Annotated in this window: 41 protein-coding genes and 1 tRNA gene (1 of these 42 running past the window's edge); 16 read left to right on the top strand and 26 right to left on the bottom strand. The window is 39.4% G+C overall.

Annotated elements, in window-relative coordinates; translation table 11 throughout:
• Positions 1–163: the final stretch of a DUF5000 domain-containing lipoprotein gene (locus DRW42_RS25550; RefSeq protein WP_113951712.1), read on the top strand. 1,052 nt of this gene lie to the left of the window's left edge; 163 of the gene's 1,215 nt are visible here — the last part of the coding sequence; its start codon lies off the left edge, out of view; it ends in the stop codon at positions 161–163.
• Between the two features lie 155 nt (positions 164–318).
• Positions 319–1,428, top strand: coding sequence for a signal peptidase I (gene lepB, locus DRW42_RS25545; protein WP_113951711.1), 1,110 nt, complete (start codon positions 319–321; stop codon positions 1,426–1,428).
• Positions 1,429–1,544: 116 nt separating this feature from the next.
• On the opposite strand, the gene DRW42_RS25540 is transcribed toward lepB, so the two are convergent.
• The 7 genes from DRW42_RS25540 to DRW42_RS25510 all read right to left on the bottom strand — a co-directional run bounded on the left by DRW42_RS25540 (position 1,545) and on the right by DRW42_RS25510 (position 10,309).
• Positions 1,545–3,437, bottom strand: a complete 1,893-nt coding sequence (locus DRW42_RS25540; protein WP_113951710.1) for an O-antigen ligase family protein — start codon at positions 3,435–3,437, stop codon at positions 1,545–1,547.
• A complete protein-coding gene (locus DRW42_RS25535; RefSeq protein ID WP_113951709.1) occupies positions 3,427–3,999 on the bottom strand; it encodes a hypothetical protein in 573 nt (190 codons plus the stop codon). The genes DRW42_RS25540 and DRW42_RS25535 overlap by 11 nt, the downstream gene beginning before the upstream one ends.
• A gap of 25 nt (positions 4,000–4,024) precedes the next feature.
• On the bottom strand, positions 4,025–6,871 hold the full coding sequence (locus tag DRW42_RS25530; protein ID WP_113951708.1) for an outer membrane beta-barrel protein: 2,847 nt from the start codon (positions 6,869–6,871) through the stop codon (positions 4,025–4,027).
• Positions 6,864–8,093, bottom strand: coding sequence for a 6-bladed beta-propeller (locus DRW42_RS25525; RefSeq protein ID WP_113951707.1), 1,230 nt, complete (start codon positions 8,091–8,093; stop codon positions 6,864–6,866). Before DRW42_RS25525 ends, DRW42_RS25530 begins: the two co-directional genes overlap by 8 nt.
• Before the next feature lie 50 nt (positions 8,094–8,143).
• Positions 8,144–9,307 carry a 6-bladed beta-propeller gene (locus tag DRW42_RS25520; RefSeq protein WP_158544404.1) on the bottom strand — a complete coding sequence of 388 codons (1,164 nt, stop codon included), beginning with the start codon at positions 9,305–9,307 and terminating at the stop codon, positions 8,144–8,146.
• A gap of 312 nt (positions 9,308–9,619) precedes the next feature.
• Positions 9,620–9,940: a hypothetical protein gene (locus tag DRW42_RS25515; protein WP_113951705.1), complete on the bottom strand. Its 321-nt coding sequence runs from the start codon at positions 9,938–9,940 to the stop codon at positions 9,620–9,622.
• A 42-nt stretch (positions 9,941–9,982) separates the two neighbouring features.
• Positions 9,983–10,309, bottom strand: a complete 327-nt coding sequence (locus tag DRW42_RS25510; RefSeq protein ID WP_113951704.1) for a hypothetical protein — start codon at positions 10,307–10,309, stop codon at positions 9,983–9,985.
• A gap of 473 nt (positions 10,310–10,782) precedes the next feature.
• On the opposite strand from DRW42_RS25510, the gene DRW42_RS25505 reads away from it, so the two are divergent.
• The 4 genes from DRW42_RS25505 to DRW42_RS25485 all read left to right on the top strand — a co-directional run bounded on the left by DRW42_RS25505 (position 10,783) and on the right by DRW42_RS25485 (position 14,128).
• Complete coding sequence (locus tag DRW42_RS25505; protein ID WP_113951703.1) at positions 10,783–11,544, top strand: hypothetical protein; 762 nt, start codon at positions 10,783–10,785, stop codon at positions 11,542–11,544.
• A 210-nt stretch (positions 11,545–11,754) separates the two neighbouring features.
• Positions 11,755–12,015 (top strand): helix-turn-helix domain-containing protein, encoded by a 261-nt coding sequence (locus tag DRW42_RS25500; RefSeq protein WP_113951702.1) that lies wholly within the window; start codon positions 11,755–11,757, stop codon positions 12,013–12,015.
• Positions 12,016–12,627: 612 nt separating this feature from the next.
• A complete protein-coding gene (locus DRW42_RS25490; RefSeq protein WP_113951700.1) occupies positions 12,628–13,182 on the top strand; it encodes a BfmA/BtgA family mobilization protein in 555 nt (184 codons plus the stop codon).
• A 1-nt stretch (position 13,183) separates the two neighbouring features.
• Positions 13,184–14,128: a DUF5712 family protein gene (locus tag DRW42_RS25485; RefSeq protein ID WP_113951699.1), complete on the top strand. Its 945-nt coding sequence runs from the start codon at positions 13,184–13,186 to the stop codon at positions 14,126–14,128.
• 460 nt (positions 14,129–14,588) lie between these two features.
• Here DRW42_RS25485 and DRW42_RS25480 read toward each other — a convergent pair whose 3' ends face one another.
• The 3 genes from DRW42_RS25480 to DRW42_RS28900 all read right to left on the bottom strand — a co-directional run bounded on the left by DRW42_RS25480 (position 14,589) and on the right by DRW42_RS28900 (position 17,036).
• Positions 14,589–15,686, bottom strand: coding sequence for a hypothetical protein (locus DRW42_RS25480; protein WP_113951698.1), 1,098 nt, complete (start codon positions 15,684–15,686; stop codon positions 14,589–14,591).
• 1 nt (position 15,687) lies between these two features.
• Positions 15,688–16,497 (bottom strand): RNA polymerase sigma factor, encoded by an 810-nt coding sequence (locus DRW42_RS25475; RefSeq protein WP_113951697.1) that lies wholly within the window; start codon positions 16,495–16,497, stop codon positions 15,688–15,690.
• Between the two features lie 395 nt (positions 16,498–16,892).
• Entirely contained in the window at positions 16,893–17,036 is a 144-nt protein-coding gene (locus tag DRW42_RS28900; protein WP_158544403.1) for a hypothetical protein, read from the bottom strand.
• Between the two features lie 377 nt (positions 17,037–17,413).
• On the opposite strand from DRW42_RS28900, the gene DRW42_RS25460 reads away from it, so the two are divergent.
• From DRW42_RS25460 to DRW42_RS25445, 4 genes are all read left to right on the top strand, one after another.
• Complete coding sequence (locus tag DRW42_RS25460) at positions 17,414–17,659, top strand: helix-turn-helix domain-containing protein (protein WP_158544402.1); 246 nt, start codon at positions 17,414–17,416, stop codon at positions 17,657–17,659.
• 433 nt (positions 17,660–18,092) lie between these two features.
• Positions 18,093–21,641 carry a histidine kinase gene (locus DRW42_RS25455; protein WP_113951693.1) on the top strand — a complete coding sequence of 1,183 codons (3,549 nt, stop codon included), beginning with the start codon at positions 18,093–18,095 and terminating at the stop codon, positions 21,639–21,641.
• A 1-nt stretch (position 21,642) separates the two neighbouring features.
• The gene (locus DRW42_RS25450) at positions 21,643–22,092 is read left to right on the top strand and encodes a response regulator (protein ID WP_113951692.1); all 450 of its coding nucleotides are present in this window, start codon (positions 21,643–21,645) and stop codon (positions 22,090–22,092) included.
• Positions 22,089–23,309 (top strand): phosphorylase family protein, encoded by a 1,221-nt coding sequence (locus DRW42_RS25445; protein ID WP_113951691.1) that lies wholly within the window; start codon positions 22,089–22,091, stop codon positions 23,307–23,309. The genes DRW42_RS25450 and DRW42_RS25445 overlap by 4 nt, the downstream gene beginning before the upstream one ends.
• A 389-nt stretch (positions 23,310–23,698) precedes the next feature.
• Here DRW42_RS25445 and DRW42_RS25440 read toward each other — a convergent pair whose 3' ends face one another.
• The 5 genes from DRW42_RS25440 to DRW42_RS25420 all read right to left on the bottom strand — a co-directional run bounded on the left by DRW42_RS25440 (position 23,699) and on the right by DRW42_RS25420 (position 28,600).
• Positions 23,699–24,910, bottom strand: coding sequence for a site-specific integrase (locus DRW42_RS25440; RefSeq protein WP_167437828.1), 1,212 nt, complete (start codon positions 24,908–24,910; stop codon positions 23,699–23,701).
• Positions 24,911–25,155: 245 nt separating this feature from the next.
• Positions 25,156–25,229 (bottom strand) — tRNA-Asp (locus DRW42_RS25435).
• Between the two features lie 103 nt (positions 25,230–25,332).
• Complete coding sequence (gene prfA / locus DRW42_RS25430; RefSeq protein WP_113951689.1) at positions 25,333–26,406, bottom strand: peptide chain release factor 1; 1,074 nt, start codon at positions 26,404–26,406, stop codon at positions 25,333–25,335.
• Between the two features lie 674 nt (positions 26,407–27,080).
• Positions 27,081–27,830, bottom strand: coding sequence for a UDP-2,3-diacylglucosamine diphosphatase (locus tag DRW42_RS25425; protein WP_113951688.1), 750 nt, complete (start codon positions 27,828–27,830; stop codon positions 27,081–27,083).
• 65 nt (positions 27,831–27,895) lie between these two features.
• A complete protein-coding gene (locus DRW42_RS25420) occupies positions 27,896–28,600 on the bottom strand; it encodes a hypothetical protein (RefSeq protein WP_147243809.1) in 705 nt (234 codons plus the stop codon).
• 117 nt (positions 28,601–28,717) lie between these two features.
• Here DRW42_RS25420 and DRW42_RS25415 point away from each other — a divergent pair, with 117 nt between their 5' ends.
• Positions 28,718–30,757: a prolyl oligopeptidase family serine peptidase gene (locus tag DRW42_RS25415; RefSeq protein ID WP_113951686.1), complete on the top strand. Its 2,040-nt coding sequence runs from the start codon at positions 28,718–28,720 to the stop codon at positions 30,755–30,757.
• A gap of 70 nt (positions 30,758–30,827) precedes the next feature.
• On the opposite strand, the gene DRW42_RS25410 is transcribed toward DRW42_RS25415, so the two are convergent.
• On the bottom strand, positions 30,828–31,481 hold the full coding sequence (locus tag DRW42_RS25410; protein WP_113951685.1) for a hypothetical protein: 654 nt from the start codon (positions 31,479–31,481) through the stop codon (positions 30,828–30,830).
• Positions 31,482–31,772: 291 nt separating this feature from the next.
• Between DRW42_RS25410 and DRW42_RS25405 the strand changes: the two genes are divergently transcribed.
• Complete coding sequence (locus tag DRW42_RS25405) at positions 31,773–32,783, top strand: NAD(P)/FAD-dependent oxidoreductase (RefSeq protein ID WP_113951684.1); 1,011 nt, start codon at positions 31,773–31,775, stop codon at positions 32,781–32,783.
• A 43-nt stretch (positions 32,784–32,826) separates the two neighbouring features.
• Positions 32,827–33,153 carry a 2Fe-2S iron-sulfur cluster-binding protein gene (locus DRW42_RS25400; protein WP_025141835.1) on the top strand — a complete coding sequence of 109 codons (327 nt, stop codon included), beginning with the start codon at positions 32,827–32,829 and terminating at the stop codon, positions 33,151–33,153.
• 501 nt (positions 33,154–33,654) lie between these two features.
• On the opposite strand, the gene DRW42_RS25395 is transcribed toward DRW42_RS25400, so the two are convergent.
• From DRW42_RS25395 to DRW42_RS25375, 5 genes are all read right to left on the bottom strand, one after another.
• Complete coding sequence (locus DRW42_RS25395; protein WP_113951683.1) at positions 33,655–36,261, bottom strand: glycoside hydrolase family 2 protein; 2,607 nt, start codon at positions 36,259–36,261, stop codon at positions 33,655–33,657.
• A gap of 113 nt (positions 36,262–36,374) precedes the next feature.
• Positions 36,375–38,633, bottom strand: coding sequence for a GH92 family glycosyl hydrolase (locus DRW42_RS25390; protein ID WP_113951682.1), 2,259 nt, complete (start codon positions 38,631–38,633; stop codon positions 36,375–36,377).
• Between the two features lie 303 nt (positions 38,634–38,936).
• Positions 38,937–40,262, bottom strand: a complete 1,326-nt coding sequence (locus DRW42_RS25385; protein ID WP_113951681.1) for an alpha-L-fucosidase — start codon at positions 40,260–40,262, stop codon at positions 38,937–38,939.
• Between the two features lie 30 nt (positions 40,263–40,292).
• Entirely contained in the window at positions 40,293–41,984 is a 1,692-nt protein-coding gene (locus DRW42_RS25380; protein WP_113951680.1) for a S41 family peptidase, read from the bottom strand.
• A 178-nt stretch (positions 41,985–42,162) separates the two neighbouring features.
• Entirely contained in the window at positions 42,163–42,378 is a 216-nt protein-coding gene (locus DRW42_RS25375; protein ID WP_025141830.1) for a hypothetical protein, read from the bottom strand.
• 238 nt (positions 42,379–42,616) lie between these two features.
• Between DRW42_RS25375 and DRW42_RS25370 the strand changes: the two genes are divergently transcribed.
• Positions 42,617–43,219 (top strand): porin family protein, encoded by a 603-nt coding sequence (locus DRW42_RS25370; protein WP_113951679.1) that lies wholly within the window; start codon positions 42,617–42,619, stop codon positions 43,217–43,219.
• A gap of 644 nt (positions 43,220–43,863) precedes the next feature.
• Positions 43,864–45,696: an outer membrane protein assembly factor BamB family protein gene (locus tag DRW42_RS25365; protein WP_113951717.1), complete on the top strand. Its 1,833-nt coding sequence runs from the start codon at positions 43,864–43,866 to the stop codon at positions 45,694–45,696.
• A 63-nt stretch (positions 45,697–45,759) separates the two neighbouring features.
• Here DRW42_RS25365 and DRW42_RS25360 read toward each other — a convergent pair whose 3' ends face one another.
• From DRW42_RS25360 to DRW42_RS25340, 5 genes are all read right to left on the bottom strand, one after another.
• Positions 45,760–47,412: a RagB/SusD family nutrient uptake outer membrane protein gene (locus tag DRW42_RS25360; protein ID WP_113951678.1), complete on the bottom strand. Its 1,653-nt coding sequence runs from the start codon at positions 47,410–47,412 to the stop codon at positions 45,760–45,762.
• An 8-nt stretch (positions 47,413–47,420) separates the two neighbouring features.
• Entirely contained in the window at positions 47,421–50,651 is a 3,231-nt protein-coding gene (locus DRW42_RS25355; protein ID WP_113951677.1) for a SusC/RagA family TonB-linked outer membrane protein, read from the bottom strand.
• A 272-nt stretch (positions 50,652–50,923) separates the two neighbouring features.
• Positions 50,924–51,721 carry a DUF4397 domain-containing protein gene (locus DRW42_RS25350; RefSeq protein WP_113951676.1) on the bottom strand — a complete coding sequence of 266 codons (798 nt, stop codon included), beginning with the start codon at positions 51,719–51,721 and terminating at the stop codon, positions 50,924–50,926.
• Between the two features lie 23 nt (positions 51,722–51,744).
• Positions 51,745–53,355, bottom strand: a complete 1,611-nt coding sequence (locus DRW42_RS25345) for a SusD/RagB family nutrient-binding outer membrane lipoprotein (RefSeq protein WP_113951675.1) — start codon at positions 53,353–53,355, stop codon at positions 51,745–51,747.
• Between the two features lie 8 nt (positions 53,356–53,363).
• The gene (locus DRW42_RS25340; protein ID WP_113951674.1) at positions 53,364–56,447 is read right to left on the bottom strand and encodes a SusC/RagA family TonB-linked outer membrane protein; all 3,084 of its coding nucleotides are present in this window, start codon (positions 56,445–56,447) and stop codon (positions 53,364–53,366) included.
• 242 nt (positions 56,448–56,689) lie between these two features.
• Between DRW42_RS25340 and DRW42_RS25335 the strand changes: the two genes are divergently transcribed.
• Positions 56,690–57,436: a DeoR/GlpR family DNA-binding transcription regulator gene (locus tag DRW42_RS25335; protein WP_113951673.1), complete on the top strand. Its 747-nt coding sequence runs from the start codon at positions 56,690–56,692 to the stop codon at positions 57,434–57,436.
• The last annotated feature ends 235 nt before the right edge of the window (positions 57,437–57,671 follow it).

Genomic DNA, 57,671 nt, shown 5'->3' with positions numbered 1-57,671 from the left:
AAACAACGATGACCGTGAATATGGAATTAATGGGGTCAGCTTCAAAATCAACACAAAACTATCGGGCACTAGGTTTATACGTCTGCAGTGTACACAAACCTGGGGAAAGCTCAATTATGTCAATGCAAACGAGATTACACTATATGGCAGTATTGGTCGCTAACTGTCAACATAAACTGCAACTATTGTTTCTTTCTTTGCTCATCAATGAATATGACTTGGTTTGTCCGCTAATCGGCTCGCATGCCTGAATATAAAAATATCTGTTTTACCTCAGGGAACTTAGTAAAGAGAATCCTGTTATTTTAAATAAATAATATGTTTGGAAACCAGAAAAAAAGACCTTTATTTAATAAAAGGATTATTTTACCTGCGATTTTACTGTTTCTATTTCTGTTAATTTTAAATATACCATGGTTATTCTTACTGGTAATAATCTTCACACTCACCATTTACGCTAGCCGGCAATTAAAAAGAAACTACGTAATAGATATCATATTCACAGCTTTTTCTGTACTGTTATGCGTGGTACTGATCAGGATGTTTGCCTTTGACCTCTATAAGGTTCCAAGCGACTCAATGGAAAATTCATTTTTCATCAATGATAGGCTTATTATAAATAAACTTTCTTATGGCCCTAAACTTCCTGGAGACGCCCAAGATATACCTTGGTTGGGAATGTTGTTCAAAGATAAAGGAAAGTGGCCCCAAGTAAGGCTATCTGGAATATCAAAGGTTAAAACAAATGACATTATTGTATTTAGGAACAGTGCTGATCCAAGGAAATTTATGGTGAAAAGATGCATAGGACTCCCCGGCGAAAAACTGGTAATGAGCAACGATACCCTATTCATCGATGGACGTTTCATAAAATCACCAGAATCAGTAAAAAACATGTATAATATTATAGTTAAGCAAACGCAGGCTTTCATTGCTTATGCTAAACAGCACAGGATCGCTTTCAGTCTTAATGAAAACAGGAGTATCGATGCTTTTCTTACAGCAGACCAGAAAGGAGGGATACAATGCCTAAACGGGTTCGAACAAATTCGATACATTCGAATAGGATGGGGATTCTTTTCTGAGAAAGGAAAAACATCGAAATGGGATAATCCTTTGAAACATTGGACGGTCGACCGTTTTGGACCTCTTTTGATCCCGAAAAAAGGAACAACTATACACTTGGATGCCCAAAATTTGTTCTTATATAGCGGGATCATTTTCTCTGAAGATAAAACGGTTATGCTAAGTGGCAGCCGTCTTTACAGGTACGGTATGTTAATTGATAATTATACATTCGAAAACAATTATTTCTTTTTTCTTGGTGACAACAGGCATCAATCTTATGATTCGAGGTATTGGGGATTTGTTTCTGAAAAACAGATTGAAGGAAAAGTACTCTTATCATTGTCTGTAGGAAAAAGTTAAATCTAACTGCTTCCTGTCAGCTCCTTGTGAATGTAGATGCCAGTCGTTGCAAAAACGTACAGTTTTCTTTATAGAGCTAAACTGATAATATCCTCAAAATAGCGCGGATTATTGTTTTAACGACCATTAATCTTCAGATGGTTAAGAATTTCCTTCGGCGAGAGATCCCGGTTTTCAATGACGATACGCATTGAATTTTTCATTTCCTCCGTCGCAGGAGAAATTATTTTGACTTTGATCTTTAGAATATCTTCTGCAATTGAAATTGCTTGTTTCTTTTGATCGAGTTCCAGGCAATAGATTGCCAAAAGATATCTGGGATACAATCTGCTTGGTACCATGTAAGATGCCTCTAGGTATACCTTTTTTGCTAGTAATGATTGATTTAGCTTCCTATAGCACTCGCCTTTAGCTAACTGAACAGAATAACTGTTAAGCTTGGATTCGCTTTTACCCAAAATCTTGAGCGCGTCCCCATAAGCACCTGTCTTTAATGCAGCGTTCCCAAACTGGAAGAGAAAATCACCTTCGCCAGCCAAAACAGGGTGGGCTGAAGCGTAAAACGAGGCCGCGTCCATGTACTGTTTCCCCGAATAAAGTTGGAATGCGGTATCCCAATCAGTAAAAGCTGAGTGAAGCTTTTTAAGATAACGAAGTGAAAAAAATGAAATAACTATACATGCGGATATAAAAATATACTTCATTGCCTGCCAGGTATGTTTCCCTAAACGCGCCTCACTTATTCGATTGTCTTGCGCGGCCAAAAAAGCTACTATACACACAATATTGATTTTAATAGCAAGAACCTGTTCGCTATAGGAGAAAAAAGCAAACACGATCTGAGCCAGCAGCGTAAATTTTGCTATTATCGCCAAGGTCCCGCTACCTGAAGAAAAAATACGATAGCAAAAAAAAAGAACTAAAATGGTAAAGAAAATGCCCATCTCAGAAAGATAAAGTAGAAGCAGGTTAAAGGGATACCTTATCTCACCCGCCACATTCGAGTAAGCACTTAGTGCATGGTTTTCAAAATATCTGGCCTGGCGCCCCATGAGATCAACACTGAACCTGTCAAATCCGATTCCAGTATATAGGTGCTTAGAAAGCAACTCCCTGCTGGTACCCCAAACTAAAACCCTGCCATTGGCGGAATCTTTATTGATATCATATAGCAAAAATAGTATGGCCAGCGTCATAGTCACGGCGAGCGAAACTATTAGCCATTTGAACTTAGCCACTCTTTTAAAAAAAATCGGTTTTAACTTGTGGTAGACTAAAAACAGTCCACCTACAAAAATTGCAAACCAAGATGCTCTCGATTTACATGCAGTTATGGAAATGGCCATCAGTGAGAGGCTGATAACCAAAAAAAACATCTTTATTTGCATACCTGTTTTCTCTGGAACTTTCCCTCTGAAAATCTTTAGTATCCTCAGATCGTCTTTATAGATATAAAGCGCAATAGAAATAGATAAACCGCTCAAAATATAACCTGCATACGGTCCAGGATTGGAGAAATTACCAGTGAGCGGGAAATAACTGTTATTGCTCGGATAGATGCCGTAAAGTTGAAGCAACCCATAGATAGCCTGAACCGCTCCACCAAGAACACATGCATAGAAAAAAATAATGTAATTTACCCGATATTGTCTTAGTATAATGTAAAATGCTGATAAACCAATCAGTTCAATAAACCTCAATGAAAAGGCGGATGGCAAGGGGGAAAGGAATCTATCTAAGGCGATGTACAACACTGCTATACAAAGCAATATATCTATTCTGGTGATTTCCAATGCTATCTTCTTCTGACTGCATATCATTAATATGCAAAAAAAGAAAATGATGGTGATAAAGGAAGAGAAAAATATGACTTGGCCGTTGCGGATATTATACAAGCCTGGTAGAGAAAGTGATGGGACAAGGACAAGAATTGCTATGATACAAATCCAAATGATGTTCTTTAACAAGCTTTGGACAGCTACTCCCTGAAAACGTCGATTAAAAGACATGTATCACTTCTTTTAAGTACCTGTTTGTTGCTACGGGAAAATCCAGGGGACTTGTTTGAAAAATAAATGATGCAGATTTCTTATCCTTGGCAAGGATACAATAATAAGAAGTTCCTTGTTTATCAAAAGATGATATTTCAAATGGAAAATAATAAAAGTTTACTATTTTATCCTGATATATTCTTTTGTACTTGTAAAATTCCCCAATATCTGGACTATCAACCAGCACGGCAATATTCTCCTTTCCAATTTTCGCTCCAATTTTTTCAACATTGCTGAAAATGGAATCTATACATTGGTGGCAATTGTTCCTAATAAACCTAAGTACAAGAAACTTTCCATTTTTCAATTTACTAAGGCTATCGGTTACTACAGGATGGAATTTCAGATCTGAAAGTAGGTATTTATTTGACCTCCCATCATTTAGCGATTTTTCAAGTTCATTAAAAACCTTAGCCTCATTATGTCTTAGCCATGTCTGATAGAGGCAAAGTGAAAACAATCCAATGAAGCATAGTGACATCAATAGGTTTGTCTTAATATAAGATATTATCTGTTGCATTTTCTAAAGTGTTTGTTAAGTGTGTTTATTTCTTTCTCTTTTTTCCAAACTGTCTGGGATAATAGGATATTGTGGTCATAAAATACTGCTGCAGGGTCTGCTGGGTTCCGATAGTAAAACTATTCAGGCTACCAAAATTAATTACGCTGCTGTTCTGGTGGAGCAAATCGAGAGCGGAAAACTTGAACTCTAAGTTATTTCCCTTCATAAAACGGCAAGCCAGACTTACGTTCCAGATGGCGAAACTGATTGTATTGCTGTTGGATGAACTGAAGCTATTGAAAGTCAGGTCGCTGCTTAGAGCAATTCTTTTTGCAGGTGCAACGCTCGAACTAAAAGTAGTTGCTAAATTAAGACCGTCGTAAACATTATTGAGCGCAGTCTGACGTGAGCGATATGTTGAAAGTGCATAACGCAGCTCAAAAGAGAGGTATTCTCTTCTTGTATAATACAGGGAAAGGTTAGTACTTGTATTTAGGTTATCGGAAAAAGTAAATGTACCGTTGATATAATTTGGGGTTCTGGAAAAACCCGCATCACTGGCGAGTTTGACTTGCAACTCGGACACACTCATTTTGAATGCCTTACGGATATTCCCTCCAAGAGCCACATTTCTACTTCCATTAAGATTAATGGGATAAATCGTTTGGATATTGGAATTATTAATATAAATACTGTCTACGATATTGCTTTCAATCTGTGCTGCGGCAATAGTGAATCCATAGTTCAAAGTACTTTCCGTTGTTTCATCTTCATGGCTGAAACTAAAGGAAAGCATTCTTTTCAATGACTCTTTAAGCCTGAAATTTCCTTTACGAATATAATAGCTGTTTGTACTGTCGATCAAAGGAGCCAACTGTTCAAGGCTTGGTATGCCGATACTGGTGGTATAGCTCAGGGAATACCTTTTATTAAATTCAGTAAATTGATTGTTTGAATAAGTGATATTTACCTCCGGTACAAACCGGCTGTAGGATCTATTTGTATTCTGAAAGGATTTATCGGAAACGATAATCTGTCGTATCAGCTTTTGGCTAGCGGATGCGCTGAAATCCAGTCTCTTGGAATATCGATTGGATATATCCCTTGACAGAGATTTTCTTAGTATAAAACTAGGGCTTTCCTCTATCATATTGGTTTTTGTTCTATTGCTGAGGTATGCATTATCTCGGTAAGTAAACGATGGGTTATCAAAATCCTCGACGAAATTGGTGCTTTTCCGGTCTCCAAAACTCAGTGAGTTATGTACAGAGAAGTTAAATCCCCAGAGGGCTGTCTTACTAAAAAACATTTCTTTTAGATTCAGTAACTGCATGTCTAGCTTGTGTTTGATATACCTGGAGTCTGTCTGATATTTTCGATCGAACTTTATATCGGCAGAAGGATCTATAAAAGATTTAAAGTTCGTCAAGGTCAGACGCGTGTTGGCTGCATTATCCACAGCTATGGAGTAGGCTACTGCAAGGCCCTTGAATTTTTTCGGAAACTTATTGAAGTCTTCCCCCAAACTATAGTTGACACTGAAGTTAAAGCTTGTGTTTTTTCCATCAGATCGATCATTGCTCTGATTTGCACTAACAGGTCCATCTTTATTCAGGGAATTGATCTCGTTTTTATCTTCGTTATGACCAACCCCTTTTACGAAAAACTGGCTTATTTCAAGCACATGATTTCTTTTCCTGAGTTCATACCTGGAATCGAAATTAGTTGAATTATAAATCGAGCTGCCGATGTATTTCTTTTGGTCAAAAATCTTTTCGTCAAGGTTCAATGTTGTTGTTGTTTCGGAGGATGAGGATTTATCGTTTTTGCTATTCTGGTTAAAAAAATTGATGCTCAACGTGCTTTTATTAAAACTGTCGGGCTTTTCAATAAAATTGTAACTCATTGTAGATCCTATGGATACTGGTTTTGTTATTCCGCTGATGCTGAAGTCCGGTCTGTAGTCGATCCTGTTGCCAACGCCCTTGAAAGTGCTATTTCTTGACAGGGTAGCAACATCGCCTACGAGCTTATTTATATTATTTGAAGCTGCCGCTACTGTAATTTGAAGTTTGGGGCTGAACGCGTTTAACACCGCATCTGCTTCGTATCTCCCGGAACTTCCGTAACCTGCACTAAGCTTTCCAAAATATCCGATTTCCATCCCTTTTTTTAATTTCACGTTCATTTCCACGGTTGAATCAAGAGGATTGCTTTTATTGCCCAAGGTTTTATATACCTGTATTTTTTCAACAGCATTTTTTGCAATATTTTCAGTTGCAATTTTGGTGTCCCCACCAAAAAACTCTTTTCCGTTCACGAGGAGCCGCTTGACCTCCCGGCCGTTTACAGTAATGGTACCATCTCCCCAAACCGTGATATTGGGGATTTTTCTAAGCAGGTCTTCCACCACCGCGTTACTATCGAGTTTGAATGCAGAGGCATTAAATTCCAAAGTATCACCGTTCATAACAATAGGTGGTGCAGTAACCACGACCTCAGATAAGGATATGCTCTTTTCAACAAGATCGATTTCTTTGAACTGGTAAAGTTTTGTTTCCGGGGATATCGTGAATTTCATTATGAAGGGCTGATATCCCAGATTGTTTATTTGCAGCTTGAGGGATTGACCCAAAGGCAGCTTTGAAAAACTGAATTCACCATAATTATTTGTGATCTGGTAACTGATCAGCGTGCTATCGCCTTTGGATGCGCGGGAAACTGAAACTGTTGCTGACTTGAGTACAAAATTTCTCACAGGATCCCTGACAAGCCCGTTTACTGCACCTGTTGCGATAGTTCCCTTATCTTGCGCATTTGCAAAATCTACACACAGGAGTGATACAGCCAATAAAATTACAGGCAAAATGTGATATGACCAGTTAGCCATTTTTGGGTTTTAGTACGACAATGATTGGGTTGCTTTTCTTGCTCTGTGTTTTAAAATAGCGCGTCAATATCTCATTATACTGTGGCTTTTTATTTGCACTTTGCTGTTTGAACATAAAGGCGGCTAGAGATGAATAACTGGTATAAAGGTATCCTTCCACATACTGGCTAAAGCCTACGTTATTGTATTCATCAAAAGCACCGGCATCGGTTACCGGCAAAAAATACGAAGTATGATCTGGTGCGAGATCCGAAACAGCAACAAGCGCATTGTTCTTTAAGTTATAAATGAATGATCTTTTACCCTGGCCAAAAGTACTCAGGTTAAAGAACAGGTTATTCCCCGATTGGAACACATTATATATTCCAAAATATAAGTCGGTGTTTTTTAAAAGAAACTCCATTTTCTTTCCTTTGTAGGATGGATTTGACATAAAATCCCTTGGCAATGAGTTCACAGCAGGTAGAGTTATCTGAAAAGAAAGTTCTGCTTTATCAGGTCCAATTTCATAAATATTATAATCGTAATACCTGGTGTAAAATGCCCTACCGGGTCTCCCGGAATAAAACAGGCTTTTTCCGCTATTGATCATATTATCATTCAGTATCTGTTCAATCGCAAATGGAAAAAACTTATTGAGTATTTTTCCTCCTCCATCATACAGGGACAGTTCAAAATATGTACTATCTATCTTTTTGTTGAATTTTATCCCCGTACTGCTGTCCGGAATGAGGTAATCGTATTTTGGTGTGTTGTCCTTCGTATGTCCTTTATTTACGAGTTTTCCGTTTAAATCAAAGGTGAAGAGATTTTTTCCACTCTGTAGACTGATTAAAGTACGCATATCCTCCATGACCAACCTGAATTCGTCTATAGCATTGTCTTTGTCATCAGAAATTTTTGCCCCGTTGATTTTTGAAATAAATTTCCCCATTTTATCAAAAATCAGTATGGCCCTGGTATCCTGGTCATAAATAATAAACCGATCTTTGGTTACTTCCAGCCGTTTTATTTTACCAAAAAAGCTTTCTTTTGTAGTTTCAAGGGGAATAAATGTAATTTCGTCAAATACATCCGACACATTTAATCCTATAGTGTTTTTGGGGTCTATACGAACCGACTGTTTTTTTGAAATGTCAATGCCTTTTTGTTGCGCATTTACCATATTTAAGCCCAAATGGACCATACAAAAAACGTAGATGTATTTATTTAATAATTTCATACGCTCATCCTTTAAAATTATCTATTTGTTTCAATAAGATCCACGGATGGTTATTTCGACTTCAACTTGTATAGAATAAGTACTGGGTTACTTTTGTCATTGAGCACGGAATCTATATGTTTTGCATGGGCGGGAACCTTAGCCCATGATTTGGCATCCGATCTATATACCAACATCTGGTCTTTGAAATTGATCGCTTCTTTTACTGAAAGTATATAGTCATCATCACCATCGTGTCCAAAAAGATTTTCGAAATTGATCAGTTCCTGATCGTTTTTAACGAAGTTAAAACATTCTGTTGTCCTGTCTTTTTTGGAATAAATGACAATGCTTCCTTTTCCATAACTAAAAATCAAGAAGTCATTTGTTTCTCTAAAATTGGTGATGAAAAAACCATAATCATTTTTCATTGCAACATTGTAAATCTCGGATGCAGTGAGGTTTTTATTGAGGATTGAATCCGGCATGTTTCGTTGACCAAAATCGAAATCATATGCTGGTATTATTCTGTTCTTTTCATATTTATAAACTGTTGAGCTGTAAGGAAAAGTGATGTATTTTTTTTTACTGCTGAGTATATTGGGGAAAATTGTTGAAAAAGATTTGAACATTTCGGACACTGTCGTTCTTTTAATAAATGGTTCAATTCCACTATTATCAAAATTGCTTAATGCAGCAAGAAATTCTTCATCTTCAGAAGAGTTGACTGTTATTAATTTATTGTCTGCAACACCGATATTATGAAAATAATTTTTGAGCAAAACCTCGGATACAAACGTGCCATCAAGGTCATAGTATATGATTTTATATGGCCTATGGGAATGAATAATTATTTTTTTTCCGGCCTCGTCAATTGTAAAATCCATTATTCCGATATATTTACCCTTACCGCTTCCCACAGCATGTAGTTTTGTGATGTAAGTTCCGTTTCGGTTAAATATGAGTACGCTATTTGTAGAGCGGTCTAATAAATAAATCCGACCGTTATATAAATAAATCCGGTTAATCTCTCCGATTAGTGAATTCTTGGTTGTTTCCAATGCGATAACTTCTGAGGAAGCAAAACGTTTGCTAAAGTCCATAACCGAATTGGGGTCAACCAAGTTGAGTTTGATCTTTTCAGCGGTTGCAATTGGATCTTTACTTTGGCATGCAAGAAAAAAAAGACAGACGATAAGGATATAATATTTTCTTAAGGAAGAAAAGATAGGCATGTTCAGATTGGTTAGACAGTAAAAGAAAATCACAACAGCTTTAAACAAAATTTTAAAATGTTTAAGGGCCATTGGGATATTAATTGTAAGTTAAAATTGGAACCTAAAAGTATTGTATCACCTGTGCTAATAACATAGGGATGTTGCATGAACTTCTCAGGCTCAAATAACAATACTTGGTATAGCAGCAAATGCCACTATACCAAATATTTAAATTCACTTTGGATGGGGGATACCTGATCACCTCATTATGTAGAGATATTTTTAATGGTGGGCCATTGGCTGTCGATTAAAAAATGTCCTGGAAATGAACTAACAGGTTGTTTTCTCATTAGAGATGGTATTTTTAGGAGTACAGGTTATATTTCCCGTTCCCGTACAGAGTACTCTTACGAAGTCATAAGTTTTTTTACAAATAGTACCATCGGGTTTTACGGTAGTAGTCACTTCGCTTCCGCTCTCTTCCTGCTTTGCCAAATATTTTCGCGCTTCTTCAACTTCAGGATCCGCAGAAGCTGAGCTTTCTACCAGCGTTAGGTCCACCTTAGCGCCAGTTGTTTTAGAAATTTTCAGATTGTAAAAACCTAAGGCTGCAATCATTAAAATTAAAAGAGTTTTAATTGAGGTATTCATGGTTAATTCAAATTTAAATGTTGGAAATCTTAATTTACTGGTTTAGCAAGTTGTTTTTTCATTCGATGTCGTACCTGGTACATCTTCTTTACAGGATATTGGTCCCGTTCCGATACATATTGTCCTGACTAAATCATAGGATCTTGTACAGATATCGCCATTAGGTTTGGTTATAGTCTGGGTAACGTGAGTTGTTGTCACTGATTTGTCATGAACTTTTGCGCCTGCATCGATTTCAGGATCTGCTGCAGCCGAATTCTCAGTCAGCGCAAGGGTCATCTTCGAATCAGTTGCCTTTGTAATTGTTAGGTTATAGAAACCCACTGAGGCGACCATTAGGGTTGCCAAAATCTTTAGAGGTGTTTTCATACTTGATTGGTTTACGTTATTATTTAAATATAAATTGAGTTATAAGCATTTCTTACTGCCAAATTCCTGTAGATCTTTTTCATTTATTACACGGATATATCCATTAAATGGTATAATGCCGGAAAATCAAAACAGGAATACATCAACAATCTTCTCTTAGCGAAATTTCCTATCACGCCAATGACTTGATTTAAAAACTAATTATTTGGTTAATGCAAGTTATGAATATGCTATTTTTTTAAAAATGGATTATACGGCCTATTTGATGGATAATTCAATCATTATTCGAAGTTGTTAAGCATTATCTATAAACGCAAACTTACAGTTCATGAAGCCTTATTTATTACACTATCAGTATTAAATATCAGATAAGCTTGTGATAGCTATAACTTATAGATCAATCGCAGTTATCACCGCATAACTATTAAAGAATTAATCTATGAGAACATTATATTTGATTAAACCAAAAGAATATGATGATCAATTATTTTAAGCTTCGAGATCGTTTCAATTTTGCACAAGACACTTTCGATATTGGAAATCCGATATCTTGGAATCGATCGCATTTCTTAAAGCATTTGTTTAAAAGGATTTTCACCGTCCATGAAGACCACCTAAATGAATTTTATCATCACCATCTGGATTTTTATTTAGTTAACAACGCTATTGGGAGCGAGGAACACTTCTTTAGAAATCTTTGGGAGCTAATCGAAAGACAGTTGAAAGTGTTAATAGGCAGGGATATATATGCGGAAAACCATGTCAGGACACAGAAAGAAATTGAACATCTTAAGAAGTTCACTATGATCCTGATCTCATTGGATCAATGGAATATACACAAGTTTAATGATTCTGTGATTGCTCGACAGGAATCTGAGATCTTTGCTCTCAGCAGGCAGATATCGACCTTACGGTCGGATTTGCGAAAAGCGACTAGCTTAGAAACAGTACAATACATAAATATCCCAAAGGGTGGATTACTGAGTTTTCTCGATCTATGTATCCAGATGCAGGACATCAAACTCCCCTCCGGCAGAGAAATAGTCTTTGCTGAATTTCCCATCGTCTGGGTCAAACTCATATGCAAGTATTTTCGTGAAAACCATGAGGAGATTGATTTTAACCGTGTACGCCGATATTTCCCAAAAGACAGACGAAATCCTGGTAGCCGTTCATCTGCTATACCATCAGATCAACATCTTTTTGAGATCAAAGGGATAAAAAAAAGAAATTAAAATTCCTGGATCTATCCGTCATATCAAAGTGCGTCGATTGCTATCAATTGGTATGGAGTAATAATGCCCTGGTATAATTTAGGCTCAGACCTCACCAAATTACCACGCGGCTCTGCATGGTAACGAAAAAACATTTCAGCTTAATTTCTTTGTTCAAAAAAAGCCTGCAAAGGACCATGCGGCTTTTAAAATTAATTAAGGAGAATAGAAATGAATGTAGAACTAATCACAAAAGAAGACCTAAGGAACCTTAAGACCGAAATGCTAAATGAGATCAGGCAGCTCATTAGACCAGGGCAACCTGAAAACAGGCAGTGGCTAAAGAGCGCTGATGTACGAAAACTGCTGAACATTTCACCGGGTACATTGCAGAACCTCCGGATCAATGGAATACTGCGATACACCAAGATCGGGGGAATGATATATTACAAATTAGAGGATATAACAAAACTTTTGGAGGGCAGGGAATGATCGGTAGCGAAAGGAAAACAATGAAAGATTTCTGCATTTTGAGAATTTCCCGATTAGGATCGGACAGCAGATTGCTGTCCACCCATATCAGTATCCTTACTGCTATATTTATATGTTGGCAGCATAACGATTTTCGGGAGCCATTTTCAGTTACAAGGAGAAAACTGATGGCCTACTCAAAGATTGCATCGATTGCGACCTATCATAAACGGATGAGTGAACTGATCGCCTTTATGTATATCAGATACCAGCCCTCATACCACCCACAAAAAGGAAGCTTGGTCTGGTGGGCGGAACTCGAATAAAAGAGATTAAACAATTTACAGATATATGTAGATAGCAGTATAGGTTGATATCTAAATATATAGCCCTATAACTATGGGGCTGATACTTTGAGGGGTTCGGGATGTAGCAGAATAGTCCTTTCCCCTCCTTCAGGGCTTCAGGAGCAAGCGGAAGTTGGGCAGAGCCCTACTTTGCTTGCCGTCTGCTGCGCAAACGGGGTTAAAAGAACCCTCCAGGGGTTCTTTGCTTTTATTAAATGATCATCAGGCCTGAAAAAGGAATTCCATAAGGGGTGCGAAATAACATTATATAAAGCTAAACAGATACATGGATATGCAGGAAAGTTTGAGGACGGTAAAATACTCGGTGCAGGATGATGCCAAATTTGAAAAGATAGCACTGAAACTCGGGAGGTCGAAACGGCAGGTATTCTCACAGATGATAGATTACTTCTACCGCAGCAAAAAAGACCCTGTTGATTTTAATGATGAGCTCTTAAAAACCACAATGCTCAAAGGTCAGAAAGAACATATCGGCTTTATTAAAACGCAGGAAAAAGAACTGCTCATTCCGATAAAAAGGGATGCGGTAAGAATGATTGAAGGCCTCAAAAAGATTATAGACTGCTTCAATACCCAGGTGCTGAAATACAATGATGAGGTTATCGGGAACCAGTTGGCGCAGACGAAAAAACTGTCTACCCTGAATGTGGCGGTTGAAAGAATGGAGATTAAAATGGAAACAAAGCAGAAACTGAAGGAAAGGTTTCTTTATCTGCTGAACAGTTATATCAAAGAAAGGGATTCCTTTAATATGATGACCTCTTCGAAAGAAAAAGAGGAACTTGCAAAATTGACACGTAAACAGATAGAACTTCTTTAAAATGTTTATCAATATCACAGATAGCGCGGCGGCAAACAACAAGGGCAGCAGTGGGAAGCTTGTTAATTATCTTGAAAAGGAAAATAGGCTCTTTAACAAGGACGAACCTGAAAACTGGTTCAACCATATGGCAGTCAATATAGAGCCCTATGAGGTGAGGCAAGCCATCGACAACAATATTGCCAAACTCTGCAAGACCGATGCGAAGTTTTTTTTGGTCAACATCAGCCCCAGCCAAAAGGAGCTGAAATATCTTAATAATGAGTTTGGGGAAGATGGTCTAAAAGATCAGATTAAGATCTTTGCCGAAAAGGTAATGGACGCTTATGCCAAAAACTTCAGGCGGGACGGGATCAGTTCCGCGAAAGACCTTTTGTGGTTTGCAAAAGTAGAAAACAACCGTTATTATACCTATAAAGATAAAGAAGTGATAAGGGGGGAGAAAAAGCGTGGAGAGGTCAAAAGCGGAGATCAGATGCATATCCAGATTATTGTCAGCCGTAAGGATGCCACAAATAGGATCAAGCTGAGCCCACAAAATACATCGCGCGGAAAAAATACCGAGCATTCAAAAAAAATGGGGCAGTTTGACCGAGTGGCTTTTAAGCAGTCTGGAGAAAGCCTGTTTGATGAACTGTTTGGCTTTGACCGAAGTCTAAAAGAAACTATGATTTACGCAAACACACAAAAGAACGGCACCTTGTCCGAACGCATCCAGATGCAGGAACTGGAAGAAAAAACGGACTGCAACGATATCGGGCAAACCAAAGGTCATCACAATAATGAAATTTTACCGGAATTGTGGCTGCCCGCTGTTGAAACATATAGCCGTGAGGGTAGCCCGGCGGGATCTGTTAACATCGGTATCCAGGACGATATCGATGATGAGGCCATCAATGGCCGTAACCGTCAACGAAAGAGGCAGGCACGGACCAATACACGGTAAAAATAATCTGAGGCGGCTGTTATGCCAATCCCCACCGCGCATTTGCGGCCTGCAAAAACCCCTCCCCACATACCCTCCTCTGTTTTAGCTTTCGCATTTACGGAAGAAATTCCCGGGGCGCAGCAGTTACCGCATATTGCATGATCAGTTAACTTCTTAGCGGGTACGACCTGCCCTCCCTATGTACAGGCAGCCGTAATAATTAATTTGCCACCAATAATAGTGGGCCGGCATTTGGCCTGTCAAAGGGTTTCGCTCCAGTTCCAACCTGGAAAATGCACTTGCGAAAAACCATAGTAGTTGTATCCTAATTTTAAAATGGGTAAAATCTGACGCAATCCTGTCAGTTTTATGGCCAAATAAAACAGTCAGTGAGACACAGAAATATGCTCACCCTACGGCTGTACAAGCAGCCTCTTATATTTTTAAAACAGTGTTTCCAAGGAAACCCGTTTCAATTTTATTCAACGATAACCTGAATACCCGCTTTCGCAGCCTTAAAGCTGATCTTATCCTTTAAACTGTAATAGCTCCAGTTCTGTAACAGGTAGTGGTCCTCCTTTGCAATTTCTTCTTTTTCCTGCTGGTTGATCAAAAGTAGCGTTGCTGCCCGGTGTTTCACGCAGAAATCGATCAGCATCCTGCTGTAAACGTGCAATTTTTGCTCAACATACCGCTTTTCCATGTGCCGATAATCCTCTATACTTTTCGCCTTCCGTTTTTTACCGTGGCCTCCGCGGTTAAAAGCCACCGCTTTTTTCACCCTGTCAACAGCCGACCGTATCGCCAGCCTGCGGTGGAGTAATTCTTCCCTGTTGCCGATGGCATGCTCATAGTTACCGATCTTTACGGTTACCGGGTGCTCGATCGACAGTGAGGCCTCGGCGATAATGGCAGGATCCAGAGTGTGCTGTTCCTTTTCCTCTTCTATGGCTGCCAGCAGAAATATCTTTCCTTTGTCCAGCTGTATATGGCTGGCAAGCAGCTTTAATGTTCCCTCCATAATCCTTTCAAGAACCATTTTCTTATCTGACCTGTCTTTTCCCAGATAGGTTTTAAAGGGGATCCGGAAAAGCCTGAAAGTGAAATTCCTCCTGTCGGCTGTTTTGGCCATTTTGAAAATTACCCTGGCACCGAACGGCATTGCTATATTCCGCTTGTAGTTCCTAAGGGATCTTTCCCCTTTCCAATACGCATCCTTTTCTTTACTGAAGTAAGACAGCAGGGTATGGTTAAGGTGGCTCAAAATGTTTGTAGGGATCTGTCCTTTGAAATGCTTTGACAGCAGTGTGTATGTTGTGCTCTCCCGTGAGCATTTAAGGATTCCGTTCTCCTGCTTCTTCTCATCAGCTATCTTTAGCCTGATCTCCTCGGTCAGGTAAAAGAAATCCCTCACCTTTTCCTGGATGAAAAGGTGGCTCATGATCATATTAGCTGCACGGAAACAGATCCACTGCCAGTTATACAATTGACCGATTGCATTTTTGATCACCTCCTGATCTTCGGAATCGATCAGCAACTGTATCTTACGGATAACAACCATTCTTGTCTTTTCCATATCATGTGATTTTTGTTTTGCGGATTTTAAGTGAAGCGGCAGCGAAAGCCTGCTGGATATATCCCTGATCAAGGTTTAGGGCCATAGCTATCTCATTGAAGCTGTACTGGAGTTCATAGCGCATCTGGAGGATAGCGGACTGCTCTTCACTGACATCACCCTCGAACCTGAACTTACTGGTCTTTTCAATTTTATTGAGTTTTTCCGTATCGTTGATAACCGCCTTTAAGCATTCGAGCGTTTTCTCCACCTTTCTCGCTACTTGATAATCAGAGATACCACCAATATGCCAGGCCATCTGGCTATAATCAAAGGAATATTTTATGCAGAGCCTGATAAAAAGTTGTTGGTCTTGGCTGAGATTCGGTAGAACTGCTTCAACCCGATCCCATTGTTTTTTTTCTTCTTCCCCTCGTTCATGATGATAAAGGATATCCGTTTCATCATCATGAGTAGGATCATATCCGCCCAAAAAGTCCTGATAGTTTTCAATTTCATCCAGCCGCAGCATATTCCGCTGGAACCTGCTTGATGAAGTTTTAAAGTATGCCCTGCAGCCATCTGAAGTCAGTTTTCTTACAAAAGTCTCGATATGCTCTGGGCAGATAATAACTTTTCTGGATAACCAAAGCCTCAAGAATGCTTCATTTACGATACATCCCGCATTTACGTCATCTTTTATGTACCTGAAGCCATAATAATATGTCCGTGGATATAATAGTTTATAGAAAAACTCAAGCCCCTTCTCATTGCCTTCCTTGAATTTGGTGAAATTTATAGCCCGGCTTGGGTTTAGTTTTATTTGTTCCATAATGATCTTATCTAAAATATTTGTAAATGACCGATGGAATCGGACCTCACAACTATGATATTAAACCTACTTTTAATTATAGAAGGGCTGGTGTTAAGACTAAATACCGCCATGAACTTAAGCCCCTCAAGCGTGGGGATTGCCAATAATCTATTTAATTTTTTTGCTAAAACTTGAGCCTTTAATCTTGCTTGTACATTCTTGCCAAAAAGACATAGCATAGCCATCACGATTATTTTTATCGTTTGTTTCATGAAGTTTGTAGTCGATGTGAAAATGTTGGCTGAATGGTTTCGGTTACAAAACAAGGCTAAAAGAAACCCTACTTTTTTAAATTGCTTATTCTTATTACCAACTTAAAATTATACTGGTCATAAGAAGCATGTCCCAGTACCTCAAACAGGGCTTTTTATGATTAATTGAAAAAGCTGTTTTGCAGACTGAGCTGGATTTGGCAAGCCTAAAACAACACAACCCTCTCCTAACTTTTTTACAAAAGTAAGGATGATTGGGGTTAATATTCTATGTTGTTTTTCCATTCCTCGTAGTGTATACGAGTCTTTCGAAAATACCACAGGTTGGGCCATATTTTCTGCTGACAACGAGGTACTAGCACTAGAACCAAGACGCAGCATCAATAGGAACCCATCCCTGCAGATTGTGCAAATATACACAATAACAGTTATGGGTTTACTCCTATCATCTTGCGTCGTTTAAAAGTGCTAGTTTTCGTTGACAAGACTCGTGAATAAATCCATATACGTTCCTAACAGAACGTATTAATTAATTTTAAATGTTTAAAATATAAATTTGTAGAGTAATTACATACAAATATAGAGTAATTACATTCATATACAAATAAATTCCCAACTAAATTTTTCATGGCTTAAATTTATTCTGATCAATCAAAAGATGTGTGGGAAAAGAAACATTAACAAAGCTCGGGCTTTATTTATCTAAAAAGCCCTTAAGTCAGGCTAAACTTTCACGTAGAACAGGGATTTCTAAGGATAGGATTAGCAAATTGCACATTGATATTAAATCTAAACCTTCTATCGAAGAAATATACCTGATTGCTTTAGCACTAGAAGTTAAATATAATGAAATTGTTGAATTTCTATGTGAAGGACTTAAATTGCGCCCAGAAGAAGAATGGGATTGAAATGTTCATTTACATGATATTACCATTAGTCTGAAAAACAGGGGGAGCTTACCAAACACTTATAAAGTAACTGTTAATGTTTTTCCAATTACTCATTCCTTTCTTTATTTTCCTGAACCATAGTCATAATTAGTGATATTAACGAGGGTACCAAGGCGCTGATAGTTACAGATATTAATTTTACTGCTCTATAAATGTCAAATCTGCCAATCCAAATAAGCAAAATTTGTTAATGCCTTTTATTATAAAATAGAGCTTTGGAATTTGACTTAAGAAAATCAATTAAAATCTGATAATGAAATATGCGTAAAGTCTTTTTTAATTGGTTAATGAGCAACTAGTTTTTCCCTAAGAACAAATTTCATTTAAAAACCTTTATTTTAGCGATAATTTCATCACTTTAGTCATATTAACTATCAAAATTACGCCTCGAATGCATGTTAAAAAATCATCCAAGACTAGAACTTTATCTAGGGATTACATTAAGCTACTTAAAACAGGTTCAGTACCAGGAGATATTCATAAGGATTTTCTATTAAGGCATTTAAAGTACTCCCTGTCCGCATCTGAGGCAGTTAAGGTAATTGAAGCACTTGATGATGATGTATTCAATTTTGTAACAGCGTATCCAATAGCATTGGAACTTAGCGAGCTATTCAAGGAGCCAGGTATATTTATGAATATCCCAGGTAAGGAAATTAGTTGGATTACTCGATTTTTGGTAGATTACAATTCCGATTTGACATTTTTTGTCGAACGTGAGCGAGAATATAATCAGCACTTCTTATTAGGTAACTATACTCGAGCAAGAGAAATCGTTGATGAAATAGATGTCAAAATATCCTACTCCGTATGGTCAATGCAACAAAAGCTATTTCTTGCCGAGGCGGAAAGGGGCTTTGTTGGAAATAAAGATTTATTGAGCCAGTTTTTATCTAGTAATTTATCTACCATTACCAATTTTAATGTTCATTACACGAGTATCAGGGCTGAAAGAAACATCTCAGCCTCACAATATGAGGTTTTTATAGACAATTACATAAAAATGGTTGGCAATAGTCTCCAAGACTATGTCTATTTCAAAGTTGATTTCTTTCGAAAATTCGATTATGAGAATCCTGAATTTATACTTTATATAGATGGAAGGCTTTCGATCATTGACAGATTTATCACTTTTAAGCAACTAGCAAAAATTAAGTTTAGTGAAAAAAAACCTGATTTCACAAGTCCAATCTGGAAATCAAGTATTCTAAAAGTAGCAAATGCGATAAATGACCCAGAGCTTAATATCCTTTGTAACCTCTTGGGACAATTTCAGGAGGTTTCTTCACTTGATGAGCAGTTTTTGGCACTCACTGATGCATATACCCTGAGTCAGTATTCGTTAGTTATTGAAATCGCTCAGCGATTGATACCACAGGATCCCAATTCATTTCATGCCATTCTTTTATACGTGAAATCCAATATCAATCTCTCCCTGATTCCAAGCAAATTTGGGGCTGAAGATTGTGTTCTTGATCAAGTTGTCTTCCTACTTTACCACCTGCTAAGTAAAGACAATACTTTCGATCAGGAATCTTACTTTGATATATTCAAACTCATCCATCAACTGGGGAACCAACCTTTGGCGGTGGGGCTTTTTCAAGTTCTCAATGAGGAATTGCCTTACAGATTTCCCTCTTATGGAGAAATTGATTTTTTTAGATTCTATGTTGCCAATTCCCGTCAATCCAATCCTGCTTTATACCAATACCTAGATAAACGTTCGCAGGCGGCATATCTTGACCGCTTCAGAAAATCTGGTGAAAATCACGCCACCATCAGCCTGATCAATGGTCTTGATGATCCCATAGATATGGAACGACTCTCCGAATTTACTATTCGTGAACTGAAATACCATGCTATCGTCCTCAAAAACAAGCTAATGCTTAAGGAAGCGCTACGTGTTTACGAGCATATTTTCTCCTGTAAAGAATTTATCTCTACACATGGCTCACTGCATATGGTTCTTGATATTCTCATTGGCAAATTTAATTGCTTGATTCAAATGGATTCCATCGGATCAGCATTAGAATTAGCTGTTGACTCTGTAACAAAGCATCCACACTTCAAAATGCGCTTTTTCAATCCTGCGTTGCTGAAGATTGTTATCGATACTGAAGATGAACGTCTTCAAGGAAATGTTTGTCTACCTATCTACCTAGCCTACTATAAGGAAAGTATTGAGTCTTATGATCTTTACGTTAGCTATGATAACTATATCTCTATTTTAGGCTATGAAAAGCCCAGAGATTTGATTCAGTCTTATGAGGACTACGATAAGCGTGATCTCGGGTTCCTTATGAACGTCTGCACACATGATGTTCTACACTCAAGTCCTGAATTTGAGAACCAGGAGGAATTGGATCTGGAAAGACTGGAAATCTGTAATTTTTTACTCGACAAGGTAGACGATCATCTGGATATAGAATCAGAAATATCGGATTTACTTAGAAAAATATTGGTTAGAAAGGGAATTAAGCAAATCAACTATAGCAAGATTTATGTTGATGTGCCAAGTCTAAAGGAGGGCCTTCAAAAAGAACTTAGGGAAAATTTTAATCGTAATATTGAGATTGCAGCTCTACCCATAGACCAACTTAATAAGATTGTTGATTCTGTAGGAAAGATGCTCGTTTACTATGTTGATAATCCAGAGGATCCAAATGACTTTACCCAAGAGGATCTTGAAAATGTAAAACTGACAAGCTATAGTCGCTTTCTCCATTTTCAAGAAGCTTTTTTAAAGGTCCGTGATCGTTTTATCTTTGACAAGGATCACGGGCTTGACACCTATTTAAGCATGCGCATCAGACATGGCACTCTATTGGGCCAAATCAGAAGCGTATTTGAAACAAATCACCTTATAACCGTTAGAGATGAAATAGAAAACGCTTACATCCCCAATGATTTCTGGCTATCTCGTATGTATGACATAGATAATGAGGACTATGAAATATTGAATGAGGCGTTCAATACTTTTTCTAAGGCAATAGATAAGATTGCTGAAACATTAAAACTTCAGACTATCCAGATCATTACCGAAATGAGCAACGGAACAAATGGGCTCTTCGATTTTTCATACGACCGAAATCAGCTCTTGGAACTCTTTAGCGTAAGATTTGGTTCTATCAAGGAGTATGATCTTTTTATTGAGCAGGTTATACAGGAGCTATGGCGAAGAACCGAGACCAGTCTCAACTCTATTAAGCTATATCTTAACAATCAACTTATATCTAAGATTGAAACTGTTTTTGATGAATTGGAAACAAGGGTTAATTCTATAAATATCAAGGGCAGTACTGCTCTATCCATTATTCTACAAGAGCTTATATCGACCATCACTAATTGCAGGACGGCGATCGTAGTTGAAATAGGTAACATCTCAGAATGGTTTAACAGAAGCAATAAGAAGATTATCGAGGAATTTGATTTTTCTGTACTAGCAGAATCAAGTGTTAATACTCTGCAGACTATCAACCCCTTATTTAAGGATGCTAATATTAGATACGATATCGATTGTTATTTAAGGTTTGATGGTGACCTCTTTCCTTATTTCACAGATATCCTTTATTATCTGCTCGATAATGCCATCAAGCATTCTAAGCTTGCTTCTGAAGAACTTTGGATATCTATTGATGTCAAACAAGAGGGAGATCAGATCACAATTATAGTAAAGAACAACATAATGAGTGATTTAACTTATTTAGGACAAGTGCAGGAAAGAATATTGGCAACAAGGGAGAAAATAAAAGCTGATGTTACCTATGAACGCATTAATAAGGAAGGAGGAACGGGTGTTCCGAAGATAAAAAAGACCCTCAAGCATGATCTTAAACGCAAGGCCAATAACATAGACCTTCAGCTCTCAGAAGTCGAGGGGGCACACATTTTCACTACCAAAATTGAGTTTGATATTAAGGGACTACAGATACTTGAATAATATGAAAATTCTAATCATAGAAGATGATCCTATTAAATTAAAGGTTATCGCCGATTTCCTCAAGCTTGAGTATGCTCAGACCGTAGTAGACAACAGGATGTCCTACCAATCTGGCCTAAAACTGATCTTAAAAGATGATTTTGACGTCATCCTACTCGACATGCAACTTCCCAACTATGATATTCGTCCGGGAGAAGATGGCTATAAACACAGGCCAATGGCAGGCCGCGATATTTTACGGGAGATTAAGCGCAAGAAAAGAAAGGCAAAGGTCATTATCATTACCCAATATGATTCTTTTGGTGAAAATGGAAAGACCTCGTCGCTTGAGGAATGGCATAAATCTTTTTCAGAGGATTTTAGCAACATTTACCTAAAAACTATATTTTACAAGCCGGGCTCTACTTCTTGGAAAGTTTCACTCACGGAAAACCTCAATACATTTTTATGATCAAGATATTAGTGGTAGAAGATACCGCTTCCAAAGCTGGCAAGGTAGCCAAACTTTTGGATTCAATTACAGGCTGTAGCTATGAGATCGCATCAGACCTTGTCACCGCTCGTAAATTTTTGCAGGATCATTTTAATATTATGATTCTTGACTTACATCTTCCTGAGCGTTTTTCAGAGGTAGCTATAGAAAGCAAAGGCTTTGACTTTGTTTTGGAAATTAGAAAAACTAGACGGCTTAAAATGCCTGATCATATATTGGGGCTTACAGAACATACGGAAGTACATTTAAAGTACAAGTCCATATTCGATGAGAACCTTATCAATCTAGTGCAGTATGACCCAGGATCAATAAGCTGGGAAAGTAAAATCCGGACTAAGATTGAGGAACTTCAACAGTCCAGCATTGGATTACCTTCAGTTAATACACAGAGATATGATATTGCTTTTGTAAATGCCTTGCGCTCCCCCGAACTTGATGCGGTATTAGAACTAGATTATCAATGGCAAAAGAAGAAAATACCAAATGACTCCGCCAATTATTTCGAAGGAAAGATTGAGCTTCCTAGTTACGGCACACTAAATGTTGTCGCGACACACCTTCCGCAAATGGGTATGGTCGCCACTGCGACTTCTACCATGAAGATAATAGAACATTTTAGACCTAAGTTTGTGATCATGACTGGAATCTGCGGTGGCGTCGAAGGTAAAGTCAACTTAGGAGATGTTGTTATATCTGATATGTCCTTTGATCTTGAAAGTGGAAAGATTGTTGTTGATCCCGAAGGGAAACAGGGCTTTGAGCCTGATTACCGAGTTATACCAATTAATAGCTCCTTAAAGGAAGCATTTATAGACTTAGCGACAGACGATAAAATCCTTGCTAGAATTAAATCCAATTGGAAAGGGAACAAGATTAGTGGAGAACTAAATCTCCACGTAGGTCCTGTTGGTTCTGGAGCAGCAGTTATATCCAATAAGGATTATATTGAGAACAAGATTAAGCATCAAAGAAAACTCATTGCAATTGATATGGAATCATATGCTATCTCCTATTGCTGTGAATATTGCACTAAACCGCAACCTATTCCGATCCTAATCAAAAGTGTGTCGGATTATGCTAATCCAGATAAGGGAGATAATATGCAGAAATACTGCGCAACTATGTCGGCTTGGACAGCGGATTATATCATCCGCAATATTTTAACCTTTGATTAATTTACTTGTTGCAATGAAACAGTATTAAAGTAGACATTGACAGATTCAATTTTACGCTATTTAAAAAAAAATAAATTTAACATTTTCACTGCATAAAATCTTAGACAAATGGCGACTCGCATTCTTGTTTTACTGATAATTATAAACTGAAATAAGAGATTAGAATAAATACATCTGGACAAAAGCTAATGAAATATATTGTATCAATAATTTATATTTATATATTGCATAAGCAAGAGGTGAGAGCCTTGCATCAATCATAGATTGAGAGCGTTAATTTAGATAAAGGATGCACCAGCTAGTGCTGCATCCTTTTTTTGCTTTACGATCCCAAAAGCAGATTGAAGAAACCATAGGAGATTACAGCCTTATTAGTCAAAAGCTCTAGATTACTCTACTTTACCAATGATTTTCTGCATATCAGAACCAATCTTATGGTCCAATACCTTTGCATAAATCTGTGTTGTTTTAATACTGGTATGCCCCATCATCTTAGATACACTTTCTATAGGCACACCATTGTTGAGTGTTATAGTTGTCGCAAAGGTATGCCTGGCAATATGAAAAGTCAATAACTTATTAATATTACATAGGTCTGCTATCTCTTTTAAATACGCATTCATTTTCTGATTACTCATCATTGGAAGCAAGGTATCTTTGACAATACATTGGGGATGGTCCTCATAAGCTTTAATTATTGACAGAGCTGCTGGCAAAACGGGGATCCGTGAAAGTGTATCGGTTTTCTTTCTGTTTGTATATATCCATAAATTGCCATCCGTTCCATTAACCAATTCAGAACGTCTTAGTTTACACACATCAACATAAGCAAGTCCTGTATAACAACTGAAGACAAACATATCCCGGACTGTAGCAATCCTCTCGACACTGAACTTCTTTTCCTTTATACGACTTAGCTCTTCTTTGGTTAGCACCTCACGATGCACGGCATTCTGTTTTGGCTTGTAATTAAGATATGGATCAACAGCCAACCACCCGTTACCTAAACATATGCGAATAATTTTGCCGAGATTTTTGATGTATTTTATCGCTGAGTTATTTCCACAGTTGCGGACACTTCTAAGGTAATATTCAAAATCAACTAGGAAAGCAAAGTTGATCTTTGCAACCGGGATATCTGAAACACTATAACTTAACTGCATAAAGTCTTTAACGTGCATTAAACAGGTTTCATAGCGCTGAAGGGTACTTCTTTCAAATTCTTTATCGATGAGGCTTTTCATCTTTGAATTATGATCTTCAAATATGGCAACAAGAGTTCTTGATTGAAGAGTCTTGCCAATAAAGTGGTTTTTAACCGTTTCTGCCGTAACGGTTTCGTTCCCTACCGTCATTAATTGGTGAAGCTCCTGAGCTTTCGACTGAAGTTTATCCAGATAAGCATTTAATAACCGTGCATCTTCTTTTGTACCAACAGTACGCCCGGCCTGAGCGTTCCAGCGATTTGGATCGCACGACTTTCCAGTTGAGGTTTCCGCCCGCCTACCATCAACCGTAAATCTTAAATAGATGGTAACCGGACCAGTTTTGTAAGTAGAGCGCTTTTTTAAATAAAAAAGCAGATTCATGTTTGTTCTCATGACAAATGATTAAAATGAAACAAAATTGTTAATTCTGTCACTTACAGTCAAGATGTTTAATGATTGAACTAGCTCGTAAACAAATACTTAAGCTATAATTGGTGAGCATTCATACCGTTTAATGTGCTCACCGAATTGCTCACCTTTTTCTTGCGAAAAATTGAATAATTTGGTGTTTCCAAAAAACGAAAAAGCCTGTAAACATTTAATTTACAGGCTTTTAGTTAAATTTAAAACTATTTTCGCGGAATGGACGGGACTCGAACCCGCGACCTCCTGCGTGACAGGCAGGCATTCTAACCAGCTGAACTACCACTCCTTTTGTCCTTCTTTAAAGTTCGAACCTCTTGTCTCTTTCGAGGTTGCAAATATAGAGACTATATATTAATTCGCAAAATTTTTTTCTAAATATATTTAACTCCTTAACCTACAGCCCCTTCCTGCATTTTCTCCGCATTTTCAGCAAACTGAAGCGCATCAATAATCTCCTGGATATCGCCATCCATGATGCTTGGCAGGTTGTACATGGTTAATCCGATACGGTGTTCGGTAACACGGCCCTGAGGGTAATTATAGGTTCTGATTTTTGCCGAACGATCGCCGGTTGACACCATTGTTTTACGTTTAGCAGCAATATCGCCATTCTTTTTCTGCAATTCGATGTCGTAAAGTTTACTGCGCAACATCTCCATTGCAATTACACGGTTACCCAATTGCGAACGTTCCTGCTGGCAAACCACCACAATACCCGACGGTTTGTGCGTTAACTGCACCTTGGTTTCTACCTTATTTACATTCTGGCCACCTGCACCGCCCGAACGTGAAGTCTGCAGCTCGATATCAGCAGGGTTAATATACAGGTCGATTTCTTCTGCTTCAGGCAAAACTGCTACGGATGCAGCCGAAGTATGTACACGGCCCTGGGTTTCGGTATCGGGTACACGTTGCACGCGGTGTACACCACTTTCGTACTTTAACTGACCGTAAACATCATCACCATTTACTTTTAAAATCACCTCTTTATAACCACCTGCAGTACCTTCGGTAACATCAACCGTTTCAACTTTCCAGCCTTTGGTTTCGAAATAACGGGTGTACATACGGTATAAATCGCCTGCAAATAAAGCCGCTTCATCCCCACCGGTACCACCACGGATCTCAAATAAGGCATTTTTGGCATCTTCAGGATCTTTAGGAATCAGCATCAAACGAATGTTACTTTCCATTTCTTCCTGCTGTTTTAACAACAAGTCTAGCTCTTCTTTTGCCATCTCGCGCATTTCAGCATCCTTCTCAGTTGCTAAAATCTCCTTGTTCGCGTCGATATTGCTCATCACATTTTTGTAGATTTTATACTCATCTACAATTTTGCCTAAATCTTTATATTCTTTATTTAAAGCCGCAAAACGTTTCATATCCTGGATCACATCCGGATTGCTCAACGATTCTTCTACATCTTCCCAACGCAGCTTTATAGCTTCTAATTTATCTAACATATTTATTCTTGTTGAAATCTCCCCTAAAGCCTGGCACAGGTCCAAAAATTCGGGAAAATGCAAAAATAAGGAAAAAAGCTGAATTTGTTGGTTGGGTTAAGGGCTTAATTGGTTAAGCAGTTGGCATAATTAAAATTACAAGGGTTTTTATTAGGAAATGAAAGGTTCTATACAAGTGGCGGCCGATAGTCCCGCTAACGTTCCAAGTCCTGGCTCATTGCTTCGCTCCGGGCTTTACACTAATATCGGGTTTAGGAACAAATGCCAGTGCATCTGAGCATAGTGCACCCAAACAGTAGTATGAGACTGCGTAACTAAACGGGATTGAAATGACAACTCCCGGTTTTCCTTCAAGATCGGGATATAATGATTAAAACTGCAGCGGTTTTTATTAGAAAATGAAAGGTTCTATACCAGTGGCGGCCGGATAGTCCCGCTAACGTTCCAAGTCCTCGCTCATTGCTTCGCTCCGGGCTTTACACTAATATCGGGTTTAGAAACAAAGGCCAGTGCATCTGAGCATAATGTACCCAAATAGTAGTATGAGACTGCGTAACTAAACGGGATTGAAATGGTAGCTCTCGGTTTTCCTTCAAAACCGGGACTATAATGGAAAGCCCGGCTAACATTAAACTAGGCTACAGGCTTTGCTTTCGAAAAAAATAAACTTAAAATCAAACCTCTGGCTTATAATATTCCAGTTTTAAATCCTCTCCATCAAAAACTGCGTAAGTGCTGTAATTGAGCCATTCGCCTATGTTTACATACCTGCTACCACCGCCCAAATCAATATCAAGCGGGAGGTGCCTGTGGCCGAAAATAAAATAATCGAAATGCGTTTTCTGTAACTGCTCCTTTGCATAAATGGCCAACCATTCTTTATCCTCGCCTAAAAAAACTTCTTTTTCAGTTTGTGCTGCCCTGCTTCCCCTGCTCCAGCCATTGGCAATACCGATGCCCAAATTTGGATGCAGACGTGCAAACAACCATTGGCATAATTTACTTCTGAAAATCTTTCTTAAAAACTTGTATTTGTTATCTCCAGGCCCCAAACCATCACCATGGTGAAGGTAAAATTTCTTTTTACCACGTTCAATAATCAGTTCATCACTGATAATTTCCATGCCTATTTCCCGGGTAAAATAATCGCGCACCCACATATCGTGGTTACCTTTAAAAAAATAGATTTTTATTCCCGCATCGGCCATGGCAGCCAATTTTCCCTGCAAGCGGACAAAACCTTTAGGCACCACAGTTGCATATTCGAACCAGAAATCGAAAACATCGCCCATTAAAAAGAGCTCGCTGCAATTGGGTTCAATAAAATCCAGCCAGCTTACAATACGCGCTTCACGGGCACGGCTTTCGGCATAACTCGGTGTGCCTAAATGAAAATCGGAAGCGAAATAAATGTTTTTAGCCATGAGCCTGCAAAGTTAGTGAAAAAGCCTAAAGCCCGGGAACAGAAAATTGAATGCTAAATGCTCTTTTATTTCACACTAAGTGGTATATTTTTTTTACGTTCTACAATTTTAGGAAAACCACTTATAAATTCTAGCCCCAGGCAACCACGTTTGATTTTAATTTTAAGTAAATCGCCTTCTTCCACCTTATATAATTTCAGATAAAAATAAAAAAAGCCTGATGTTTCTATCGCTTCCATACTGCTTAATTGTACCATAAACTTAATATGGCGATAAGCACGTTCTGCTCTTTGTTTTCTAAACGTACAGGTGATTTCTGTTACCTCCTTTAAACGCAACCTATTTATTATTAACAGAACCACATCGCCGAACCACATTTTACCGACAAATGTTGTGATTAAAAGGCCTATTATTGTGCCCCATATTTTAAATGCAAGCGAATCACCTTTAAACAAACTTTGAATATGAAAAATAAACCAGATGCTTAAAGGTAAACTGAATAAGTAAGGCAGGTATTTTTTAAATCCTTTCCACTCCATATCGGTGGGCAGTACATGAATATCGATCACCAACAAACAGAAGAAAGGTAAATACAAAATGTAGTAATCAGAATGCGACGGATTAAATAATTCGAACATACAAAAAGGCAGAAATGCATTTGGAAGCTGCCAGGATTGAGCAAGCAGCATAAAAGTCACTATCCAAATAGCTAACAAAGGTAAAATCAATCCAAAATAGTCATTCATTATAACTAGCTTAATCCGTGCCATTTTCACTAAATTAGTATTTATCCTCCATCAATAATCATAAAACATAAATTCTATTAAGCTTATTTGCATTAAACCCTTTTCGATTACCACCACCGCCAAAACGCAGAAATACTACTGATGAAATATCCTGAAACTAAAAGAGACGACACTAAAGACAATTACTTTGGCACTACCATTGCCGATCCATACCGCTGGCTGGAGAATGATACCTCAGCCGAAACCAAGGCCTGGGTTGATGCCGAAAATAAAGTAGCCCAAAATTACCTTGAACAAATTCCTTATCGTGCAGACTTTAAAAAGCGCCTAACTGACATCTGGAATTATCCGAAAGAAACAGCTCCATTTAAAGTTGGCGAATATTATTTCTTCACTAAAAATGATGGATTGCAAAATCAAAGCATCTGGTTTATAAAGAAAGGATTAGAAGGCAAAGAAGAAATTTTCCTCGACCCGAACACACTTACGGCTGATGGAACGGCGGCAGTTTCACTTCTTGGTTTTTCGCACGATAAAAAATACCTGGCTTATTCTGTGGCACAGGCCGGATCAGACTGGAGCAATATTTATGTATTGGAAATTGCCACAAAGAACAAATTGGGGGATGAACTGAAATGGACCAAATTTTCGGGCGCAGCCTGGAAGGGTAATGGTTTTTATTATAGTAAGTTTGATGAGCCTGCAAAAGGAACCAATCTTTCGGCTGCCAATAAGTACCAAAAAGTTTATTACCACAAACTGGGTGAGCAACAGACAAATGATCAATTAATTTTTGAAGACAAAACCAATCCCAATCTTTATTTCGGCGCCAGTGTTACCGAAGATGAGCGTTTCTTAATCGTATATGCAAGTGCGGGTACCTCAGGCAATGCATTGTACTATCAGGACTTAAAACTACCCGAAAGCAAAATAGCACCGCTAATTAAAGGTTACGAACACAATCATAGTGCTGTTGATAACATTGGAGACAAATTATTGGTGAATACCGATTTAGGTGCAGAGAACAAACAGGTAGTTTTAGTTGATCCTCAAAAGCCTGACCCGAAAAACTGGCAGAAAATCATCCCCGAATCAAAATTGGCATTGGAAGGTATTGGAACCGGCGGTGGGTTTTTATGGGCAACCTACTTAAAAGATGCCAGCACTAACATTATCCAGTTTGATTTAAAAGGAAAGAAAATAGGCGAGGTAAAACTACCTGCCATTGGTACCGTTGATGGTTTTGGCGGATATAAAGCGGATAAAGAATTTTTCTACTCTTTTTCTAACTTCACCACCCCAAGCAGCATTTACCGTTATGATGTGGCTAAAGCCGAATCGGTTTTATACAGAAAATCGGCATTGAAACTTAATACAGATAATTATGAAACCAAACAGGTATTTTATCCTTCTAAAGATGGCACCAGGGTGCCCATGTTCATCGTCCATAAAAAAGGAATTAAACTTGATGGCAACAACCCGGTTTACCTTTATGCCTATGGTGGTTTCCAGATCAGTTTAACGCCAGGATTTAGTTTATCACGCATGCTGTTTTTAGAACATGGAGGCATTTATGTTCAGCCAAGCCTGCGTGGCGGAAGCGAATACGGCGAAGCCTGGCATAAAGGCGGTATGCTGGCAAAAAAACAAAATGTATTCGACGATTTTATTGCCGCAGCAGAGTATCTGGTTAAAGAAAAGTATACCAACCCATCAAAAATTGCCATTTCGGGTGGTTCAAACGGCGGACTTCTGGTTGGTGCATGCATGACGCAACGGCCCGATCTTTTTAAAGTGGCTTTACCTGCCGTTGGTGTGCTCGACATGTTACGCTACCATAAATTTACCGTTGGCTGGGGCTGGGCAGTTGAGTACGGAACCAGCGATAAAAAAGAAGATTTTGATTATCTGATCAAATATTCACCGCTTCATAACATCAAAAGGGGCGTAAATTATCCGGCCACATTAATTACCACCGCCGATCATGACGATCGTGTGGTGCCTGCACACTCGTTTAAATTTGCAGCAACGCTACAGGAAAAATATAAGGGCGAAAACCCGGTTTTAATCAGGATTGAAACCAAAGCCGGCCACGGAGCGGGTAAACCTACCACCAAATTAATTGAAGAGGCGGCGGATGTGTGGAGTTTTGTATTTCAGAATTTGGGGATGAGGTGGTAATTTAATTCTGCCACAGAAGTAAAAAACCATGGAAATTCCCCCATGCTGTTTTTTGCTTCTGTGGTAAATATTATCGAGATAAAATTTTTGGGAAGCCGGTGATGAACTCTGTTCCCAAGCAACCCCTCTTAATTACAATTTCTATTCTATCTTCTGCCTGCACCCCTTTAAACTTTAGGTACACATAAAAGAAACCCGAAACTTTCATTTTACCCAGGTTATAAAACACAACATAATAGTTTGTAGATCTGCCCACCGTTTTTATCAACTTCTTTATCACCTGTGTTTCTACATAACGCTTATCCTTTAGCGATAAACGATTTATAAATAACAACAATACATCAGAAAACCAGAATTTAGACACAAAGATTAAAACAAGAACCTGAAAGATATAGCCCCAAATAACAGAAACCAAAGTTCCATCCTTTACAAATCCCCTTCCATAAAATAGATAGAGCACTAAAAACGGAATAGTTAAAACATAACTCAAAATAGTGATCTCCCGACTAAATTTGGTTTCTTTTACTGTAATGTGCAGATCAACGACTAATAGGGATAACAAAGGAATGATTAAGAGCCATTTCCAATGGCTATTTCCTGAATAAAGGCCCCAGATGCAGAAGGGAATAAAGGCTGCTGGCAATTGCCAGCTCCGTCCGCAAAACAGAAACAGTAATACCCAAATTGCAACCATGGGCAAAGCAATAAAAAAATAATCAAGCATCGTTAATTAGAATATCAGGAAAGTTATTACTTTTTTGGAATTTTAGCCAGATCTGGTAATTTAATTGTGAGTTTTTCACATCTTCAAAAGCTGAATCGGGAATCCCCCACTAAACCTATAGACCAATTATAATTTGCTTTAAAACACTAAAAACCTTTAACTTTTGTTTTCCGTTAAACTCAAAGCATATAAAATACTGAATATAATAGTATTGCAAAATTATCTAGAATATTTCTAAATAGCAGAATTGATAAGACTTTATTTTGTAACTTTGCGTCAAATTTTTCTTTAATGATCACTACTGATATAGCCGTAATAGGCGCTGGTCCGGTTGGTTTATTTGCCATTTTTGAAGCCGGTTTATTAAAAATGCGTTGTCATTTAATTGATTACCTCCCTCAGGTTGGTGGTCAGCTGTCTGAAATTTACCCTAAAAAACCGATATACGATATTCCTGGTTATCCATCTGTATTGGCGCAGGAGCTTATCGATAATTTAATGGAGCAGGCCAAACCTTTCCATCCTACTTTTACCTTAGGCGAACGTATTGAAGGTTTAGAAAAGCGTGGCGAAGCCGATTTCGTTTTAACTACCAATATGGGTACCGTTATCGAAGCTAAGGTTGTGGTTATTGCCGGTGGTTTAGGCTGTTTTGAGCCACGTAAACCTGCTGTAGAAAATTTAGAAAACTTTGAAAACGGTAAAGGTGTAAACTACATGATCCTTGATCCGGAGAAATACCGCGACCAGAAAATGGTTATTGCAGGTGGTGGCGATTCGGCTCTTGACTGGACCATTTACCTGGCAGAAGTTTGTTCTGAGCTGACTTTGGTTCACAGAAGCGAAAGTTTCCGTGGTGCACCAGATTCTGTTGCAAAAGTAATGGCACTGGCAGAAAGTGGAAAAATCAACCTGATTTTAAACAGCAATCTGCAAGCCGTACATGGAACAGATAAACTGGAGCAGGTAGAAATTGTTCAGAACCGCACCATGGAAAAAACAGTTGTAGAGGCAGATCACTTAATTCCTTTGTTTGGTTTGAGTCCTAAATTAGGTCCGATTGAAGACTGGAACTTAAACATCAGCAAAAGTGCTATCGAGGTTAATGTTGATGATTATTCGACCAACATCCCGGGTATTTATGCCATTGGCGATATCAATACTTATACAAATAAGTTAAAATTGATTCTTTGTGGTTTCCATGAAGCGGCATTAATGAGTCACAGTGCTTATTCGTACATGAACCCTGGTGTGAAATATACCATGAAATATACTACTGTAAACGGAGTTTCAGAATTTTAAGCTTTCTCCTATATTTGCTGTTCAAATAATAAGAGAACTAAAAATGGAAAACAACATCAATATATACATGCAGGAGCCGGATGGCTCGGTTACTGAACACGTTGCCCCAACCGACATGGGTTTAAGCCTAATGGAGTTTTTAAAGGCTTCGGAATATGATATTTTAGCCACTTGTGGCGGAATGGCTTTATGTGCTACCTGTTGTGTTGATGTTTTAGAGGGCGAAGAAAAACTTAATGAAATGACAGACGATGAGTATGCCATGCTGGATACTTTGCCCGATTTGTTACCTAATTCGCGTTTAGCCTGCCAGTTGCAGTTAAACAACAACATGGACGGTTTAAAAGTAAAATTACACGGCGTAAGCTAGGTTGTTAATAGTATAAACAGAAAAGGCGATACGTAAAGTGTCGCCTTTTTTTGTTTTTGTTAATCGGGATTTGCAATCTCGATTCTCCGAACTGTGGATTTTTAATCCACCCCAACCATTAAAATTTAAAGAATTGTAAACTGCCAACCGAAAATTGCAAACTAATATGGGCGTTACCTCAATCCCGATGAAAAATCGGGAAAGGGTCGGGCTTTTCAGGGCTGCGCTTCGCTCCGGTACCGATGAAAAATCGGTACTAAACCCTTACAATCCCTAACGCAGATCCATCGCGATTTGGAGCAGTTGCCACTGTTTCTAAACCTGATAAAGCGAAAAGCCCGGATCCCGATTTTTCATCGGGAGAGGACTTGCAGCGATAGCAGGGCTACAATCTGCCATTGAAACAGAACCCATTATTTCCAAAAAAAAAGCATTTTTCAACCAAATCTAGGCAGCGAAGACCTCGCAGGTTTTAAAACCTTGCGAGGTCTGGAAATTTATCTATTGAATATTTACCTTCTGCTTCACAACATTCCAGCCGTAAACTTCAACAGCTAAATTGCTTTGTTTACCCGTATATTCTACCATAATGGTTTTGCTTTCTCCAGGCAACACACTTACATAATTATCATCATAAAAGCTTGGCAATATCCGTTCGTTGCTATTGCTGTTAATTAAAGCAACGCGGTTAAAAAACGCAACCGGATTTCCAGCGGCATTAGTTAACGTTACCGCTACTTTACCATTTTTCTGATCAAGAGCAGCCACTTTTAAAGGCGTCTGTTTAATGTTCTTCAAACCCGAATATTCGCCGTCTTTTCCGGGCAGCCAATAAATATTTTCGCTTAAGACATGCTGCTTCTGATCTAAAATTCTTAACGCTACAAATACACCTTCTTTTTTGTCAAGTTTGGTCAAAAACTCGTTCATCGGAAAAAGTCTTCTTACGGAAGATGGTCCTACGGAATTAAATACCTGCGAATAGAAATAGTCCTTTCCATCCATATCGTAAGCTTTTGCCTGCACCATTAAATTGTTCCTCGTGGTAAATCCGTTGTTTACAATCGTAACCATGCTATCTAAAGGATTCATCATCACGTGCAATGGTTCACTACCCTTTCTCAAGCCATATAAACAGGCATTAGGATCGAGGTAATAATCGTACATCTGCCCACGCATGGCCGTCCAGGGGTTTTGGGTTTTCCAGATGATAGAACCGGTATACCAATCCCACATTTTGTTAGAAAACCCCTCCATTAAGGACCTATATTGATCATAATTGGCCAATTGGGCTTTCATGGCAAAATCTTCGGCACTTTTTGGCTTGCCATAAGGATTAAGGTATTGTTCGTACGAAATGTATTTATGATAATCCCATACCGAATCGGGTTTGGCTTTATACTGCGGTGCAACCAGGTTTTCTTTCGGGATAAAACGCAACAGCGAAGCATAATCGCCTACGCCTACCGAACCAACTTCCGAATTGTAGGGGAAGGTTCTGGTACCCCAAAAAGTTTTGATATCCTGTATACCATACGGACCGTCGCCATTACCACCAATAGAATTGAACGACATTTCATCGCTGTTCGAGAAATCGAAAAGTTTTCTGGTGCCATCCAAACGTGGAAGGATTTCATTTTTTAAGGGTTCCAAAATATCCTCAGGAGGGGTAATTTCGTTTCCACCGCACCAGAATGCAAGTGAAGCATGGTTTCTGATCATTTTGATCTGATCTTCAATCGCAGTTAAAGTAAGGTTATGGTCGTCAGGATAGTTTCTTCTTGTCCACTGGTCTTCTTTTTTCATCGGATCTACCCAACGGCCGTTACAATCGCCACTAAACCAAAAATCCTGAAAAACCAGCAGGCCATATTTATCACAGGCATTGTAAAATTCCGGTCTTTCAAGGATTGCTCCACCCCAGATTCTAATCAGGTTGAGGTTCATATCCTTATGGTAACGGATTTCGGCATCATAGCGGGCATCGCTAAAACGCAGCATTGCATCAGAAATGATCCAGTTTCCACCTTTAATAAAAATCTTTTGTCCGTTTACATAAGCGCCCATACTTTTAGTGTGCTCATTCCAGATGTTATCGATCTGGCGTACACCCACTTTCAGTTGCTCCTGATCCAATACCTGATTGGCTGCCACAAATTCGATTTTTACATCATATAAGTTTTGTGCGCCATAGCCGCTAGGCCACCATAATTTCGGATTTTCGAGTAATAAATCAGGCAGTTTAACGGTAGTGGTTTTACTAGCTGGGATAGTTGTGGGCTGTTTAACCAGTTTGCCAGCAATTTGATATTGCAGCGTACCTGAAACAGGCAGATTAGTCGGGTTTTCTACTTCAACCGAAACTTTAACGGTAGCAGGATTTTGTTTTCCTTCCGGTAAACGTTTGCCTGGCACCAGGGTAATTACCTGTGGATTCTGAATATTGATGCTTTTGGTTTTTTCGATGGTTACTTTGTCCCAGATTCCGGTATTACGGTCGCGGGTGGGCTGTATCCAATCCCAACCTGCGGTATATTGTGTGGTTAATCCTTTAGCAATTGTTCCGTCGCCACCCTGACCTCCGTTTGGATTACCCGGAAAATCTGGCGGATAAACCACAACGGCCAGTCTGTTTTTGCCGCTTGCAGACAATAGCCTGGTAATATTATACTGCGCCCGAAGGTGCATACCTACCTGGGTTTTAGGGTTAACTTTTTTCCCGTTCAGGTAAATTTCAGCTTTGTAATTAATTCCCCTAAACTGTAACCAAACCTGTTCGTTACCTATCGCCCGTTCCTCAAAATCTTTTACAAACCAGTAGGTGTAATAATCGTTGCCGGTTTTATATACATCAGGAATTTTTTCATTACTCATTCCATAAAATGGATCGGGAATTTTTTTATTGTTTAATAAGGTGGTTAAAACCGTCCCTGGTACTGTTGCAGGCATCCAGTTATTGGTAGAAAAACCTGCTTTCGAAATTTCTAGGCCTGATGCATTGGCATCTTTGATATTGGTACATACCCAGCCCGAATTAAGCTCGTAACGCTGTTGCGCATTTACGATCAGGGCCGAACAGCATAAAAGAAGTAAAAATATTTTCTTCATATATGATAGAATTATTGAATGAATGAATTAACGATTGATAGAATTAGAGAATGAAGCGGTGTTTGTTATTACAAATTTCCATTCTATCATCCTCTCATTCAATCATTTTTACATTATTTATTGGATACCGGTCTGTCTTCAGGTTTTATACCCCAGGTTTCGGATGGTTTGTTCCCCATGTAAATCTGTATGTTTCCACCGGTTACAATGGTTTTATGGAGAATGTACGATTTCGTGTAAGGTTTCCCGTTCAGTACGATTTTCTGGATATATTTATTCTCTGCGCTATTTTCCACCACTTTGATGTTGAACTTTTTATTTCCGGCCAGGGTAATGGTTGCATCGTTAAGCAAAGGCGTTCCGAAAACGTATGAGCCGTTTGCTGGATTAACGGGATAAAAGCCCATGGCTGTGAAGACATACCAGGCACTCATCTGGCCAACATCTTCGTTACCACATAAGCCATCAGGTTTTGAAGAATAAAAATCGTGATCTATTTTACGGATCAGATCGGCTGTTTTCCATGGTTGACCGGCATAAGTATATAAATAAGTAATGTGGTGACCAGGCTCATTTCCCTGTGCATAATTTCCGATCAACCCGGAAATATCAGGAGAACTGTTTTCGCCCAGTTCAGCTTTAACCGAAAATAAAGAATCGAGTTTATTTACGAATGGTTTATCGCCACCAAATAATCTGATCAGCCCTTCCACATCCTGTGGCACCAGCCAGGTATACTGCCATGCATTTCCTTCGGTATAATCATCTTCGCGGTGTTTAGAAGCCACCGGACTAAAAGGTGTTCTCCAGGTGCCATCAGCCAGTTTACCCCTCATAAACTGTACATCTTTATCAAAATATTCTTTGTATAACTGCGCTCTTTTGCTGAAATACTGATAATCTTTGGTTTTATTTAATGCCTTGGCAAACATAGCAATGCAATAATCATCAATGGCATATTCTAAGGCCTTGGCAACGGATTCGTTCACCTTATCGGCCGGAATATATTTAAGCTGCTGGATATAATCGATGCCATCGGTTTTTTGCATAGCCGATTGTTTTACAGCTTCGAAAGCCAGATTTACATCAAAGCCCCTATACCCTTTTAAATAAGCATCAACAATAACGGGAACGGCATGATAACCCACCATGGTATTGGTTTCGCTGCCCATTAAATGCCAAACCGGTAATTTTCCCTGTTGTTTATAAATGGCCAGCATGGTATTAACCACATCGCTCACTTTATCCTGGTGTAAAATGGTGTATAATGGGTTGGCAGCACGATAAGTATCCCATAGCGAAAAAGTAGTGAGGTTATTAAAGTTTGCTTTTTTATATACTTTTTTGTCTGTTCCGCGGTAATCTTTGTTCACATCATTAAATAACGATGGGGCGATCATGGTATGGTATAATGCAGTGTAAAATACCTTTTTGGTGGTATTGGATGCACTGATATTAACTTTCGAAAGTTCTTTTTCCCATTTAGCATCACTGTTTTTAACGGTAGCGGCAAAATTCCAGCCTGGCAGCTCCGTTTTTAAATTCAAAATCGCATTTTCGGTACTTACCGGAGATAAAGCCACTTTAATCTGCAATTTTTCATTGTTAATGGCATTGAAATTCACCACCGCCTTTAACTTTTTGCCTGATAATTCGTTACCGTTTTTCACCACCGTACTATCATATAATACGAGATTCTTAATAGGCTGAGATAATTTGATTACGAAATAAAGGCGCTGATCGGTAGACCATCCTTTCGAATTCCGGTGCCCGATAATGGTGGTCGCGTCCAATTGTTTAAATGATGCTGAAACGGGAGCATCCCAGCCAATGCCTTCGATTAAATCGATAATAATATGTGGATTTGCAGCTCCTTTTTTAAAGGTATACTGATGAAAACCTACCCTTTCGGTAGCGGTTAACTCTGCTTTAATATCGTATTTATCGAGCAATACGCTATAATAACCAGCTTTTGCTACTTCGTTTTTATGCGAAAATTTAGACAGGTAGCCACTTTCATCGTCGGCAGTTTTACCTTTTTCTAACAACAACTTACCTGTTGCGGGCATAATCGAAATGTCGCCCAGATCGCCGATACCCGTACCACTTAAATGGGTGTGTGCAAAACCGGTGATGGTATTACTCACATAATTGTAGCCACTGCACCAGTCCCAGCCTTCAAAAATATTGTTAGGCCCGAGCTGTACTGCCCCAAAAGGAACATTGGCGCCTACAAAAACGTGACCATGTTTTGCCGATCCGATCAATGGATCTACATACTGGGTGAGTTTGGTTTTCTGCTGCGCAAAGGCATTAAATGTAAAAAGAGAGGCGGTTAGAAATAGAATCGATGAGGTTTTCCTGAATTGCATGTGTGCTTATAATTTCCTACAAAAGATTTAAAGCTCTAAAAGTAAAACGTTTTACGTTTATTTTCTCATAAAAGGGGGAAGAATTAATAAAATGACGGTCATCTCGACTGTAGCATAGTCCCGACGTTAAGTCGGGAGAGAGATCTATCTCGGTAAGTTTAGCTTCGTTGCACTTTGTTATTATAGGCGAACTCAACGAGTCGTCATCTCGACCGAAACGCAGTGAAGCGGAGAGATCTGCTTCGATAGATCTCTCGACTACGTTGCACTCCGCTCGAGATGACGACCAACTGGGAAGGTATTCTACCCAATCTCCAAAACAATTACCTGATCTGGTTCGGTAGTATTTGCTGTTGCAGTAATGGTTAATTTCGATTTTTTGAAAGTAAAGTTTACAGCACTTTTATCTTTTAACAAATAAGCTTTTTTAATCTTTTTTAATGGAACATTTTCTAAATCGAGTGTAGTGGTTTTTCCGTCTACAATGTGGATATAAACTTTTTTGTCGCTTTGCGTAATGCTACCCCAGGTTTGTGGTTTGATAAAGCCGGCTTTTGTACTGTAAATACTTTCGCCATAAACTTTAAGCCAATCGCCCAAACCTGCCAGACGGTCCTGAAACTCGGGCTGGATTTTTCCACTCGGCATCGGGCCAATGTTCAATAAAAGATTAGAGCCCAAACTTGCAGCTTTAACCAGCATGTGCACCAGCTCTTTGTTTGATTTGTAATATGTATCGCTTAAATTATATCCCCATGAATTGGAAATCGTTTCGCAGGTTTCGAGCGGTAACTGATCTGAAGCTTTTTGAAAACTTAAACCCGATTTATTTTCTCCCGGAAGATCGCGTTCGAACATCTGGAAATCTTCGCCTGCAAAAGGTGTTAAGTGGTGGTTGTTCCCGATCATACACTGTGGCTGCAATTTGTGGATCAAACCATAAATTTCATTGTATTTCCAGTCGATACGCGAAGTTCTGTCTTTTGCTCCCTCTGGCTCAGTCTGGTCCCAATGGCCATCAAACCAGATCCCTCCTATTTCACCATAATTGGTCAATAACTCCGTAAGCTGGTTTTTCATAAACTGCAAATAGCTGGCGTAATTGCCTTTGCCTGTACGGCCGGAGTTTTGGCCCGTGCGACCAGTTTCGTGCGGATAATCTTCCCTGCGCCAATCTAACAAAGAGTAATATAAGTATAATTGTATACCCTGTTTATGGCATTCATCAGCCATCATTTTCACAATATCCTTTTTGTATGGCGTATTCATGATGTTGAAATCAGAATATTTGGTATCCCACATACTAAAACCATCGTGATGCCTGGTGATGAGTGTAATGTATTTCATTCCTGCATTTTTAGCCATGCTAACCCATTGCGCAGCATTAAATTCAACAGGATTGAAAAAATCTTTAAGGTTGGTATAATTATGAACATTTAGTTTCCGTTCGTTCATTACCCATTCGCCGCTCCCGGGTATGCTGAAAGGCCCCCAATGGATAAACAGGCCGAAACGGGCATCTGCAAACCATGCGCGTTGCTTTAAATTTGATGCCGCGGGCACATAATCCTGCGCTTTTAATTGCAGGCCAAACAACAGGACTAAGCCTATTATCAATAATTTCTTCATAAGGTAGGTGGTATATTTGGTTAGGTTTTCTTAATCTATTGAAGCAGTGGCTTTGGTGGGTTTACCGATCACTTTGTAATTTCCATCGCCCTTTAAGATAGCCAGGATTTGTGATTGATTGGTAAACAGGTTTTTCGCCGCAGCCAGTTCTTTATCGTATTGGAAACTTTGCTCAATTCTTCCTTTTTCATAAAAATAACGGCTCACGATCTGCGTTTCCAAAACCCTTTTAATTTCGGCTTTATGGTTTACCAGATCCGTTTTTTTAGAAGAAGTAAGTTTGTATTTCAGGTTTTCGAGATCGGTTTTTACTTCTGCTGATTTATTTTCTTTTTCGGCCTCTGCACGCAAATCAGATAGTAATCTTTCGGTACGGCTCAAATAAGTTAAATCTTTATCGGCAAGGCTATTGGCGAAAACCGTATAATCAGCATCTGATAACTGGAAAGTTTTGGCAGATGCCAGTGTTGGTTTTTCTTTTTTGTATAGGTTGGCATAGTTAAAGAAAAGGCTTTTATTCAGCATCGAAATGGTAATCGGGCTCAATTTATCAGCATTAACCACGATATCCGGATAAACACCATTTCCGCTATACACATTCCGGCCAGCTTTGGTCTGATACATCACCATGGTAGAATCGGCGAAACGTTCGGCCACGCCTTCGGCATTTTTATGTGCATAATCGAGTTTTTGGATGCACCTGCCTGATGGGGTATAATATTTGGCTACAGTTACTTTAACCAGACTGTTGTAAGGCAGATTGAAGGTTTGCTGAACAAGACCTTTACCATAGCTGCGCTGTCCGATAACGATGGCACGGTCTAAATCTTGTAACGAACCGGCAACAATTTCGGAAGCTGAAGCCGAGTTTCCATTTACCAAAACCACCAACGGAACAGAAGTTGAAATTGGCGCGTTAAGGGTTTTATAGGTAATGGTTTTCTCTACATTTTTACCTTTTTGCGTTACAACAAGCTGGTCTTTATTGATGAAAAGATTTACAATTTTAACGGCTTCCTGCAAAATACCGCCGCCATTATTCCTTAAATCCAATACCACGCCTTTAGGATTTTCTTTCTGGATGGCCAACAAGGCATCTTTAACTTCCTGACCGGAGTTTTCCAGGAATTTATCGAGTTTGATATACCCAACACCATCGCCAACCATACCTGAGTATGATACATTTGGCTGTTTTATCTCCTCCCGAACCAGTTTTTTACTGATTTCTTTTCCATCCCTGATCATCACCATATCAACGGCAGTACCTTTTGGCCCGCGCAATAACTGGCTAATTTCGGGACGATCTTTACCTTTAACGGCAATGCCATTAATGCTCACCACCTGATCGCCGGCTTTAATGTCGCTTTTATTTGCAGGGTAACCTTCGCTTACCTCGTTAATAAACAATTTACCATCAATAAAAACGGTACCTGCACCAATACCGCCATATTGGGTACTCACATATTTAAGTTTATAATCCTCAATCTCCGATTCGGGAACATACTCGGTATAAGGATCCAAGCTATCCAACATGGCATCAATACCTGTTTTCATCAATTTCGGGGCATTGGTATCGTCAACATAATTGATGTTGATTTCTTTATAAAGTGAAGCAAAAATATCCAGGTTTTTGGACACAAGAAATAAATCTTCCTTGAAAGAAAAAGATAAAACAGCAACACCAAATCCAGCTGCTAAAAGACCATATTTTAGTTTCTTCATTCCCTTATGTGTTATTTCGAACGGCGCAGATTTAAGAAAACACCGCTTTTGGACGATTATTTAGTGATATAGTACGAAAGTAAATGTACAAAAAGCCGCAAATATTAAAAATAGCTTATTTGGGCGACGCGTAAATTAAGCGTTACGCTAAAAGAAAAGATAAAGCTTAAAAGAAAGACTAAAGTCTGTTGCCTTTGGTATCGGCCAATGCTTTTTGAATGGTAAATTCGATGTAGGTACGGTCGCGTTTAACCAGGCGCATTAAATCTTCGATCAACTGGTCTTCTTTGCCAGGGGTAAATTCTAAAGGCTCGTTCGCCAGATCGCGGTATTTCCTTAAAAATTTGGTTTTTACCTTAAATGCAGTTTCTGAAGTGAGTTGAAAATTAGCCATGGCATATTTTATTTGATGCAAAAGTAAAAAATATTTGTACAGATTAACACCTTTTTATGCAATCAGAAAAAAAATTGAACATCCTCCGGTAATTTTTGCACGATAATTGTGTTAAAACGGCGTTATAAAAATCTGATCCCGGATAAAAACAGCCTTGTGCAAACCATAAGAACAAACACACAAATTAAGCACTAAAGGTTATTTGGGGTTTGTAACCTTAAAAACAAATTTAAACAACATGAAAAAGATCATTTTCTCCATTGTTTTCCTAACCCTGGGTTGGGCAACATCGAAGGCACAAACATTTAACCTGGGGGTTAAGGCAGGTGTAAATTTAGCGAAACTGAATGCAGATTTTGCGAGCGAAGAAAACCGTTTAGGTTACCAGATTGGTGCCTGGGCACGTATCGGTGGCGCGAGTTTTTATGTACAGCCCGAAGCTTACATTGGCAGTAAAGGTAACAAATTTATCAGTATCCAGCAGGATAACGGAAACGAAGTATCGGCTGAAGGAAAAGTAAAATTTACCACTTTGGATGTTCCGGTTTTATTGGGTACCAAATTTGGTGCTAAAAACTTAAACTTCCGTTTAATGGCAGGTCCAGTAATTTCGTTTATCCTGGATGAAAATTCGACTTTTAGCTCGGCTTACCAACAAGCAACCGATTTTAGCAATTACAAAAACCAGGCCCTGGGTTTACAGGCTGGTGCAGGTGTAGATGTGGGTAGCATTTCGGTTGATTTACGTTACGAAGTGGGTTTATCAAATATCAGCAAAAGCGAAAAATACAGCCAGAAACCTAACCTTTTCCAATTGAGTTTAGGGTTTAAGATTTTGTAATTTTTACAACAGAACGAGTTTAAAAGCGGCCAAATGGCCGCTTTTTTTGTTCCCCATACCGTCATTTCGAGTAAACATCAGAGCTGTAGCCTGAAAAAAATTGGGATGACGTTTTATATGGTATTTAAATTAGTTTTAAATTTTTCTTCCTGTAAAACTCAGTTGATCTCAGGTGCCTAAGGTGGTGATAAAAATAAACATTACGCTGTTTAATTTACCACCTAAGCCACCTGAGAACATTTAAGCTATTAAATATCCGTTTTTGCAAGATTGTATTCTGTTTGACCATATAACACATATAAGAGTCATATAAGCTTACACCCCCTTAAATGCCTTATATAGAAAAAATCCTGAATATCAACGCCTTGTATATACACATTATACGCGAACCCAATAGTTATCGGATCGATAACCTAAAGGCACGGCGTAGCTAAATCTCAGGAGCCCTTTTGAATTAGATCTCTCCGCTCCACTGCGTTTCGGTCGAGATGACGAGCCTTTTATAGCACCCAAACTTCGGACATCGGTCTTCATACTTCGGGCTCCATTTTAACCAAAACTTAACACGTAAAATTGGCATTACAAGCCGGTTTAAGCACTAAAAAATGTCGATTTTTATAGTTAACAATTTAACAAAAACGATCATGAAACACCGCATCCTTTTACTGTTTGCTATTTTTTTATCGCTCTCCGTAAAGGCACAAAATTTTAAATATGCATTTGTAACCGACACACATGTGGGTTCGCCTACAGGAGAGGAAGACCTTAACAGAACCGTTGCAGATCTGAATGCATTAACAGACATTGATTTTGTAATTATTACGGGCGACATTACCGAAATGGGAACCAATAATGAACTTAAACTAGCAAAGGAGATTCTCTCCAAATTAAACAAACCCTATCACATTATACCCGGAAACCATGATACAGGCTGGTCTGAATCGGGAGGTGTAAATTTCATTAAAGAATTTGGCGGCGATAAATTTATTTTTGATCATAACGGTTACCGTTTTATCGCCTGTGCATCGGGACCTTATGTAAGGATGAGTGACGGACACATCCCCAGAGATGCTACAGTTTGGTTAGACAGCGTGCTGAAAGCAACCCCTAAAAATATGCCTATTGTTTTTGCCAACCATTACCCTTTGGATAACAGTTTGGATAACTGGTATGAAGCAACGGATTTGTTGAAAAAATACAACATCCAGTATGCAATATGCGGACATGGCCACAATAACCATCCTTATAATTTTGAAGGAATTGAAGCCACCATGGGCCGCTCTAATTTAAGAGCAAAAGACAGTATTGGCGGATACAATATTGTGAGCATGACGAAAGACACGGTATTTTTCCAGACTAAAAAACCTACACAGGAAATTCTCCCTGTTTGGCGTAAAATTGCTTTGAAAACTTTTGTGGCTGATCAGAAAAAATACGAACGTCCTGATTTTGCCCTGAATACAAAATATCCGGCTACGAAAGAGGTTTGGTCTTACCACTCCAGCGCCAATGTGGTAAACACCCCAACATATGCGGCAAACAACGTTATTTTTGGAAACAGCTTAGGTTTAGTAGAAGCCTTAAACAAGAAAACCGGCAAAAAAGTATGGACGTTTAAAACCAACGGCGCCATCTACTCTTCTCCGGTGGCGGTTAATGGCACAGTAATTTTAGGCTCGGGTGACGGAAATATTTATGCGCTGAATGCAAAAACAGGAAAAGAAATCTGGCGTAAAGAAACAGCAAATTCGGTATTGGGATCGCCGGTGGTTAACGGACAACAGGTATATATAGGCGGGAGCGACAATACTTTCAGGGCTTTGGATATTAAAACAGGAAAAGAAATATGGACTTTTAATGAAGTTGAAGGTAATGTTGTGGGCAAACCACTTATTTATCAGGGCAAGATTATTTTTGGATCCTGGGGAAGGCATTTATATGCGCTCGATATCAAGACCGGAAACCTGCTTTGGAAATGGAACAATGGACAGGCCAACAGGATGTTTTCGCCGGCAATGGTAACACCGGTTGCCTATCAGGGCATCGTGTATATTGCAGCTCCCGATCGTTATTTAACGGCTATCGACGTCAAAAATGGCAGCACGCTTTGGCGCAATAAAGAAGCTACGGTACGCGAATCGATCGGGCAATCGGCAGATAGTACCGTTATTTATGGCAAAACCATGCAGGACGAAATTGTGGCCTACACAGCACAGGCGCAAGATCCGGGAATTTTATGGCGCTACAATGCTGGTTTTGGTTATGAGCATGTACCTTCAATGTTAATCGAAAAAGACGGAAAGGTATTTTTCGGCACTAAAAACGGCGTGATTTATGCCATAGATCCTAAACAGCAAAACACGGTTTGGGCACATAAGATAGACAACTCGATGATCAATACGGTAAATGTAATCGATGGAAAAAATATCCTGGCCAGCACCATGGATGGTAAAGTGGTTTGGTTGATTACCAAATAACCGATATAAAAAAACCTCCTCAAAATTAATTTGAGGAGGTTTATCCATTATTTAAAAATCACATTACCAGCCTGGGTTTTGCTGCAATGTATTTGCAGGATATAAACTAATCTGACCGGTAGGAATTGCCGATAAATAATTTTTCGGATCAACAAATGTCCTGGTTAAGGTGGTAGCATAAGGAACAATATAACCCTGTGCATTTCTTAATACCTTACCGTTATCAGGCACTTTAGCACCTAAGAAAGCTTCTACATTTTTTGCCCTATCCAGGTATTCGCCTTTTTTCCAGCGCATTAAATCCTGATATCTAAATCCGTTCATCATCAATTCAACCCTGCGTTCGCGTCTTATTTCCCACATTAAAGCAGAAACATCAGCATCTCTTTTCGGATCAGCAATAGCAGTTCCTCCGGCAGCTACATTACCTCCTCCGGTAACAGTGAGCTTGGTAATTCCTGCTCTTGTCCTTAAAAGATTAATTGATTTATCCATATCTGCCTGGGTAAAAGTAAGTTTACCCATTTTATCTAGGATAGCCGTAATTTCTCCATAATTAAGCAAAACCTCAGGATAGTAAAAAATCGGCGCATCCGTTTCGTTATAAGGTGCAAGCTGATTGGAAGCGGGGTTTAAAAACTTGGACGGACGATAACCGGTACTTGAACTATACCCATTTACCAAAGTACCGTTATAGCACAAAAAGTTATCGATTGTACCCAATAAACGATTATCACGGTTTGCCCTGAGCGTAGTAATGGTGTTGTCGCCCTGATAAAGAGGCGATTGCCCAATTGGTAAACCATCGGTTGCAGGATAAGCATCAACGGCCGATTTTGTTAATCCGCTCATTTGTGTGGTACTGTTAGTATAACCAATTACAGAATGTGTTAATACACCCGCAAGATACTTTTTATAAAGTAATACTTCTTTGTTTCCAGCCAGATCCATTGAGCTGTATATGCTCCTGTAATCAGCATTTAAAAGATATTTGCCTGTCATAAGTTTTTCGCAGGCATCCTTACCTTCTGTCAGGAATTTATCTGCATCAGGCAGAGATAATTCGGTGTGATATACCCTGTATGAGCCTTCAAAAAGGCAGATCCTGGCCTTTAAAGCTAAAGCAACATCTCGGTTTACCACATTATCACCATCGTTAACACGGATGTTGGCAACAGCATAGTTAATATCACTTAAAATACTATCCATTACCAGTTGACGGCTATCGCGGGGTTTATAGATTACATCTGTTTGAGAAACATCCAGCGATTTGCTGATGTAAGGAACTCCTCCAAAAGTTTTCACCTTATTGAAGTAATCCATTGCCCTGAAAAACTTTGCAATTCCGTTCCAGTGCTTTTTTGCTTCATCGCTCATCGGAATCTGGTTAACACGTTCTAACATAATATTGGCTTTACGAACATAGGTCCAGTCCCAATCAGCCGAAGTGGTTGGTGCAGTGAGCACGAAATTCTGAAAGGTAGCCGCATCCTGATCGTCCGTTAAAGTAGAAAAATAAAAGTCAGCAGTTGTACCCGTTCCAAAACCTGTAAACAGCGCATAAAAACCCCAGTTATAGGTACGCACGTTATTTTCGCTTGTCCAGAAGTTATCATCAGAAAACTGATCTGGTGTATCTACATTTAAATCTTTGGAACAACCTACCCCAACTATAGCTATAAATGAGAGATATATTATTGATTTAATTAATTTCATGACGCTTATTATAAGGTTAAGTTAATACCGAAAGAATATTGTCTGTTGAATGGAAAAGTACGACCTGTGTAACCTGCTTCACCATCGGTCATTTCAGGATCTATCGGTGCTCCCACATTAGAAATTGTAGCCAGGTTTTGTCCGCTCAGGTAAAATCTAACTTTTTCGATGCCGTATTTCTTTAACCAGTTATTTGGTAAAGTATAACCCACGGTTACGTTCTTTAAACGGGCATAAGCCAGGTTCAAGAGGTATTTTGATTGAGGATAAAAGTTATTTCCACTTGCCGGGAACTGGGCAATTTTAGTTGCGCTGTTGCCAATATACGGGCGTGGATAAAATGCATTTGGATTTGAAGGGCTCCAGAAATCCAATTGGTTAGCATACATAATATCGGCATTGCCATAAGCAGGAATAATCATGGTACCTAAACCCCAATAATCGCGTTTACCCACGCCCTGGATATATACATCAATATCGAAACCTTTAAAAGTACCGCCTAAACGTGCACTGTACTGATACCTGGGCTGACTATTACCGATCACTTTTAAATCTCCGTGATCATCGGCTGTTCCTTTGCCCTGGTTAATTACGCCATCGCCATTTAAATCTTTGTATTTTACATCACCCACTCCGTAAACAAAGTTTCCATTTTGCAAAGCCACCTGACTAGCAGAGTTTTTCACTTCGTCTGCAGATTGGAAAAAACCATCGGTTTCGAATCCCCAGATCTCGCCATACTGCTGCCCTACGTAAAAACCAGCGTTCTGATAGTTTGCATTGTTCTGATAAATTAAATTAGAGGGATTATTCCATTTTGTAAATACCGTTTTATTATCGGCAAGGGTTAGTGTGGCGTAAAGGTTAAGATCAGGGCTAACCGGATAATTTAAATCTAAACTGATTTCATAACCACGGTTCCTGAAATTACCCGCATTAATCCGTGGTCCGGCGGCGCCGAATGTAGAAGGAACTGATGTTGGCTGTAACATACCTTTAGTATCGCGCTGGTAATAATCAACCGATAAACCAACATGGTTTTTCAGAAAGCGGATATCGGTACCAAAATCAAGTGTTTGTATTTTCTCCCAGGTTAATGATTGTGCAACCGCAATTGGCGCAGCAACACCCTGAACCAGTGTAGTACCGGAAGGGGTGATCCAGTTAACAGAAGAACCTGCCATAGTTGGAATATAATATTGACCACCAACGTTCTGGTTACCCACCGAGCCGTAAGATGCCCTGAATTTAACATCATCAACATAAGGTTTAATAAAACTCATAAATTTTTCTTCGGTTAAACGGTAACCGGCAGAAGCTGAAGGAAAAAAGCCCCATCTATCCAGCTTAGAGAACGCCGATGAACCATCATACCTTCCATTTAACTCTAACAGGTATTTTCCTTTGTAATCATAATTAAAACGGCCAAAATAACCTGCATAAGCACCAACCGGATATGAAACAGAACCATTTACAGTACCATGATAGCCACTTGCAAGCTGTGTACCAACAGCAAGTGCCAGCTCACCCCTGGTAGGATCTAAAACAGTATTTTTTGCAGCAGTAAACTGAACATTGTCGTAATTCTCAGAGTTTACACCGGCAGTAATTTTAATGTTATGATCGGTAGCAAAAGTTTTTTGATAGGTAGCATAGGCATTTAACGTATTTACCATGTTGCGGGTTTCGCCATAACTTACAATATCCTGCGATGCAGTGGCGATATTGGCGATAAGTGGTGGTGTACCTGCTGTCCAGAAATCGATCGCATTGATTGGTCCGCCAACTTCATGCCTCAAGGCATTCGATCTGCCCAATGTATAATCGGCACGGATGCTCAAATCTTTGGTGATTTTAATGGTTGCACCTAAATCTACCCGGCTGTAATTTTCGGTAACATTAGAGGTCTGCGCATTTGCAAGATAAGCAGGTGTATGCCTGAAATAATTTCCATTATATTTACCATAAGGGAAATAAGAGCCCCAACGCCAAAAGTAATACCAGTAATTCTGGTACTGATATGGATAATCGTATTTAAAGTTACGGTACAGAAATTTGGCATCAACATCCAGCCATTTGGTTGCTGCCACGTTTATCGAACCGCTAATGTTGTATTTGTTGATCTCATCAGGATTTAACTTGAAAATACCACCTTCATTGGCATAACCACCCGACAGGTAATAACCAATTTTATCGCTACCGCCTTGCAAGCTTAAATTATGATTGGATTGTGCAGTATAATCTTTCAGCATCTCCTTTTTCGGATCCCAAACTTTATAAAAATAAACGCGGCCATCTACGTAATCGAAATCCTGACCTAAAATCATATCATTACCGGTATTGGTAGCTGAATATTTATTTTGCCAGTTTGCAATACCGTCCCTTAGTTTGGTTAACTGCATCCCGAAAGTTTCGGGCGAGGTTGTACCCGCCCTAACCGATGCATCATAAAGCGCTTGCAACTCGTCGACCGGGTTTGCAAAATCGGCCAGCACCGTTGGTTTGTTCCAGGAGAAGTTGTTGGTGTAAACGATTTTGGTAGGCTGATTTTTCTTGCCTGATTTGGTTTTGATCAAAACCACACCGAATGCTGCTCTTGCACCGTAAATTGAAGTTGAAGCGGCATCTTTTAATACAGAAACACTTTCGATATCGGCCGGGTTAATGATCGAAAGATCTGGCGTTTCCACATTGTCTACGATAATCAACGGCCTGCTGGTTCCGTTTATTGACCCAACACCCCTGATGTTAATGTTTGGGCCGGAGGTTAGGCCACCATTACCATAAGTAATGGTTAAACCCGGAACAACGCCCTGCAGGGCTTTTGTAGGATCGTTCAAAGGTTTGCTGCCAAAAGTTTTGGCCACATCAACAGTGGTTACGGCACCGGTTAAATTTGCTTTTTTCTGCGAGCCGAAACCCACAACCACCACTTCTTGCAACCCTGTTGACTCGGAAGCCAAGGCAACGTTAATGGTATTGCTGTTTCCGACAGTTTTCTCCTGACTTACATAGCCGATAAAAGAAAACACAAGGATTTCGCCTTTACTGGTTTTTATGGAATAAACTCCATTGCCATCAGTTTGTACTACTGTGGTTCCTGTTTTTATTTTAACCGAAACCCCTGGTATTGGTCCATCTTCTGATGTAACCTTACCTGTAATGGTAGTTTGTTGCGCAATGGCATGGGCCATGAGCAAAAACACACCAAGAAAGATTGATAGTAATTTTTTTTTCATAAACACTAGTTAATGATGTTTGTTGTTAGTTCGGATTTAGAAACACGCAGAATACCGCATATTCCTGAATTTTAAGTAAATATCATAATTGTTTTCCACTTATTTACAAATATTTAGGTCATATCGATTGTAATTAGTTTGATATTATTGCAAAAAACCGCATAAAAGCGCAATAAAATAGGCGCTAATCTCATTTTAACACTACACTTTTTAACAAAAAAAGCCACCACTAAAACTAGCGGCGGCTTGAACCAATCAAAAAGAGAGAAAAATTACCTGATTAGAAAGAAGGATACATAAGGCCTTCGAGGTGCGGTAGTTATCCCATTATAACCACTGGCAAATATGGTATACACCCTTTGATTTAAGAAAGTGCTGGCACTGGTATAATTGGCTAAAACCGTTGCCGTAGTAACAGCTGCTCCGGCAGGCCTTATTTTCCACGTTTTTGATTGTGCAGACCTGAGTTTGATTTCATTGGTAATGCTCAGATAATTTACATTACCTGCAATCAACGAATCTTTTGCATTATCGGTAGCACTGGTACCATAATATAAATCAACTGCCGGCACATTGGGCATCAGGTTAATAAACCTGTATTTGCAATAAGCAGTATCCGGCCTTACGAAACTTTCTTCAGTTAATACATTTTTGGTATTTGCAGCGGTATCAGTAATATGGGCAACATAGTTTTTACCCGCCAGGATCTGAAAGTTGGCACTGTACAGCACCAACGAATCGGTTCCGTCATCTTTCTTTTTTGGGAGAATAATAGATAATTTTAAATTACCTGGACTTACAGCAAGAAAATCGGCGGTAGAACTTCCGCCCGTATTATATCCCCCTCCCGGAAATGGTGTACGGGCAGTAATTACACTACTTACCCTTTTATCATTAATCTTGATGGCAATTGCCCTGTTATTATAATAGTAGGAGGCATAATTTACCTTTAGCAAAGCCTGATCGGCGGTTAGTTTTTCGGTTTCGCCGTAATCAAGCACGTTTTTCGTGCAGCCCGCTAAAGCCATTGCAGTAAACAGACAGGTAAATAAATTAGAAAATATTTTCATGTTAATACATTTAAAATAAAACATTATGGCTGGCTGAACCAGGTTTCTTTAGTCATGTAATCGGGTTCCAAACCTCCCCATTTTCTTAGTTCTTCGGCATTCCATACATACTCAGAATTATAGCGAGGCCTGAAACGGTAGGCATATTTTCCACCCAGCAAAAGATCTGCTGCCGGGATTTGATAAAACTGTCTGAAAACCGTTGCACTGTAATGGTATTTCCTAAGATCAGTCCACTGTTCCAAACCTGCCCAACCCCACTGTGCAATGTATTTCTGCCCCATAATATCGGCAAGTGTTAATGTTGCAGCGCTTTGCGCCACTTCATCGGAAGTTAAATAAGTATTAATCTCTGCATCGGTTATTAGCGGATCAGGTGTTTTAGATGCGCGGCCATAGGTATTACAAAAAACCATGTGCCCCGATATACCCTCTCTATATGCGGTATAGGCTTCTGCTGTATTTCCCTTTAGAAATAATGCTTCTGCTTTCGCAAACCGCAGTTGCGAATAAGTCATGATTGGGTACCTTGCGGCATCGGCAAAAATGTATTTTCCGTTATAGATGGTTGCTCCTGCCGGGATTGTGCCAAAAACAATCGGCAAAGCCGATGTGCTGCTTCCCTGAGTTGGAACACCAGCAATATACCTGCCCAAAGTAGTGGCTGCAGTACTTGCAGGCAGCATCCTGCTTAAACGCGGATCGAGCGAACTTGTAGGGTTTACAACCGGTGTTCCTTTCATACCACCTGCCAGATAATTCAAAATCGTGGTCGAAATCCGTCCATAATAGGTAGACGTTGTACTTGAAGTATTAATGTAACCCAAAGTTGGCCCAAAGGGATTGGTATCATCCTGACTTGCCGCCGAGAAATAAACCGTTGCCGATTCAGCTTCGTTGGCAAAAGATAAATTAGTATACTTAACCACACTATCGGCATACAAGGTTTTAAACTCCGGCTTATTGATTAAGTGGCTATATTGTAAAGCATAAATAGCGTATACAAACTTCCGCCATTTGGCCATATCCCCTTTATAAATGCCGTCGCCGGTAATACTGGCGAGCTGTGCGGCATAACTGAGCGGACTTTTCATTGTAGAATATTTTAACGATTGTTCGCAGTAATAACGCACTTTTGCATACACTTCAGGCTGATCGTGATAGGGAAATTTTAACATGCCGGGCGTGAAAGCTTCGTCTAAAATGATCGGTCCATGCAGATCAGTTGTTTGCTGATAGGCCCAGGCTTTAATGGCATAACCGATTGCCGCATATTCATATTTTTGATTGCTTACGGCATCATTGATGAGGTTTTCAAGATTTAAGCCTAAATCAACATAAGTCATCCTCCAAATTACCCCGCCATTATCGCTATTGGCTACAAAAGAGTGTTTTTCGGGGTAAAGTGATGCAATATCTGTTGAGGCACCAATCATGTTCTGCGTAAATTTCCAGATCAGACGGTAATCCTGCGATGTACCATTTGCCATCTGAAAAAGGATGGGCGGCAGCAACAGCTCTGCTTTGCTCGTTTGAGGCACAGCCGGGTTGGTATTAATATCAAGGTATTTTTTACATCCTCCGGCCGTTAATAATATTGCCGCAGCAATATATAGTCTATATAATTTTTTCATGTTATTCGCTATAATTTAACCCTAAATCCCAAATTAAAACCAATTGGCTTACCTACGTTACCATAATCGATCCCGTAACCACCAATACCACCAACCCCTGGTGAGTTAGCGTTACTCTCCGGATCGCCACCCGAATAATTGGTGATGAGGATAGAATCGGTTACGGTGAAAAATGCCCCAAAATTCTGGATAAACCCGATGCGTTTAACCAATGCCGGCGGAAAATCGTAAGCCAGGGTCACATCTCTCAAACGGAGGGTTTTGATGTTTCTTTCCACAAACATCTCGGGTGCTACGTTTAAAGAATAATAATTTGAGGCATAATAAGGTGTTACAGAAATGGTGTTTACAGTAGGATTGGCCGTATTCTGCAAACCATCATTCAGCACTCCTGTAATTACCCGAGGCACTTCCCTGTCCAATGTTTTTAAGCTGATTCCTTTAATGTATGAGGCATATTCGGTACCATTTACCACATCGCCACCATACCTGAAATCCCATAAGAAGGAAAGATTAAAACCCTTGTAGCTGAACCTGTTTACAAAACCAAGTGTAAATTTCGGGTTTCTGTCGCCGATGGGATAAAACTGGGTATCGGTAACGGAAGGCAGACCTGATGATGTGTTGATCAGAATATCGCCCCTATCGTTACGGGCAAACCTGGTTCCGCTGATGGCACCTGTACTATAACCGGGATGTACGGCACTCCTGATATCGCCAACCACCCAGGTATCAGATTCGTAAAGTTCAGGAAGTTCGTTTGCCAGCGACAATACCACCCCACGGTTGCGTGTAAAGTTGAAAGTGGTGTTCCAGTTAAAATCTTTTCCCTTGATCGGGTTACCGGTTAATTGCACTTCGATACCTCGGTTACGCACCGTACCACCATTCATCATCTCTAAAACAAAACCGGTACCATAACTTAAACGCGGATTAATGATCTGATCTTTACTCAACAAATTGTAATAGTTAAAATCCAAACCAATCCTGTTTTTCAGGAACTGCATTTCTGTACCAATTTCGAAATTTTCAGATACCTCAGGTTTTAAATTAGGATTACCACCATAGTACGAATAGGCGTAGCCTCCGCCAGTAAATCTTTTGGCCTCATAATTTGTGCCTGTTGAATATTCCCTCCAGGGCTCTTTACCTGTTAAAGCGTAAGAAGCTCTTAACTTTCCATTATCCAGCCAGGGCAAAGCCGTTTTAACACTGGCAAGATCAGTAAAATTAAAGGCTAAACTGGCCGATGGATAGGCAAAATAAGGATTGTTCGGCATCAGGCGCGAAGCCCCATCAACACGGCCCGACAGTGTTAAGTACACTAAAGTTTTGTAACCCATAATGGCCTGCGCAAAAGCGCCTACGGTACGGTAACGGTTTACATAGGTTAAGGTACGCTGTGTGGTAGGCAAGGTATTATTGATGCTGTAAAAATTCGGATCGTACATATTTGTACCACGTTGCGAGTCGGTGGTAGAATTGTAATCGTTAAACGTAGCCCCGATAACATAAGTATTGTTAAAATCGCCGAATTTATGTTTCGCTGTAGCGGTTAATGATCCATTAAACACCTTTGCCAACTGACTGTAAGTCATCACTGTTCCCCCCGTTGGTGCAGCAGCCGAACCCGAACCACGGTAAGACTGGGCATGATAAACCGATAAACCTTTAGTATTGGCAACATCTGCCCCAAGAATACCATTAATCCGTAACCATTTTAGGGGCGTTAATTCTACATTGGTATTGGCGATGATACGGTTAACCTTATCGTTGTTCACGTTTTTCACCACGTCCCAAAGGGGATTATCGAACTCTGAATAAATGCTGGCGAGGTGTAAAACCCGGTTTCCATTCGCATCCTGATAATCCTGAACATCATACGCCGAGCTAAAGCGCATTAACTGCAGCAATGAGCCATTAGCACCTTTATTTGCTTTATCGTTGTTAGAATTAATGTAGTTGAAAGTAGTTGTTAATTTTAAAACAGGAGAAATGGTACCAACGGCCGTAATACGGGAAGAGATCCTTGAATAACTGGTAGTTGGAATGGTCCCCTTAGAATCCGTGTACTCGTTAGACCAGCGGTAAGAGAACTTATCGGTTCCGCCCTCAAATGATAAATTGTGTTTTTGCGTAAATCCTGTTTCAAAAAAGTTGTGGATGTTATCATAGAGTGGGGTATTAGGCAAAAATGCAGGACCAAAGAAGTTAGAAGAACCTCCATCGTAAACACCATTGGAAGCACCTGTATTGTATTTGGTCTGTATTTCAGGAAATTTATTCAGCTCTTCCACTCTGAAGGAATTACTGTAATTGATACTTCCACGACCGGCTTTACCTTTTTTGGTTGTAATTAAAATGGCACCACTGGCACCAGCACTTCCGTATAATGCGGTAGCTTCGGGCCCTTTCATAATCACATAACTTTCGATATCGTTGGGGTTGATATCCATACCCCTGTTCGAATAATCCTGATCCCTGTTTGCTGCACCGGATACGAGCTCGCGGGTCTGGTTCAACGTACTGTTATTGATTGGCACACCATCTACCACAATCAACGCATTGTTATCGCCACTGATGGATACAAAACCACGGAGCACGATCTGCGCAGAAGCCCCGGGATTTCCGTTTGTGCTATTGATGGATAAACCAGGAACACGCCCCTGTAAACCACCAAAAAAATCGTTCCGCTGTGTTTCTGCCACTTCTGCCCCCGAAACTTTTGGGGTAGAATAACCCAGCGATTTAACATCACGGTCAATCCCATAAGCCGTTACCACCACCTCGTTCAGGTTACCGGCATCAGCTAAAAGGGTAACATTAATAACAGTACTGGCACCTACAGCTTTCTCAATAGTTTTATAACCTACGTAAGAAAATGCCAGCACATCGGTTTTTGATGCTTTGATGGAATAGTTCCCGCTGTTATCGGTTTGTGACACCGTAGTGTTTCCTTTTACCCGAATGGAGACCCCGGGAACGGGCCCGTCAGCAGAGCTGACCTTACCGGTAATGATTATCTGTTGCGCAAAAATTTGAGCAGACAGCATAATGATACCGATAAAACTAAAAAGTAGTTTTTTCATCATAATTAGTCAGTAAGAATTTAGTTACAGGTTGTAGTTTGTTTTCCGGACAGCAAAAACACGCAAATTCACGCAGTTTTGATGTTAGTTAAGTAAATATGCTGAATGTTTATGACAATAAAAACAAATAGAACAGATTTATTACACAGATATACAATATTTTATTGCAAAAACACGCAAAAACGCGCAACATTTAAAAAATCTAAAAAACTTTTATACTTTCGTTTAAAACCAAAACATCTACTATGCTGAAAAAAGAACGCCACGACTTCATTATGCGCCAGATTAACCTGCACAACCGGGTTTTAACATCCGATCTGGTACAATTGCTTAATGTTTCGGAAGATACCATCAGAAGGGATTTACAGGAACTTGTTGATGAAAACCTGCTTTATAAGGTTCATGGGGGGGCTTTATCCAAATCGTACCACAGTTCTTTTGACGACAGCACAGTTTATGCCAGGGACAGTAAAATTGCGATTGGGAAAAAAGCGGTTCAGCTGATTAAAGATGGTATGGTGGTTTTAACAGGTGGCGGAACCACAATTTTAGAGTTTGTTAAACTGCTTCCCCAGGGTTTGTCGGCCACATTTTTTACCATTAGTCCGCTGGTGGCAGTAGAACTGGCCAAATACAATAATATAGAAGTGATTTTGATTGGCGGGCTGTTTTCTAAAAACTCACAGGTTACCTACGGCGGACAGGTAATTACACAGCTATCGGAAATAAAGGCCGATTTATGTTTGATGGGTACCAGCGCCATCCATCCCGAAGAAGGTTTAACAGATACATACTGGGAAATTAACCAGCTTAAAAAAGCGATGCTGGCCTGCGCAAAAAGAACAGGTGTATTGTGTATATCAGAGAAACTGGATATTGCCCTACGTTTAAGGGTTTGCCCGATAGAAAGCATCAGCTACCTGATTACAGAACTGGATGTAGAACACGAATCGCTTTCGCGCTACCGCGAAAAAGAGCTGAATATTTTATAGCAAAAAGGCTGTATCATCAATATAGAATTGTAAATCCTGAAGGCTAATTTAGTGCATAAGTCATTATTTCTGACAGAAAGCCTCTCCCTCTAACTTCCCAAAGCTATCGTCATTTCGAGCGGAGTGCAACGTAGTCGAGAGATCTATCTCGAGATAGATCTCTCCCCGCCTGTACGGGCAGGCATTCCACTGCGTTCCAGTCGAGATGATTGTTATGATAAAAACAAATTTTAAG

The organism is Pedobacter miscanthi (genome assembly GCF_003315595.1).
GTDB classification, from domain to species: Bacteria; Bacteroidota; Bacteroidia; order Sphingobacteriales; family Sphingobacteriaceae; genus Pedobacter; species Pedobacter miscanthi.
This window is presented reverse-complemented; position numbering and strand designations above follow the sequence as displayed.

What these genes read in the sequence shown, in the direction of transcription:
- DRW42_RS25535 (WP_113951709.1), bottom strand. Translation starts at nt 3,999, where the DNA reads ATGCAACAGATAATATCTTATATTAAGACAAACCTATTGATGTCACTA.
- DRW42_RS25400 (WP_025141835.1), top strand. Translation starts at nt 32,827, where the DNA reads ATGGAAAACAACATCAATATATACATGCAGGAGCCGGATGGCTCGGTT.
- DRW42_RS25485 (WP_113951699.1), top strand. Translation starts at nt 13,184, where the DNA reads ATGTTTATCAATATCACAGATAGCGCGGCGGCAAACAACAAGGGCAGC.
- DRW42_RS25365 (WP_113951717.1), top strand. Translation starts at nt 43,864, where the DNA reads ATGAAACACCGCATCCTTTTACTGTTTGCTATTTTTTTATCGCTCTCC.
- DRW42_RS25490 (WP_113951700.1), top strand. Translation starts at nt 12,628, where the DNA reads ATGGATATGCAGGAAAGTTTGAGGACGGTAAAATACTCGGTGCAGGAT.
- DRW42_RS25445 (WP_113951691.1), top strand. Translation starts at nt 22,089, where the DNA reads ATGATCAAGATATTAGTGGTAGAAGATACCGCTTCCAAAGCTGGCAAG.
- DRW42_RS25405 (WP_113951684.1), top strand. Translation starts at nt 31,773, where the DNA reads ATGATCACTACTGATATAGCCGTAATAGGCGCTGGTCCGGTTGGTTTA.
- lepB (WP_113951711.1), top strand. Translation starts at nt 319, where the DNA reads ATGTTTGGAAACCAGAAAAAAAGACCTTTATTTAATAAAAGGATTATT.
- DRW42_RS25380 (WP_113951680.1), bottom strand. Translation starts at nt 41,984, where the DNA reads ATGAAGAAACTAAAATATGGTCTTTTAGCAGCTGGATTTGGTGTTGCT.
- DRW42_RS25450 (WP_113951692.1), top strand. Translation starts at nt 21,643, where the DNA reads ATGAAAATTCTAATCATAGAAGATGATCCTATTAAATTAAAGGTTATC.
- DRW42_RS25420 (WP_147243809.1), bottom strand. Translation starts at nt 28,600, where the DNA reads ATGGCACGGATTAAGCTAGTTATAATGAATGACTATTTTGGATTGATT.
- DRW42_RS25475 (WP_113951697.1), bottom strand. Translation starts at nt 16,497, where the DNA reads ATGGAACAAATAAAACTAAACCCAAGCCGGGCTATAAATTTCACCAAA.
- DRW42_RS25385 (WP_113951681.1), bottom strand. Translation starts at nt 40,262, where the DNA reads ATGAAGAAATTATTGATAATAGGCTTAGTCCTGTTGTTTGGCCTGCAA.
- DRW42_RS25455 (WP_113951693.1), top strand. Translation starts at nt 18,093, where the DNA reads ATGCATGTTAAAAAATCATCCAAGACTAGAACTTTATCTAGGGATTAC.
- DRW42_RS25390 (WP_113951682.1), bottom strand. Translation starts at nt 38,633, where the DNA reads ATGCAATTCAGGAAAACCTCATCGATTCTATTTCTAACCGCCTCTCTT.
- DRW42_RS25360 (WP_113951678.1), bottom strand. Translation starts at nt 47,412, where the DNA reads ATGAAATTAATTAAATCAATAATATATCTCTCATTTATAGCTATAGTT.
- DRW42_RS25515 (WP_113951705.1), bottom strand. Translation starts at nt 9,940, where the DNA reads ATGAATACCTCAATTAAAACTCTTTTAATTTTAATGATTGCAGCCTTA.
- DRW42_RS25410 (WP_113951685.1), bottom strand. Translation starts at nt 31,481, where the DNA reads ATGCTTGATTATTTTTTTATTGCTTTGCCCATGGTTGCAATTTGGGTA.
- DRW42_RS25520 (WP_158544404.1), bottom strand. Translation starts at nt 9,307, where the DNA reads ATGCCTATCTTTTCTTCCTTAAGAAAATATTATATCCTTATCGTCTGT.
- DRW42_RS25395 (WP_113951683.1), bottom strand. Translation starts at nt 36,261, where the DNA reads ATGAAGAAAATATTTTTACTTCTTTTATGCTGTTCGGCCCTGATCGTA.
- DRW42_RS25425 (WP_113951688.1), bottom strand. Translation starts at nt 27,830, where the DNA reads ATGGCTAAAAACATTTATTTCGCTTCCGATTTTCATTTAGGCACACCG.
- DRW42_RS25530 (WP_113951708.1), bottom strand. Translation starts at nt 6,871, where the DNA reads ATGGCTAACTGGTCATATCACATTTTGCCTGTAATTTTATTGGCTGTA.
- DRW42_RS25340 (WP_113951674.1), bottom strand. Translation starts at nt 56,447, where the DNA reads ATGATGAAAAAACTACTTTTTAGTTTTATCGGTATCATTATGCTGTCT.
- DRW42_RS25350 (WP_113951676.1), bottom strand. Translation starts at nt 51,721, where the DNA reads ATGAAAATATTTTCTAATTTATTTACCTGTCTGTTTACTGCAATGGCT.
- DRW42_RS25415 (WP_113951686.1), top strand. Translation starts at nt 28,718, where the DNA reads ATGAAATATCCTGAAACTAAAAGAGACGACACTAAAGACAATTACTTT.
- DRW42_RS25355 (WP_113951677.1), bottom strand. Translation starts at nt 50,651, where the DNA reads ATGAAAAAAAAATTACTATCAATCTTTCTTGGTGTGTTTTTGCTCATG.
- DRW42_RS25375 (WP_025141830.1), bottom strand. Translation starts at nt 42,378, where the DNA reads ATGGCTAATTTTCAACTCACTTCAGAAACTGCATTTAAGGTAAAAACC.
- DRW42_RS25345 (WP_113951675.1), bottom strand. Translation starts at nt 53,355, where the DNA reads ATGAAAAAATTATATAGACTATATATTGCTGCGGCAATATTATTAACG.
- DRW42_RS25480 (WP_113951698.1), bottom strand. Translation starts at nt 15,686, where the DNA reads ATGGAAAAGACAAGAATGGTTGTTATCCGTAAGATACAGTTGCTGATC.
- DRW42_RS25540 (WP_113951710.1), bottom strand. Translation starts at nt 3,437, where the DNA reads ATGTCTTTTAATCGACGTTTTCAGGGAGTAGCTGTCCAAAGCTTGTTA.
- prfA (WP_113951689.1), bottom strand. Translation starts at nt 26,406, where the DNA reads ATGTTAGATAAATTAGAAGCTATAAAGCTGCGTTGGGAAGATGTAGAA.
- DRW42_RS25500 (WP_113951702.1), top strand. Translation starts at nt 11,755, where the DNA reads ATGAATGTAGAACTAATCACAAAAGAAGACCTAAGGAACCTTAAGACC.
- DRW42_RS25440 (WP_167437828.1), bottom strand. Translation starts at nt 24,910, where the DNA reads ATGAGAACAAACATGAATCTGCTTTTTTATTTAAAAAAGCGCTCTACT.
- DRW42_RS28900 (WP_158544403.1), bottom strand. Translation starts at nt 17,036, where the DNA reads ATGGAAAAACAACATAGAATATTAACCCCAATCATCCTTACTTTTGTA.
- DRW42_RS25370 (WP_113951679.1), top strand. Translation starts at nt 42,617, where the DNA reads ATGAAAAAGATCATTTTCTCCATTGTTTTCCTAACCCTGGGTTGGGCA.
- DRW42_RS25335 (WP_113951673.1), top strand. Translation starts at nt 56,690, where the DNA reads ATGCTGAAAAAAGAACGCCACGACTTCATTATGCGCCAGATTAACCTG.
- DRW42_RS25505 (WP_113951703.1), top strand. Translation starts at nt 10,783, where the DNA reads ATGATGATCAATTATTTTAAGCTTCGAGATCGTTTCAATTTTGCACAA.
- DRW42_RS25510 (WP_113951704.1), bottom strand. Translation starts at nt 10,309, where the DNA reads ATGAAAACACCTCTAAAGATTTTGGCAACCCTAATGGTCGCCTCAGTG.
- DRW42_RS25525 (WP_113951707.1), bottom strand. Translation starts at nt 8,093, where the DNA reads ATGAAATTATTAAATAAATACATCTACGTTTTTTGTATGGTCCATTTG.